48 protein-coding genes, 2 tRNA genes and 3 rRNA genes (2 of these 53 only partly in view) are annotated in these 57,671 nt (G+C 44.4%); 18 read left to right on the top strand and 35 right to left on the bottom strand.

Annotated features, from left to right (window positions below; genetic code table 11):
* The 3 genes in view from O4M77_RS13435 to O4M77_RS13445 are tightly spaced (at most 26 nt apart) and all read left to right on the top strand, a layout consistent with a single transcriptional unit that may run on beyond the window.
* On the top strand, nucleotides 1-486 hold the 3' end of the coding sequence (locus O4M77_RS13435) for a leucyl aminopeptidase (protein WP_323713573.1). 963 nt of this gene lie to the left of the window's left edge; only the last 486 of its 1,449 coding nucleotides appear in the window; its start codon lies beyond the left edge, outside the window; its stop codon occupies nucleotides 484-486.
* Nucleotides 479-886, top strand: a complete 408-nt coding sequence (locus tag O4M77_RS13440) for a DNA polymerase III subunit chi (protein ID WP_323713574.1) — start codon at nucleotides 479-481, stop codon at nucleotides 884-886. The genes O4M77_RS13435 and O4M77_RS13440 overlap by 8 nt, the downstream gene beginning before the upstream one ends.
* A gap of 26 nt (nucleotides 887-912) precedes the next feature.
* Nucleotides 913-1,527: a hypothetical protein gene (locus tag O4M77_RS13445; RefSeq protein WP_159123955.1), complete on the top strand. Its 615-nt coding sequence runs from the start codon at nucleotides 913-915 to the stop codon at nucleotides 1,525-1,527.
* A 103-nt stretch (nucleotides 1,528-1,630) separates the two neighbouring features.
* On the opposite strand, the gene O4M77_RS13450 is transcribed toward O4M77_RS13445, so the two are convergent.
* The 7 genes from O4M77_RS13450 to glnK all read right to left on the bottom strand — a co-directional run bounded on the left by O4M77_RS13450 (nucleotide 1,631) and on the right by glnK (nucleotide 7,770).
* Complete coding sequence (locus O4M77_RS13450) at nucleotides 1,631-2,176, bottom strand: VTT domain-containing protein (protein WP_004787301.1); 546 nt, start codon at nucleotides 2,174-2,176, stop codon at nucleotides 1,631-1,633.
* A 109-nt stretch (nucleotides 2,177-2,285) separates the two neighbouring features.
* On the bottom strand, nucleotides 2,286-2,945 hold the full coding sequence (locus O4M77_RS13455) for a riboflavin synthase (RefSeq protein WP_166136489.1): 660 nt from the start codon (nucleotides 2,943-2,945) through the stop codon (nucleotides 2,286-2,288).
* A gap of 23 nt (nucleotides 2,946-2,968) precedes the next feature.
* Complete coding sequence (locus tag O4M77_RS13460; protein WP_034703433.1) at nucleotides 2,969-4,261, bottom strand: DNA adenine methylase; 1,293 nt, start codon at nucleotides 4,259-4,261, stop codon at nucleotides 2,969-2,971.
* Nucleotides 4,258-5,346, bottom strand: coding sequence for a bifunctional diaminohydroxyphosphoribosylaminopyrimidine deaminase/5-amino-6-(5-phosphoribosylamino)uracil reductase RibD (ribD, locus tag O4M77_RS13465; RefSeq protein ID WP_323713575.1), 1,089 nt, complete (start codon nucleotides 5,344-5,346; stop codon nucleotides 4,258-4,260). The genes O4M77_RS13460 and ribD overlap by 4 nt, the downstream gene beginning before the upstream one ends.
* A 2-nt stretch (nucleotides 5,347-5,348) precedes the next feature.
* Nucleotides 5,349-5,816, bottom strand: coding sequence for a transcriptional regulator NrdR (nrdR, locus tag O4M77_RS13470; protein WP_004787309.1), 468 nt, complete (start codon nucleotides 5,814-5,816; stop codon nucleotides 5,349-5,351).
* 139 nt (nucleotides 5,817-5,955) lie between these two features.
* On the bottom strand, nucleotides 5,956-7,371 hold the full coding sequence (locus O4M77_RS13475; RefSeq protein ID WP_159123952.1) for an ammonium transporter: 1,416 nt from the start codon (nucleotides 7,369-7,371) through the stop codon (nucleotides 5,956-5,958).
* A gap of 60 nt (nucleotides 7,372-7,431) precedes the next feature.
* Nucleotides 7,432-7,770 carry a P-II family nitrogen regulator gene (gene glnK, locus O4M77_RS13480; RefSeq protein ID WP_004650081.1) on the bottom strand — a complete coding sequence of 113 codons (339 nt, stop codon included), beginning with the start codon at nucleotides 7,768-7,770 and terminating at the stop codon, nucleotides 7,432-7,434.
* A gap of 278 nt (nucleotides 7,771-8,048) precedes the next feature.
* On the opposite strand from glnK, the gene O4M77_RS13485 reads away from it, so the two are divergent.
* Both O4M77_RS13485 and O4M77_RS13490 read left to right on the top strand, forming a co-directional pair.
* Nucleotides 8,049-8,276: an accessory factor UbiK family protein gene (locus O4M77_RS13485; protein ID WP_180025476.1), complete on the top strand. Its 228-nt coding sequence runs from the start codon at nucleotides 8,049-8,051 to the stop codon at nucleotides 8,274-8,276.
* Nucleotides 8,277-8,341: 65 nt separating this feature from the next.
* Complete coding sequence (locus O4M77_RS13490; protein WP_180034050.1) at nucleotides 8,342-9,832, top strand: YifB family Mg chelatase-like AAA ATPase; 1,491 nt, start codon at nucleotides 8,342-8,344, stop codon at nucleotides 9,830-9,832.
* A 47-nt stretch (nucleotides 9,833-9,879) separates the two neighbouring features.
* Here the strand turns inward: O4M77_RS13490 and O4M77_RS13495 are convergent, their stop codons facing one another.
* Nucleotides 9,880-10,608: a TorF family putative porin gene (locus tag O4M77_RS13495; RefSeq protein ID WP_144723540.1), complete on the bottom strand. Its 729-nt coding sequence runs from the start codon at nucleotides 10,606-10,608 to the stop codon at nucleotides 9,880-9,882.
* An 870-nt stretch (nucleotides 10,609-11,478) separates the two neighbouring features.
* Between O4M77_RS13495 and O4M77_RS13500 the strand changes: the two genes are divergently transcribed.
* Nucleotides 11,479-12,828 (top strand): OprD family outer membrane porin, encoded by a 1,350-nt coding sequence (locus O4M77_RS13500; protein ID WP_179992217.1) that lies wholly within the window; start codon nucleotides 11,479-11,481, stop codon nucleotides 12,826-12,828.
* Between the two features lie 100 nt (nucleotides 12,829-12,928).
* Here the strand turns inward: O4M77_RS13500 and ppa are convergent, their stop codons facing one another.
* Both ppa and O4M77_RS13510 read right to left on the bottom strand, forming a co-directional pair.
* Nucleotides 12,929-13,465, bottom strand: a complete 537-nt coding sequence (gene ppa / locus O4M77_RS13505; protein ID WP_034703878.1) for an inorganic diphosphatase — start codon at nucleotides 13,463-13,465, stop codon at nucleotides 12,929-12,931.
* A 120-nt stretch (nucleotides 13,466-13,585) separates the two neighbouring features.
* Nucleotides 13,586-13,984, bottom strand: coding sequence for an MAPEG family protein (locus tag O4M77_RS13510; RefSeq protein ID WP_166136510.1), 399 nt, complete (start codon nucleotides 13,982-13,984; stop codon nucleotides 13,586-13,588).
* Nucleotides 13,985-14,084: 100 nt separating this feature from the next.
* On the opposite strand from O4M77_RS13510, the gene O4M77_RS13515 reads away from it, so the two are divergent.
* The gene (locus O4M77_RS13515) at nucleotides 14,085-14,471 is read left to right on the top strand and encodes a hypothetical protein (protein ID WP_034703874.1); all 387 of its coding nucleotides are present in this window, start codon (nucleotides 14,085-14,087) and stop codon (nucleotides 14,469-14,471) included.
* 36 nt (nucleotides 14,472-14,507) lie between these two features.
* Here the strand turns inward: O4M77_RS13515 and O4M77_RS13520 are convergent, their stop codons facing one another.
* The 6 genes from O4M77_RS13520 to O4M77_RS13545 all read right to left on the bottom strand — a co-directional run bounded on the left by O4M77_RS13520 (nucleotide 14,508) and on the right by O4M77_RS13545 (nucleotide 22,995).
* Nucleotides 14,508-16,184, bottom strand: a complete 1,677-nt coding sequence (locus O4M77_RS13520; RefSeq protein ID WP_180025469.1) for an AMP-binding protein — start codon at nucleotides 16,182-16,184, stop codon at nucleotides 14,508-14,510.
* A 150-nt stretch (nucleotides 16,185-16,334) separates the two neighbouring features.
* Nucleotides 16,335-18,554 carry a DNA topoisomerase IV subunit A gene (gene parC / locus O4M77_RS13525; RefSeq protein WP_180018535.1) on the bottom strand — a complete coding sequence of 740 codons (2,220 nt, stop codon included), beginning with the start codon at nucleotides 18,552-18,554 and terminating at the stop codon, nucleotides 16,335-16,337.
* Between the two features lie 163 nt (nucleotides 18,555-18,717).
* The gene (locus tag O4M77_RS13530; RefSeq protein ID WP_312157792.1) at nucleotides 18,718-20,037 is read right to left on the bottom strand and encodes an MFS transporter; all 1,320 of its coding nucleotides are present in this window, start codon (nucleotides 20,035-20,037) and stop codon (nucleotides 18,718-18,720) included.
* Nucleotides 20,038-20,168: 131 nt separating this feature from the next.
* A complete protein-coding gene (locus O4M77_RS13535; RefSeq protein ID WP_034169794.1) occupies nucleotides 20,169-20,813 on the bottom strand; it encodes a trimeric intracellular cation channel family protein in 645 nt (214 codons plus the stop codon).
* A gap of 61 nt (nucleotides 20,814-20,874) precedes the next feature.
* Complete coding sequence (locus O4M77_RS13540) at nucleotides 20,875-21,339, bottom strand: YchJ family protein (RefSeq protein ID WP_323713576.1); 465 nt, start codon at nucleotides 21,337-21,339, stop codon at nucleotides 20,875-20,877.
* 75 nt (nucleotides 21,340-21,414) lie between these two features.
* The gene (locus O4M77_RS13545; RefSeq protein ID WP_034703866.1) at nucleotides 21,415-22,995 is read right to left on the bottom strand and encodes a TerC family protein; all 1,581 of its coding nucleotides are present in this window, start codon (nucleotides 22,993-22,995) and stop codon (nucleotides 21,415-21,417) included.
* 323 nt (nucleotides 22,996-23,318) lie between these two features.
* Between O4M77_RS13545 and O4M77_RS13550 the strand changes: the two genes are divergently transcribed.
* Nucleotides 23,319-23,939, top strand: coding sequence for a TIGR00730 family Rossman fold protein (locus O4M77_RS13550; RefSeq protein ID WP_166136525.1), 621 nt, complete (start codon nucleotides 23,319-23,321; stop codon nucleotides 23,937-23,939).
* 79 nt (nucleotides 23,940-24,018) lie between these two features.
* Here O4M77_RS13550 and O4M77_RS13555 read toward each other — a convergent pair whose 3' ends face one another.
* Nucleotides 24,019-25,170 (bottom strand): IS4-like element ISAbe18 family transposase, encoded by a 1,152-nt coding sequence (locus O4M77_RS13555; RefSeq protein WP_194088144.1) that lies wholly within the window; start codon nucleotides 25,168-25,170, stop codon nucleotides 24,019-24,021.
* Nucleotides 25,171-25,306: 136 nt separating this feature from the next.
* Nucleotides 25,307-26,272, bottom strand: coding sequence for a hypothetical protein (locus O4M77_RS13560; protein ID WP_159123941.1), 966 nt, complete (start codon nucleotides 26,270-26,272; stop codon nucleotides 25,307-25,309).
* Nucleotides 26,273-26,625: 353 nt separating this feature from the next.
* Here O4M77_RS13560 and mdtD point away from each other — a divergent pair, with 353 nt between their 5' ends.
* The 5 genes from mdtD to O4M77_RS13585 all read left to right on the top strand — a co-directional run bounded on the left by mdtD (nucleotide 26,626) and on the right by O4M77_RS13585 (nucleotide 31,931).
* Nucleotides 26,626-28,017 (top strand): multidrug transporter subunit MdtD, encoded by a 1,392-nt coding sequence (gene mdtD / locus O4M77_RS13565; RefSeq protein ID WP_179992221.1) that lies wholly within the window; start codon nucleotides 26,626-26,628, stop codon nucleotides 28,015-28,017.
* A 50-nt stretch (nucleotides 28,018-28,067) separates the two neighbouring features.
* Nucleotides 28,068-28,853, top strand: a complete 786-nt coding sequence (locus O4M77_RS13570) for a GH25 family lysozyme (protein WP_323713577.1) — start codon at nucleotides 28,068-28,070, stop codon at nucleotides 28,851-28,853.
* 143 nt (nucleotides 28,854-28,996) lie between these two features.
* Nucleotides 28,997-30,052, top strand: a complete 1,056-nt coding sequence (dinB, locus tag O4M77_RS13575; protein WP_180031587.1) for a DNA polymerase IV — start codon at nucleotides 28,997-28,999, stop codon at nucleotides 30,050-30,052.
* A gap of 222 nt (nucleotides 30,053-30,274) precedes the next feature.
* Nucleotides 30,275-31,570 carry a shikimate transporter gene (gene shiA, locus O4M77_RS13580; protein WP_323713578.1) on the top strand — a complete coding sequence of 432 codons (1,296 nt, stop codon included), beginning with the start codon at nucleotides 30,275-30,277 and terminating at the stop codon, nucleotides 31,568-31,570.
* Between the two features lie 4 nt (nucleotides 31,571-31,574).
* The gene (locus O4M77_RS13585; protein ID WP_005233436.1) at nucleotides 31,575-31,931 is read left to right on the top strand and encodes a RidA family protein; all 357 of its coding nucleotides are present in this window, start codon (nucleotides 31,575-31,577) and stop codon (nucleotides 31,929-31,931) included.
* 80 nt (nucleotides 31,932-32,011) lie between these two features.
* Here O4M77_RS13585 and O4M77_RS13590 read toward each other — a convergent pair whose 3' ends face one another.
* The 11 genes from O4M77_RS13590 to def form a co-directional block, all read right to left on the bottom strand.
* A complete protein-coding gene (locus O4M77_RS13590; RefSeq protein ID WP_179992225.1) occupies nucleotides 32,012-32,560 on the bottom strand; it encodes a DUF2726 domain-containing protein in 549 nt (182 codons plus the stop codon).
* A gap of 399 nt (nucleotides 32,561-32,959) precedes the next feature.
* Nucleotides 32,960-35,350: a YgiQ family radical SAM protein gene (locus O4M77_RS13595; protein WP_180167979.1), complete on the bottom strand. Its 2,391-nt coding sequence runs from the start codon at nucleotides 35,348-35,350 to the stop codon at nucleotides 32,960-32,962.
* A gap of 143 nt (nucleotides 35,351-35,493) precedes the next feature.
* Nucleotides 35,494-36,708: an MFS transporter gene (locus O4M77_RS13600; protein ID WP_323713579.1), complete on the bottom strand. Its 1,215-nt coding sequence runs from the start codon at nucleotides 36,706-36,708 to the stop codon at nucleotides 35,494-35,496.
* Nucleotides 36,709-36,855: 147 nt separating this feature from the next.
* Nucleotides 36,856-36,970 (bottom strand): 5S ribosomal RNA (gene rrf, locus O4M77_RS13605).
* A 234-nt stretch (nucleotides 36,971-37,204) separates the two neighbouring features.
* Nucleotides 37,205-40,096, bottom strand: a 23S ribosomal RNA gene (locus tag O4M77_RS13610).
* Nucleotides 40,097-40,495: 399 nt separating this feature from the next.
* A tRNA-Ala gene (locus tag O4M77_RS13615) sits at nucleotides 40,496-40,571 on the bottom strand.
* Between the two features lie 46 nt (nucleotides 40,572-40,617).
* Nucleotides 40,618-40,694: transfer RNA gene (locus O4M77_RS13620), tRNA-Ile, on the bottom strand.
* A gap of 61 nt (nucleotides 40,695-40,755) precedes the next feature.
* A 16S ribosomal RNA gene (locus tag O4M77_RS13625) occupies nucleotides 40,756-42,293 on the bottom strand.
* Together the 16S, 23S and 5S rRNA genes with 2 tRNA genes alongside form the textbook arrangement of a ribosomal RNA operon.
* A 592-nt stretch (nucleotides 42,294-42,885) precedes the next feature.
* Nucleotides 42,886-44,973 (bottom strand): TonB-dependent copper receptor, encoded by a 2,088-nt coding sequence (locus tag O4M77_RS13630; RefSeq protein WP_323713580.1) that lies wholly within the window; start codon nucleotides 44,971-44,973, stop codon nucleotides 42,886-42,888.
* Nucleotides 44,974-45,044: 71 nt separating this feature from the next.
* Nucleotides 45,045-45,455 (bottom strand): DUF2946 family protein, encoded by a 411-nt coding sequence (locus O4M77_RS13635; RefSeq protein WP_005233427.1) that lies wholly within the window; start codon nucleotides 45,453-45,455, stop codon nucleotides 45,045-45,047.
* Nucleotides 45,456-45,547: 92 nt separating this feature from the next.
* Nucleotides 45,548-46,078: a peptide deformylase gene (def, locus tag O4M77_RS13640; protein ID WP_004780730.1), complete on the bottom strand. Its 531-nt coding sequence runs from the start codon at nucleotides 46,076-46,078 to the stop codon at nucleotides 45,548-45,550.
* A 120-nt stretch (nucleotides 46,079-46,198) separates the two neighbouring features.
* Here def and O4M77_RS13645 point away from each other — a divergent pair, with 120 nt between their 5' ends.
* The 3 genes from O4M77_RS13645 to O4M77_RS13655 are packed head-to-tail and all read left to right on the top strand — an operon-like array spanning nucleotide 46,199 to nucleotide 49,160.
* Nucleotides 46,199-47,353 (top strand): LysM peptidoglycan-binding domain-containing protein, encoded by a 1,155-nt coding sequence (locus O4M77_RS13645; protein ID WP_104426934.1) that lies wholly within the window; start codon nucleotides 46,199-46,201, stop codon nucleotides 47,351-47,353.
* Nucleotides 47,354-47,410: 57 nt separating this feature from the next.
* Nucleotides 47,411-48,550: a DNA-processing protein DprA gene (gene dprA / locus O4M77_RS13650; protein ID WP_323713581.1), complete on the top strand. Its 1,140-nt coding sequence runs from the start codon at nucleotides 47,411-47,413 to the stop codon at nucleotides 48,548-48,550.
* 40 nt (nucleotides 48,551-48,590) lie between these two features.
* The gene (locus O4M77_RS13655) at nucleotides 48,591-49,160 is read left to right on the top strand and encodes an L-threonylcarbamoyladenylate synthase (RefSeq protein ID WP_034171542.1); all 570 of its coding nucleotides are present in this window, start codon (nucleotides 48,591-48,593) and stop codon (nucleotides 49,158-49,160) included.
* A gap of 396 nt (nucleotides 49,161-49,556) precedes the next feature.
* Here the strand turns inward: O4M77_RS13655 and O4M77_RS13660 are convergent, their stop codons facing one another.
* Nucleotides 49,557-50,468, bottom strand: a complete 912-nt coding sequence (locus O4M77_RS13660; protein WP_313660608.1) for a DMT family transporter — start codon at nucleotides 50,466-50,468, stop codon at nucleotides 49,557-49,559.
* A 191-nt stretch (nucleotides 50,469-50,659) separates the two neighbouring features.
* Between O4M77_RS13660 and O4M77_RS13665 the strand changes: the two genes are divergently transcribed.
* Entirely contained in the window at nucleotides 50,660-51,205 is a 546-nt protein-coding gene (locus tag O4M77_RS13665) for a glutathione peroxidase (RefSeq protein WP_323713582.1), read from the top strand.
* A 409-nt stretch (nucleotides 51,206-51,614) separates the two neighbouring features.
* Complete coding sequence (locus O4M77_RS13670; RefSeq protein ID WP_179992710.1) at nucleotides 51,615-52,190, top strand: hypothetical protein; 576 nt, start codon at nucleotides 51,615-51,617, stop codon at nucleotides 52,188-52,190.
* Between the two features lie 76 nt (nucleotides 52,191-52,266).
* Here the strand turns inward: O4M77_RS13670 and adhP are convergent, their stop codons facing one another.
* From adhP to atpD, 5 genes are all read right to left on the bottom strand, one after another.
* Nucleotides 52,267-53,298: an alcohol dehydrogenase AdhP gene (gene adhP / locus O4M77_RS13675; protein ID WP_179992711.1), complete on the bottom strand. Its 1,032-nt coding sequence runs from the start codon at nucleotides 53,296-53,298 to the stop codon at nucleotides 52,267-52,269.
* A 254-nt stretch (nucleotides 53,299-53,552) separates the two neighbouring features.
* Nucleotides 53,553-54,521 carry an IS30 family transposase gene (locus O4M77_RS13680; RefSeq protein ID WP_257218617.1) on the bottom strand — a complete coding sequence of 323 codons (969 nt, stop codon included), beginning with the start codon at nucleotides 54,519-54,521 and terminating at the stop codon, nucleotides 53,553-53,555.
* Between the two features lie 237 nt (nucleotides 54,522-54,758).
* Nucleotides 54,759-56,165 (bottom strand): NAD-dependent succinate-semialdehyde dehydrogenase, encoded by a 1,407-nt coding sequence (locus tag O4M77_RS13685; protein WP_323713583.1) that lies wholly within the window; start codon nucleotides 56,163-56,165, stop codon nucleotides 54,759-54,761.
* A gap of 346 nt (nucleotides 56,166-56,511) precedes the next feature.
* Nucleotides 56,512-56,931 carry a F0F1 ATP synthase subunit epsilon gene (locus O4M77_RS13690; RefSeq protein ID WP_004780711.1) on the bottom strand — a complete coding sequence of 140 codons (420 nt, stop codon included), beginning with the start codon at nucleotides 56,929-56,931 and terminating at the stop codon, nucleotides 56,512-56,514.
* A gap of 26 nt (nucleotides 56,932-56,957) precedes the next feature.
* Nucleotides 56,958-57,671 carry the 3' portion of a F0F1 ATP synthase subunit beta gene (atpD, locus tag O4M77_RS13695; RefSeq protein WP_004780710.1) on the bottom strand. It continues 681 nt past the right edge of the window, so 714 of the gene's 1,395 nt are visible here — the last part of the coding sequence; its start codon lies beyond the right edge, outside the window — the gene reads right to left on this strand; the stop codon is at nucleotides 56,958-56,960.

A 57,671-nucleotide genomic window follows, 5' to 3' on the forward strand; every position in this document is an offset into this window, starting at 1 on the left:
ATGAGTGGTCAAACTGTTGAAATTTTAAATACTGATGCTGAAGGCCGTCTGGTACTCTGTGATGCGCTAACTTATGTGAAACGCTTCAACCCTGCCCTGGTGATTGATATTGCAACTCTAACCGGTGCTTGTGTAGTGGCCTTAGGTTCAGTCTTGACCGGTATGTTTACGCCAGACAATGAGCTGGCTGCAGAGCTTGAAACCGCCGGCCAAAATGCATTTGACCGTGTATGGCGCATGCCAGTACTGGACGACTATCAGGAACAACTGGATTCACCATTTGCTGATATTGCCAATATTGGTGGCCCTAAAGCTGGTTCTGTAACAGCCGCATGCTTCCTGCAACGTTTTACACGTGACTATCGCTGGGCTCACTTGGATATTGCAGGTACTGCATGGAATTCAGGTCCAAATAAAGGCGCAACTGGCCGTCCAGTACCTCTATTAATGCAATTCCTGGCTAATCGCGTCCAAAAGCATGGCTAAGGTCAGCTTTTATTTATTTAAAAAAAGCCCTGAACGACAAGTGGACAGCACTTGTCGTTTATGCCGTAAAATTTTGCGTCAGCCAGAGCGTATCTGGCTGCTGTGTGCCGATCCTGCCTTACAGCAGGAACTGGATGAAAAGCTATGGAACTTTGATCCTGCCAGCTTTATTCCGCATGGAATCGATCAGCCAGATGCGACCGTTTGTATATCGGCTCAATTACCAGAGCAGCCTGGCTGGATTATTTTTAATTTTAATCCGGAAGCACTTGAACCTGATGCGAAATTTAGTCACATTATTGAGATTATTGAAAACAATGAACCGGCTAAACAGCTGGGACGTGAGAAATATAAACAATATCGTCGCTTTGGCATTCAGCCAAATACCTTTAAGCTCTAAGTAATCACGTGAACAAGGAGATGCAAGTGGCATTAAATGTAGGTCCAGATTTTAAACAGCGCTGGTTAAACACGCCTGAGGCTGTACGTCAGACCTTTATCGATGACCTCTCGCGCATCTGTGAAGTACTTAAGCCTGAAACTGCTGTAGAAGAATGGCTCGTTCGCGACCAGCAGTTACAGAAAGAGTCTGAGCGTAAAATTGAAGCAGCGTATGCACAGCGCAAGGCCGAACTGATTGAAGAAGCACGTATTCGCAGACAACGGGCACTCGAAAAAGCCTTAGCCGAAAAACGTGCTGAAGAGCAAGCCTATGCCGAACAGCTACGCCGTGATGAAGAGCGAAAATTTGCCGAGCAGACCCGGAAGCTGGCTGAAATGCGTCATATGCTAGATACTGAGGTTCAGGATTATGCCGCACGTTATCAGAAAAATCCGGATCAGGTGCTCGACTTTGCCAAAGGTCGCCTAAATATCGACGATACCCAGATTTTATCTGAGCTGGAAAGCTTACGGTTACGTCTGGAACTCGAAGCAGAAACTGTGATTGAACAAACCGTCAATGCACTGCGTGAGAAATTACGCGCTGCAGCCAAAGAAGAAATTGACTATATTCTGAAAAATTCTGATCTGGCTGAGTAAAGTTGATCGTCAGTTGGCTGAAAAGATTCTTTTTATTTTTCAGCCTAATCCATCCCCTGTCTTGGTTAGTTTATTCCATCAAACTATAAAATCTGCTTTAAAATTAAAACAAGTCAGCCAGTAAAAATGCGGTATTGCCAAGCAGATAGCCAGCCCCTAGCAGAGTGCTAATCCAGAGAATTCCCCCAGTCACATTATAAAAACTGAAAGTTGCAAAGCTCATATGGCCAGAACCTGCCGCAAAAGGACCGAAGGAACGTACAAAGGGAATAAAACGCGCAATTAAGATCGTCTTGCCGCCATGTTTCATAAAATAATGATTGGTTTTGACCATATATTCGGGTTTGAAAAACCGTGAATGCTCATTGAAATATTTTAATCCGAGCACCCTGCCTGAATAATAATTCACGGTATAACCCAGAATCGAAGCAATCAGCAGCAATAAACCCATGGAGTGTAAGGTAATCAGATCGGAGCTGGAACACAGCGCACCGACGGCAATCAACAGACTGTCACCGGGCAAAAAGAAAAAAAATGGCGAACCTGTTTCCGCAAAAATCACCAGGAACAAAATTGCATAGATCCACACCCCATACTGCTCCAGCAATAGAGGTAAAGACTGTTCAAGATGAAGTAAAAAATCGAGCATTCGACCTGTCCACTGGGGCTAAAATCGCGAGTTGAGCTACGTATTATCCCGAAAAATAAAAAAACAGTCTAATTTTTCAATTAGACTGTCTGGTAATTGCTCAGCGGATTTATTTCAAAAAGCCATTTTCGGCTAAGAATTCCATGCTGATTTTAGACTGTTCTGTAGTTTCTGCGGCCTTGTCACCAAGCAATAAACGCTCGATATAACGCGCCAGTACATCCACTTCCAGATTGACTTTAGTGCCTAACTTCCAGGTACTAATATTGGTACGTTCGGCTGTATGTGGAATCAGATTCAGACTAAGGATGTTACCACGCAAGTGGTTAATGGTCAGGCTGATACCATCTACTGTTATAGAGCCCTTCTCTGCCAAATATTTGGCAATTTCTTTTGGTGCAGTCACTTCAAAATAAATGGAACGGGCATCGGAACGTACTACTGTAATTTCACCAACCGCATCGACATGACCAGAGACAATATGTCCGCCAAAGCGTGTAGTTGGCAGCATTGCCTTTTCGACATTTACAGGTTGGCCGACTTTCCAGTTAGCCAGTGTAGTCCGGTCCAGGCTTTCACGTGATACGTCTGCAGCATACCAGTTCTCACCCCAGTCAATTACGGTCAGACAGATGCCATTGGTGGCAATCGAGTCACCCAGATGTACATCGGACATATCCAGATCCGTCTGGATGCGTAAGCGTACATCACCGCCAACGCTTTGCAAGCTCTCGACCTTGCCCAGACTTTCAATAATACCTGTAAACATCTTTATTTCCTTTTTCTCTGCGCTTACCACAAGGCCAATTGGGTGCTCACGCCGGTCGTATCCACACCGCCCAGCTCAGCATAATGATGCAACTGGCTCAGTAACTGACGAATTGGTGGACCTGACTTGGCATGCGTGTCGGTAATTACAATAAATTCCAATACGCGTGCACGTTCAGACTGGCGCTGCTTACTGACACGATAACGTGGCACATCCTGAGTGAGCAAGGTTACACGGCCACGTTTCAGGTTGGCCTGCAGCAAATCTGTGGCACTGATATTACCATCGGTTGAATAACTGGTCAGGATAAAACGCGCATTAATGGTCGCCAACAAAGTTTCATAGGCTTCTTTGGCATGCTTGGATGAGTTGTACTGACTTGGACGTTCTTTACGCCATGCACGGTCAATCCCGCTCTTGAAGCCTTTAGTGTCTGGAGTCGGTAAATCCACCTGATCCCACAGCGTTAAAGCATTGAGTACATGATAGTTACTACTATAGGCATGCTGGTTATACGGTGGATCCAGATAAGCCACATCGACTTCAAAACCACTCATCTGATTGGCTAAGTGTTGGGCATCCACACACCACATTTCTGCGGCAGGTCCTTGATGCTTAGCATCTTCACAGAAACGGCTTGGCGTTAACCAAAGTAGTGATTCAATGCGTTCTAGTGCAGTCTGGGTTTTACCGCCCCAACCATGATGGAAACTTTTAAATACACCTGAGGTATTGCTGACAAAACTGGCTGAATAGAGCAGCGGTGCCAGCAAAGCACTCATTTCCACGTCATCAATCGCACCTTGAGCCTGCCAGGTCGCAATCTGCTGACGGATGGCATCGATACGCATGCCGTTACGGCGTTTGAAGAACAAACGGTCTCGGGTCGGATCATAAATCTCATCATTACGCGGACACAGGTTATGTGTCACCCAGCCTTTAACTTCAGGCAAACGGTTCAGATAATCAATCGCTTTCTGATAGCCACCGAGCTCTTTAAAGGCAGGTGCTTCAGTACAAGCTAAAACTGCATGATTGAGTGCATGACTATAGGGTTCCCAGTCATTGGCAATCACCCGATAGCCATTCTGACGGGCCAGACGTGAAACCACCCCGGAACCTGCAAAAAAATCGGCAAATATCGGCGCACGGCCATCTTCGCGTTTTAAGGTTCCCGTGCTCTCAAGTGCTTCCAGAATTAAATGTAGTAAACGGCGTTTGTTCCCCAAATAAGGAACCAACTGATGGAAAAGATATTCATCTGTGGTACGTGCCGCATGGCGACGTTTGTGGTAAACCGTAGACTCTGAATTCATAGTGTCTCTTGAGAGGGAATTAACCTGAAGCGCACGTCATCACCCAAACGGGTCACGTCCTGCAACTTGAATCGAAGTTGTTCTGCCATTCGGCTGAATTCTGCATTGAACATACTACGCGCAGTTTGCCCCAATAAAGTCGGTGCAACATAACTGATGAGTTCATCCACCAGCCCTGCCTGTAAAAATGCAGTAGATAAAGTCGCACCTGCTTCCACCAGCACATCATATATCTGATGCTGCTGAACCAGTTGCTGTAATAATTCTTTTAAAGGCTGAATTTCGAGTTGGATCACACCCAGATCAGCCAGCTCCTGACGATAAGGCCCCATCACCATTACCGTTTCTGGATTTTCCAAAATTTTGGCATTCAGTGGCAAACGGCCTTGGCGATCCAGAATAATCCGTTTGGGCTGAACTACCGTGCTGATGTCATTCATACCTTTCAGGCTACGGACATTGAGCTGACAGTCATCAGCCAATACAGTTTCAATCCCGGTAATCACTGCGCCAGAAATGGCACGCCAGTGCTGGACATCCTGACGGGCTTCAGGACCGGTAATCCATTTCGATTCACCGGATGCCATAGCCGTACGGCCATCTAAGCTTGATGCAATTTTCAAACGCACATAAGGCATCCCAGTCGCCATCGCTTTTAGAAAGCCATCATTCAGCAGATGCGCTTCATCTTCACAAATGCCGACTTCAACGTTGATACCAGCATCTTTCAGAATCTGCACACCTTTACCAGCAACCAGTGGATTTGGATCAGGACAGGCAACAATCACTTTAGCCACACCTGCTTCAACCAATCCTTTGGCACACGGCGGTGTACGACCATAATGCGCACAAGGTTCCAGCGTCACATACGCAGTTGCACCGCATGCCTGCTCTCCCGCCTGACGCATGGCAAAGACTTCCGCATGAGGCTGACCGGCTTTAGGATGGAAACCTTCACCCACGACTACGCCATCTTTGACAATGATACAGCCGACATTCGGATTCGGTTTAGTGGAGTACTGCCCCTGACGTGCCAGTTCGATGGCACGGCGCATCCAGATTTGATCTTGAGTGAGTTCAGTCATGCTTATTCTTGAAACTCACCACGTTGCTGCATCTGTTCAATCTGACGACGAAAGGCTTCGACATCCTGGAAATCCTGATACACCGAAGCAAAACGGACATAAGCCACATGATCAAGTGCGAATAGAGATTGCATGACAATTTCACCAATAGTACGTGATTTCACATCACGCTCACCCAGACGGCGAATCTGCAACTGGATATCACTGAGCACCGTTTCAATCTGTTCTTGCGTCACAGGACGTTTCTGCAAGGCATGCATCAGGGAACGGCGTAATTTGGCTTCATCAAAGGGTTCATTCTTGCCATCAGATTTGATGACACGCGGCATCACCACTTCATAACTTTCAAAGGTGGTAAAGCGTTCATTACAACTGACGCATTCACGACGGCGGCGAATCTGGCAACCTTCAGCGGCCAGGCGTGAATCAATCACTTTACTGTCTGGTGTATTGCAAAATGGGCAATGCATAGCGGTTTAATTGAACAAATCCTGATGATTTCCGAGTGTAGCAAAAATTCTAAACTTTGTAGAGTTTTACGCAATATATAGAAAAAAAACAGCCCAGATGGGCTGTTTTACACAATATATTGATTATTGTTTTAGCAGATTATTCTACGCGTTCGCCATGTTGACTCAAGTCCAGACCCATGCGTTCATCATCAGAAGAAACACGGATACCGATGATCAGATCAATCACTTTAAGAATCACGAAAGTTAATACTGCAGAGTAAGCGATGGTTGCAAGTACACCTTCAACTTGAACCCAAAGTTGGCTCATTACATTTGCTGGAGCAGCATCACCCATGATGAATTCGCTTGCGAAGAATGCTGTCAGAATCGCACCAACGATACCACCCACACCGTGCAGGCCAAAGGCATCCAGAGAATCATCAGCTTTCAGTGTACGTTTCAGAGCAGTAATACCCCAGAAACATACCACACCACCGATCAGACCCATTGCCAGCGCACCACCGACAGTGACAAAACCAGCTGCTGGAGTAATTACCACCAGACCTGCTACCGCACCAGAAGCCCCACCTAATACAGATGCTTTACCACGTACTACTTTTTCAGTAATTAACCAAGAGATCGCTGCTGCCGCTGCTGCAACTTGAGTTACGATCAGCGCATAACCTGCAGAACCATTTGCACCCAATGCTGAACCACCGTTGAAGCCGAACCAGCCTACCCAAAGTAAGCTTGCACCGACTACAGTTAAAGTCAGGTTATGTGGCGCCATTGATTCACGGCCAAGACCCATACGTTTACCAAGCATGTAGGCTGCAACCAGACCCGCTACACCTGAGTTGATGTGAACGACTGTACCACCAGCAAAGTCAAGCGCACCGTCGTTGCCTAACCAGCCGCCGCCCCAGACCCAGTGAGTAATTGGTGCATACACCAGAATCACCCAAAGTGCAATGAATGCCACAAAAGCACCAAACTTCATACGTTCCGCAATTGAACCGCTGATGATGGCAACCGTAATGATGGCAAACGTCATTTGGAAGATCACGAACAGGATTTCAGGAATCGTGCCTGAAAGCGCATCGGTGGTTATTCCAGCCAGCATGAGCTTGTCCAGACTGCCGATAAAGGCATTTCCTTCACCAAAGGCCAATGTATAGCCAATCACGACCCAGGCAATACTGACTACGGCTGCAGCAACAAAGCTGTGTGCCATTGTTGCCAGCACATTTTTCTTACGGACCATACCGCCATAGAACAGGGCTAAACCTGGAATGGTCATCAGTAATACAAGAGCTGTTGAAGTGAGAATCCAGGCTGTATCGCCAGTATCGAGAGTAGCTTCTTCTTCTGCAGGCGCTGCTGGTTCCGCTGGCGCCACTTCAGCAATCTCTGCTGTAGTTGTGTCTGTTGTTGTAAGTGAAGTATCGCCAGTCTCTGCAACGAGTGCGACTTCTTCAGTAGGTGTTGGTGCTGTTACGGCCTCTTCAGCCCACGCAACAGAACCACCTAAAAGAGCGCTGGACAAGCCGAACGCCATTAGCATTTTTTTCATTCGTATCCCCCAACCATGTTTTTTGTGAGTTATTAGGTACTCAGCAAACTTCGTGCCAAATTAAACAGCGTCTGCACCTGTTTCACCGGTACGAATACGGATGACTTGTTCTAAGTTAGTTACGAAAATTTTTCCGTCACCGATTTTTCCAGTGCTTGCAACACGAGTAATTGATTCAATTACCGAATCAACCATTTCGTCGCTGATTGCGATTTCAATTTTGACTTTCGGTAGGAAATCTACAACGTATTCAGCACCACGATAAAGTTCAGTATGGCCTTTTTGACGACCAAAGCCTTTGACTTCAGTCACAGTGATGCCTTGAACACCAATTTCAGATAATGCTTCACGCACATCATCCAATTTGAAAGGTTTTACAATTGCAGTTACGAGCTTCATGTTTGTTTTCCTTCGGCTTATTTCACCAGTAAGGTTTTATGTTCAAATTTCATGCCAAGATTCCTAAGGTCGGGGGAAATTAGAAAGCCCGGCATGATGTTTCTTGCTCTTTCATTTTATACTTATAACGTATTGGAATCTGCACAAATTGGATATTTTTTATGTGGATTTTTACAATATTACTAATCGAAGCAGCCTATATTTTATCTGAAATACTGTAAGTCACTCTTGCAGCAATGCTACACTGTCCGCGCATTTATATGGCGATGGATCGGATTATGATTGAAACCCTGTTACAAGCAATTTTGCAGCAAGTTGAACAGCCTAAAAAGGACCTGGAGCACAATCTGCGTGCCCTGCTCAATGAAGCCGTCAGTAAAATGGATTTAGTGTCTAAAGAAGAGCTCGAACGTCAACGCACTGCCCTAAATAATGCCAATCAGCGTTTAAATGTTTTACTAAAACAAGTCGAAGAGCTAGAAGAAAAAGTCTCGATTAAAAAATAAGCACAACTACAGTGCACAAAAGACACGAGAACAATAAAAATAATGCACTATATTGGAACAACAATATGTCTTTTGCCAAAATTTATACGCGAGGCCTATTAGGCCTGCATGCACCTTTAATTGAAGTCGAAGTTCATGTCAGTTCTGGCATGCCTTCCCTCACCATTGTGGGGCTTCCTGAAGCCGCAGTCAGGGAAAGTAAGGATCGGGTTCGATCAGCTATTCTGAATAGCGGCTTTCAGTTTCCGACCAAACGCCTGACCATTAATCTGGCACCTGCCGATCTACCTAAAGATGGCTCACGTTTGGACTTGCCGATTGCGCTAGGAATTTTAGTGGCCTCAGGGCAGCTTCCAGAAAATTGCACAGATGACCTTGAATTTATTGGTGAACTGGCCCTAGATGGTCAATTGCGGCCTGTAACAGGAATCCTGAGTATTGCAATCGCCTGCCAGCAGGCACAGCATCAACTGATCTTGCCTAGTCCGAATGCTCAGGAAGCCTCTCAGCTTCCGGATTTTCAGGTATTTGCTGCCAATCATTTACAGGAAGTCTGTGCACATCTGGCTCAAGCAGAAACCTTGCCCCCGTTTAAGACCAGTCCATTAGATCAGCACTCTTTTTATAAATTTGATCTTGCGGATGTGAAAGGACAATTGCGACCACGACGTGCCTTGGAAATTGCAGCTGCAGGTGGCCATTCCCTGCTGTTCCGCGGCCCACCTGGTACAGGTAAAACCTTATTAGCATCGCGCCTCGCCAGTATTTTACCTCCCTTAAATACTCAGGAAAATCTGGAAGTTGCTAGTATCTATTCAATTGCCAATGCCAATCATCCCTTTGGCCAGCGGCCATTTCGGGCACCGCATCATACTGCGTCTGCCATTGCACTGGTCGGCGGTGGCTCACATCCTAAACCTGGAGAGATCACACTGGCACATTTGGGCGTTTTATTTCTAGACGAACTGCCTGAGTTTGACCGCAAGGTTTTAGAAGTATTACGTCAGCCGCTTGAGTCCAAAGAAATTGTAATCTCACGTGCTTCCCGGCAAATTACTTTTCCAGCCAATTTTCAACTGGTGGCAGCCATGAATCCTTGTCCATGCGGTTATGCATTTAATCAGGACAGCCGCTGTCAATGTTCACCTGAAAGCATCAAGCGTTATCAGAACCGGATTTCTGGCCCATTACTGGATCGGATTGACCTGCATATTGACGTACCACCTTTACAGGCACAGGAATTACAGGACAATAAACCTGTCGAAAACTCTGAAACGGTCAGACAGCGCGTGATCACCGCCTATAATATTCAGATCGAACGGCAAAATGCCTTGAACATGAGTCTTAGTCCAAAGCAACTAGAACAATACGCCCCTCTCGATCCACCAGCTCAGAAAATGATTGAACTGGCTCAGCAGAAACTGAATTTGTCAGCACGAGGCTATCATCGGATTTTGCGTGTTGCCCGAACCATTGCCGATCTTAACCAAAGTCCAGATATTCAGACTGGGCACTTATCGGAAGCCTTGTCTTATCGCGGGCAGCAGCAGATTTAGAATATTAAAAAAGGCGACCTGAGATCGCCTTTTTTAAACCCCAAAGATTAGAAGCTGTAGCCTAGTCCTAATACCACTTTATTTTTCTGTTTATCTTCAAAACGGTTATAACCACCAAAAATATAATTCATGCTGGCGGTGATGCCTGTATCAGCAAGTGGCTTGCTTAGACCGATATCGAAATGACGGAAACCGAAACTGTTTTCTGTTCCTTTTATGTCGCCATCTTTGGCATAAATATATAGGCCAAGTGCAGTATCCAGACTAAAATCTTTTGGCAGTGCATAGCTATAGGTGCCTTTTAGATAGGTATCCCCTGCATTACCCCAATCAAGATCTTCAAGCAATGTTTGAGCAGTCACACCAAAATCTTTGTACGTCAGACCCAGCATGGTTTCAAAACCATTTGAGCCTGTATTGCCAATATCATAATAGTAATAATAAGTTAAACCCGCTGTATAACCCCAGTCTTCATTGATTGAACCGTTATAGCCCGCATAAAAATCATTTTCAAAGGCATTGGGCAAATCATCACCATAGTCTAATGTCGAACCCCACCAGCCTGCATAGAAACCAGAAGCATGATTGTAGTCCAGCCCCCCCTGTAAAGTAGCGCCCTTATTTTCTGGCGTATTGGTAATACCACGCAGGTTATAGCTTGAAAGTACGCTGATATTTCCAGATACCGTATGTTCAGCAGCCGGTTCCTCAGCAAAAGTAAAAGAAGATGCAGCGCCCAATAAAGCAAGAGATAATACTTTTAATGTTGATTTCATTGTGTGACTCCCCCAGATCGTCTGAGACGTTTTTTATGGTCATTGATTAAACTCAAGCTCGAAACTGCAAGAGCTATGCCAATCTGGAATAAAACAACTAAAATCTGATGAATAAAAATAAAATAAAGCACTAGGTGTTTGTTTTTAAATTATATTTAAATTTTTAAAAAAAGCACTTTAATAGATTCTTTTTAACCTTAGTCCTTTTTCAAGGATTTATTTTCTTTTTTCGGTCTTATACATAATCATTTACAAGTTGCGCCATTTTGAGTCTATTTTCGCTTTGATTAAATTTTGTGCTAAAAAAAGGTGCAGAAATAAAAAGTAAAGAAACACATTGCTCTATTCGAGTTTTCGATTCTTGCTCAAACTCAGAAAATTTCTGGATTAAAAAGTTCAAAATAGTGCTAAGCAAGAAAAAGTGATACTCATGGAATGACTTTTTATTATTCAGAAATCTATGCGCATTTTCGGATTTATAAATATTTAAATTAAATATTTATATATTAAAATTCAATAATTTATAATCAATTCTCACTTTTAAGAAATTATTAATGAAGAGTCTGATACAGAAAATGAAGATTTTGAACACTCAACTTTTTCATTCTAAGAATTTTAATTTTAAATATTATTGATGCACTCATGAGTCATACCCTTCAGAGAATTTATATTTAAAAAATATCTTTGTTTTTATTTGTTTTTTTACTATATGGTCAGGATTTAGACTGTTAGATCTCTTACCATTATTCACTTTAGATTAAAAAAAATCCATCGACTTTAGTGGAATATCGTAAATAAAAATGACATTTATTCAGCGAATCTTATACAATTCCTAAAAATTTCCATCAATTTGTATAAGGCTCTCTCCCAATGCAAAACACAAAAAAATTAACATTGGCAGTTTTGATTCAGGCTGCATTGATCTCAACCGCTTTTGCTAGCGAGCAGAGTGAGTCTAAAGGTTTTGTAGAAGACGCAGAAGGATCTGTACTTTTCCGTACTGGTTATTTATCTCGTGATAAGAAAAATGGCGTAGCAGATACAAGTTCAGCTGCACAGACTGCAATTGTGAAACTGGATTCTGGCTTTACTCAAGGTGTAGTCGGCTTTGGTGCCGGGATCATCGGTGATGCTTCTTTCAAACTAGGAAACAACAAAAATGCCGGTAATGGCATGATTCCTCGTGAAAACGGTTTCAATGCTAAAGGTGAGTACGTTAAAGGTGCTGGCGATACTTATGATCATTGGGCTCGTGGCGGCGCTTATGTGAAAGCTCGTGTATCTAATACCACTGCTGTATATGGTACCCAAGTTTTAGATCTTCCTGTATTGGCATCAAATACTGCACGTCTCGTTCCTGAATACTTTGAAGGCGTATTAGTGACTAGCAATGAAATTGATAACCTGTCATTAACAGCTGGTAAATTTACTAAAAACCAATATTCAGACCAAATCGACTCTGATGGTAACGAGCTTGATCGTGCTGTTGTTTGGGGCGCGAAATATAAATTTAGTGATGCTCTAAACGCTTCTTACTACGGTACAGATATTAAAGACCGTTTAGACCGTCATTATGTGAATGCGAACTATAGCTATGCAGTAGCCAATGGCGGCACTTTAACTCACGATTTCAGTGGCTATCATACTGAGTGGGATAAAAAAGCTGACGGTGGTGCATATACTTATTCTCATACCACAAATGACTTAAGTAACTTAAGCAACAATATTTGGGCTATTTCTACCACTTACAATACTGGTCCGCACAATATCATGGTGGCTTACCAACAAAATACTGGTAACACAGGCTATGACTATGGTTTGGGTCGCGGTGTAGGTGATGGTCATCAAACGATTTATCTACCAAACTCATACCTGTCTGACTTCATTGGCAATAATGAAAAATCAGCACAACTTCAATACACATTTGACTTCGGTGCTGTAAATGTTCCTGGTCTATCTTGGACTTCCGCATTTGTATATGGTTGGGATATTGATGTAGCAGGTAGTCCAGATCATTCTCAGTTAGTAACTAGCGATGCACAAGAACGTGAATTCTTTAACCAGGTGAAATATACTGTTCAATCTGGTTTTGCTAAAGATGCGAGCTTGCGTTTACGTCACTCTTACTACCGTGCAAGCGATGATTATCAAGCTGATCGATACATTGGTGACACCAACGAATGGCGTATCTGGTTAGATATTCCTGTGAAATTATTCTAATTCACCCGAATTTCAAGCCATAATAAAAAACCTGCACATTGTGCAGGTTTTTTTGTTTAAGTTTTAAAAAGTTAAAGACTTAAACTGAAAAGCAAATGAATTATTTATTTGCTTCTGCATAAGCTGCAATTGAGCTGAGTACTTCCTTTTTAGCAACATCAGCACCCTCCCAACCACTTAACTTAACCCATTTACCTGGTTCCAAGTCTTTGTAGTGCTGGAAGAAGTGTTCGATTTGGCTGATCAGCAACGGAGGAAGATCAGTATATTCTTGAACATCTTTGTAGATCGGAGTCAGTTTGTCGTGTGGAACTGCAACCAGTTTCGCATCAACACCACCATCATCTTCCATGTTCAGTTTACCTACAGGACGGCAACGAATGACTGAACCTGGCTCTACTGGATGTGGAGTTACGACCAATACGTCTAGAGGATCGCCATCTAGAGAAAGTGTATTTGGTACATAACCATAGTTTGCTGGGTAGAACATTGCTGTACCCATGAAACGGTCTACAAATAATGCATCAGAATCTTTATCGATTTCATATTTGATTGGTGCTGCATTTGCAGGAATTTCGATAATGACATAGATGTCGTTTGGCGCATCTTTACCCGCTGGGATATTGCTGTAGCTCATAGCATCACTCTTTAACAAGTTATATCTTTTAAAAACCGCGACAATTATAACGGTTTTTACAGATTTTTTTTGATTTTAAAATATCGAACTGTAAATATCTCGACCTGCTTTATTTTAAGCTTAAGAGATTTTGATAATTAACAGCAGTAAGGTTATTGGACATAATAAAGATAACAGCCAGACAATTGAACGTAAGGTCGACCAGTTCGCCAGATAACAGATCCCATAGATGACCCGAAAAACCAGATAGGCAATCCCAAAGGTCATCACCAGACTTTGCGGCACGACCATATATTCTGCCATCAGAATCGAGGCGATAAAGAGCGGTAAGCTTTCAAAGCTATTTTGCTGAGCGGCATTGGCGCGACTGGCCAGGCCTGTAGACTTTTCTAAAAATGCCCGCGGATTCTGATTGTCTTTTGCACGAAACCCTGCCGATTTTTTCGCAATCAAGGTAAAAACATAAGGTAAAAGACAAGCTGCCAAAATGAGATAGATAACCCCACTAATGCTATGCATCTGATTTTTCTCTTGAGAATTTTTATGTCTATCATAGCATGGCGTTTCGTGAATAAATTTTGTTAAATAGAGTGTTTTTATAAATGATTAAGGATTCACTATGGTCAGCCCTGATCAAAATGAAATGTTCGATGTCCTCGAGAAACAGCGCCAGCATCAACGTCAAGTGGATCGCGTATTAAAAATCGTATTGCCGATTGTTGCATTTCTGATAGCGGTCATTTGTGCCAATATGAATATCTGGTCTCCCCTCTTTACCTTTGCCATCTTATGGATTGCCTTCTATGCCGTGGGCATCAAACGCATGCCGATCTGGCACTGGGTGGTCGCAATCATCATTTATTGCCTGATAGATAATATTCTCAGTTATGGCAGTTTTAATTTGAGAGGATTTAACCGCCAGTTTGGTACCATGTTTATTTTTTTGGGTGTGATCGGGGTAGGACGTCCTTACTTCGACCGCTGGCTAATGAAAAAAGAGAATTAAAAAAAGCGCCCTCAGGCGCTTTTTTTATTGCAGGATTTATGCAGTCTTACGTAGATCTTTACGCAGGATTTTGCCTACGTTAGATTTTGGTAATTCATCCATAAATTCAACATAACGTGGGCGTTTATAACCGGTCAGATTTTCTTTTGCAAATGCCAGAACTTCTTCAGTCGTCAATGAAGGGTCTTTCTTCACCACAAACAGTTTTGGCACTTCACCTGATTTTTCATCTGGTACACCAATTGCAGCCACTTCCAGTACTTTTGGATGTTTTGCAACGACTTCTTCAATTTCAGAAGGATAAACGTTGAAGCCAGAGACCAGAATCATGTCTTTCTTACGGTCAACGATTTTGATGTAACCACGTGAATCCATAACACCGATATCACCGGTACGGAAGAAGCCATTTACCATCACTTTATCGGTTTCATCCGGACGGTTCCAATAGCCTTTCATCACCTGTGGACCACGGATTGAGATTTCACCCTGCTCACCGAGTGCAACTTCATTACCGTCATCATCCAGAATTGCAACTTCAGTCAAAGGTAACGGAATACCAATCGTACCGCTAAATGCTTCAGATGCCGGTGGGTTCGCAGTTGCTACTGGAGAAGTTTCAGACAGGCCATAACCTTCAATGATGTTAGTGCCAGTAATTTTCTTCCAGGCTTCTGCAGTAGAAGGCAGAACAGCCATACCACCGCCCATCGCCATTTTTAAACGGCTATGATCCAGTTGCTTGAACTCTTCGTTGTTTACAAGCGCATTAAACAGCGTGTTCACAGCAGGGAAGAATGTTGGCTGGTATTTACGTAATTCTTTCATCACCGCAGGCAGGTCACGCGGGTTAGGAATCAGAACGTTCGCCTGACCTTTATACATGCCGTAAAGTGCACAGACCATGAAAGCAAAGATGTGATAAAGCGGTAAAGCACAGAAAATACGGTCATCTGGCTGGCCATCTTGCGCACCGAATTTGCTCTGGAAGATACCGTCACACTGCAACAGGTTAGCAACCAGGTTACGATGGGTCAGTTCAGCACCTTTAGAAACACCAGTAGTACCACCTGTGTACTGAAGTACAGCAGTATCACTTAAAGTCAATTCAGGGCGTTTATAGTTGCTTGGGTTAACTTTATTCAGGGCTGCATTGAACTTGATGTGGCCTGGAATATCCCATGCCGGAATCTGCTTACGTACTGAACGCAATACAAAGTTCACCAAAGTACCTTTTAAAGCACCCAGCATGTCACCCACAGAAGCAACCACGACGTGCTTCACAGGCGTTTTGCCAATAATTGACTGATAAACGCTTGCAAAGTTCTCAATAATGACCAGAACTTCAGCACCAGAATCTTTTAACTGATGCTCAAGCTCACGTGATGTATATAGTGGATTTACATTCACCAGTACTAAACCAGCGCGGAACACCCCCAATGCTACGACCGGATACTGAAGAACGTTTGGCATCATTACAGCAACACGTGTGCCTTTTGCCAGACCCAAACTTTGTAAATATGCTGCGAATTTACGACTAGCTTCTTCCAATTCATTGAACGTTAAAGTCTTATCCATAAAGATAAAGGCATCACGTGAGCCAAATTTTTGGAAATTGCGTTCAAAAATATCAACCAGAGACGTATTTTCTGCTGGTAATTCTACAGTTTCTGGAATCCCTGTTTTTTGGTATTCAGCGAACCAAATTTTTTCCATAATGCCAATCTCTCCAATCATAATCCTTAGTAGTTCAACTGTTTTTTTCAATGCTGCACGTCATTTTTTAGACTTGTATATGTGCAACATTGCATCCATTTGTCGAATCGTTACTCATATATAACGTATTTCGATTCATGGATGCTAGTATTATCTTTGAATCAACAGTTTATTTGCTTTTTGATATCCACGTGGTAACAGGGTTCCTTTAGAGCCTCGTTTCCCAATATATTTTTGCAGGTCATCCCCTTTAAGTTTTAATTGTTGCTGTCCTGCAAGCACTTGAATTATTTCATCAAGTTTCAATATTGTCATGGATAAAATTTGATCTTTATCTTCAAGTTGTATCAATTTATTACCTTTACCTTTATTGAGTACAGGTAATTCCGACAGATCAACAACCAGCAGACGGCCAGCTGAACTGAGTAGTGCGACATGAGTTGCGTCTTCCAGCGGCTGCAGGTTCATGACCTGTGCACCTTCAGATAGATTCAGGAAAGCCTTACCAGCTTTGGCATTGGTATCCAACTGCTTGGCTTGGGTTTTAAATCCATAACCTTTGCTGCTGACTGCCAGGATTTCTGCATCATCTTCAGCGACCAATACCTGCTTGAAACCAACTCCACTTGCCGGAGAAAGTTTTGAACTCAACGGTTCACCGAGTCCTCGTGCCGATGGCAGGCTATTGATTGGCAAGCCATAGCTACGGCCACTATCATCTAATACATAGACGCGTTGATTAGACTTACCTTGGGCATGACTAAGGTATTGATCGCCCGCACGGAAATTCAGATTTTCAGCATCCACTTCATGCCCTTTGGCACAGCGAATCCAGCCCGCTTCAGACAATACCACTGTAACCGGATCCGCTGGCAGCATTTCAGTTTCATCAATAGCAGCGGCTTCGGCACGTTGCACGATTGGAGAACGACGATCATCCCCAAATTTCTTGGCATCTTCTTTTAGTTCATTGATGATCAAAGTTTTTAAAGACTCAGGATTCGCCAGCTGTTCACGAATCACGGCAGCTTTAGCTTCCAGCTCTTCCTGTTCGCGGCGCAGTTCCATTTCTTCAAGCTTGGCCAGATGACGTAGCTTGAGTTCTAAAATGGCTTCGGCCTGAATCTCATCAATACCAAAACGTTCCATCAACACTGGTTTAGGCTGATCTTCCTCACGAATAATCCGAATCACTTCATCAATATTCAGGTAGGCAATGATCAAACCGCCGAGAATATGCAGGCGTTTTTCGATCTTATTCAGATGATATTGCAGACGGCGAGTGACTGTAGTTTTACGGATTTCGATCCATTCCAGCAGAATACGACGAATCGATTTCACCTGTGGACGGCCATCCGCGCCAATCATGTTCATATTGACACGATAGCTGGATTCCAGATCTGTAGTCGCGAACAGATGGCTCATTACCGCTTCAGCATCAATACGGTTCGAACGCAATACCACCACTAAACGTGTTGGATTTTCATGGTCAGATTCATCACGAACATCAGTGACCAATGGCAGCTTTTTCGCCTGCATCTGGTCCGCGATCTGACTGATAATTTTTGAACCGGATACCTGATATGGCAATTCGGTAATCACAATTTCATTTTTATCAATAGTGTATACCGCACGCATGCGATAGCTGCCACGACCTGTCGTCTGGATTTTAAGCAGCTCTGATGGTGGCGTAATGATTTCCGCTTTGGTCGGTAAATCCGGTCCCGGAATGTATTCTGCCATTTTGGCATCGGTCAGGTTCGGATTGCGAATCAGAGCGATGGTACCTTTCACCACTTCGCGTAAGTTGTGCGGCGGAATATCAGTCGCCATCCCCACAGCAATCCCGGTGGTACCATTTAGTAGAATATTAGGAACACGTGCCGGCAAGTTAATCGGTTCTTTCATCGAACCATCAAAGTTATCCTGCCAGTCACAGGTACCCTGTCCTAGTTCGGATAAAAGCAGTTCGCTATATTGCGACAGTTTAGCTTCGGTATAACGCATTGCCGCGAAAGACTTCGGATCATCTGGTGAACCCCAGTTGCCCTGTCCTTCAATAAACGGATAGCGATAACTGAATGGCTGCGCCATCAGGACCATGGCTTCATAACAGGCCAAGTCACCATGTGGATGGTATTTACCCAGTACATCCCCCACAGTACGTGCCGATTTTTTCGGTTTGCTGGTCCATTTCAGACCCAGCTCACTCATGGCATAGACAATACGGCGCTGTACCGGTTTCAAACCGTCACTGATATGTGGCAATGCACGATCCATAATCACGTACATGGCATAATTTAAATAAGCTTGTTCGGTAAATTCGGCTACGGAACGGTTTTCTGTCGCATGATGCGCAAGGCTTGTCATAACAACCTATAATCCTAAAATTCGTTTTTGTATCAATGTTTCTTATGCTAAGTCGCGGCTGTGTGCTGCACAAGGGCAGTAAACTACACAGCGCGACAAATCGTGTCTTATGGGCTAAAAATATCCACTTTATAGCAGCTGAGCAACTAAAAAATCACCAACCTTATAAACCCATAGATTCTAGCGTCTTGCCCTTGGTCTCTTCACCCAGGACTAAAATGACCACAGCTACTGCGATTAATACTGCAGTAAACATGGTAAAGACGTAACTGAAACCATTTGGCATCCCCATCAAATGGGTTACGGCAAAAGGTGCAGCAATCCCGCCAATACGACCAATTGCACCGGCCCAGCCTGAACCAAAAGCACGGATATTGGTTGGATACTGTTCTGGTGTATAGGTATAAAGAACGCCCCATGCCCCCAGATTAAAGAAGGACATCAGACAACCCCAGATTACGATCTCGGTGACACTACCGGACTGACCAAAGAAATAGGCTGAAATCGCACACATGCCGATAAAGCCAGCTAAAGTCGCCTTACGACCGAGTTTTTCGACTAGCCATGCTGCCGCAATATAACCCGGCAATTGCGCCAGAATCATAACCAGGACATATTCAAAAGACTGCACGATGGTATAGCCTTCCTTGACCAGAAGGCTTGGTAACCAGGTAAAAATACCATAGTAGGAAAAAACGATCCCAAACCAGATCAGCCACAGCATCAAGGTTCGGCGGGCAAAAATACCACTCCAGAGCTGGGTAAACGAGATATTCTTCTTGTCAGCCACGGGTTTAACTTCAAAGATTTCCATGACTTCGACGCCGCATTTGCGCTCAATCTTTTTAACCAGAGCCTGCGCTTCATCTACCCGGCCACGATTGATCAGATACGGTACCGACTCAGGCACCAGTTTCCAGATTACGATGGCATACAGTGCCGGTATCCCGCCAATCATGAATGCAGCTTGCCAGCCAAAATCAGGAATCACAAAACGTGACACCAGTGCAGCCACCAGCCAGCCCAAGCCCCAGAAACTTTCCAGCAGCACAATGAAACGACCACGTACCCGTGCCGGGATATATTCACTGACCAGTGTCACCGCAACCGGCAACTGACCCCCTAATCCCAGACCGACAATAAAACGAAATACCAGTAACCAGGTCAGATTCGGCGCAAAGGCACAGGCAGCAGTCGCCAGACTATAAATCACCAGCGTACTGGCAAATACCGTTTTACGTCCCCAGCGATCTGCCAGTCCACCTGAGAAAATCGCTCCAATCGCCATACCGATAAAACCGATCGAAACCACCCAGCTTTTCTGGTCAGCGGTCATCTGCCAGTCTTCAGCCATTTTCGCCAGAATAAAGGAAATCAATCCCGTATCCATGGCATCAAACATCCAGCCAAGACCAATCACCCATAAAAGAGTGTAGTGGAACTTGCCGATCGGCAAGCGCTGTATCCGAGAAACTAAATCCATAACAAAAATCTCTGATCAGGTGAAACGGGAGATGCTGCTGTCCCAACAGGAGGTTTGATTTTTTATTTTTTTATACTACGAATACGTACGCCTGCGGGAAGTTTTCCCTCCCGCAGTTACCGTAATTCATATCAAGATTCGTCTTTGGATGAAGCGGACTGTTCGTCATCATCCTTATAGATAAACTTCGGCATTTCCAGACCGAAATAGATCGCAATCAAACGCAAACTAAAGCCAAAAATCAGGGTGGAAATAATGGTCAGTTCGAGTGACAGACCGAAATTGCTGCAGAGCCAGTAGAAGATGACTGCAACAAAGGAAATACTGGCATACAGTTCACGGCGGAAGACTAAAGGCACATCATTACATAAAATGTCACGTAAAATACCGCCCGATACTCCGGTCAGAACCCCGGCGACCGCACTGACTACAAAACCATGCCCCATTTCCAGCGCAATCTGGCAGCCAATGATGGTAAAGCCAATCAGGCCCAAGGCATCCAGTACCAGGAAGATATTGCGTAAATGGCGCATCCATTTGGCAATCAGGATGGTGACAAAGGCGGCACAGCAAGTCAGCACCAGATATTCCGGGTGTTTGACCCAGGTCAAAGGATAATGGCCAAGTAGTACATCACGTACCGAACCACCACCGAGCGCCGTAACACAGGCAATAATCGTGACCCCAAACCAGTCCATACTACGCCGACCGGCAGACAAGGCTCCGGTCATGGCTTCAGCGGTAATTGCAATAATATAGATGACGGTCAGTAACATCGCCCTGCTTCCACCTGAGGCTATGAGATGGCGGCTATTCTAAGCTAAATCTATGTGAAAATTATAAAAAATGCGCACAACATTGCTTAAATTTTTTCCCGGAGCCACAGATGCACGGCTGTTTCATTGTAAACTGTTGATCTGTCGTTGGATCTAGAAAGTACCAGCGATTCTCGAACTTTACAAAATGTGAAATTTCATGATGAATCTGGGCCTGCTTGCCATCGTGATAATGTGCTTTGAACTCGACCAGCGCATGGGTCTTGTCCAGCTTTTCATTGGCCTGCACGATTTCCAACTTCAGCCATTGATTGGTTCTACTCCATTCAGCAATGGCTGGCATGTCCAAAGCCTGCTGCTGTCCACGGGCAGTAGTCTGCTGGATATAATCAATTTCATGCTTGGCAAAGGCACTATACCGCGAGCGCATTAATTGCTCGGCGTTTTGAGCAAATTGCTGGCCCTGATGCAGTGGCTGGCAACAGCTTGCGTATTCACCTCGTCCACATGGACATGCTTCTGACATTTCAATTCCATAAAAAATAGCCCGACAGTGCGGGCTATTTTAGCAAACTTTTAGCTTCGTCCTTCGGGCGCTGAACTAGTCTTTCCGGTTCGCTGGGGCAATGATATGCACCTTATCAATCTTGTGGCCGTCCATCGTGACCACCTCAAAGATATAATCATCTGCTTCGAGCTTTTCGCCATTTTCTGGCAAGCGCCCCAGATGGAACAGAATATAACCCGACAATGTCGAATATTCTTCCGTTTCATTGACCAGATCACGATCCAGAAGCAGTGACACATGGCGAATATCGGTTGAACCATCCAGAATCAGGCTGCCATCTTCTAGGCTTTCTACGGCTGCTTCTAGCTGGTCTTCGTCCGGGAATTCACCGGCAATGGCTTCCAGTACATCAATCGGTGTCGCCACCCCTTCAATGGAACCATATTCATTCAATACTAGTGCCATTTGTAGCGGTGCCTGACGTAGCTGATCCATCACCATCAAGACCTGAGCATTTTCATGCACAATCACAGGTTCACGCAGATGTTTTTCGAAGTCCAAAATACCTGTTTCGATGTATTCATTCAGGACTTTATGGGTCAATACCACACCGGCAATATTGTCCAGCTCACCACGCGCCACAATCAGGCGTGAATGGCTCATATGCAATAACTGCTCTTTGATACTGGCATGATCATTTTCCAGATCAATCCATTCCAGTTCAGGGCGTGGTGTCATCACCGACTTCACTGGACGTTCTGACAAGCCAAGTACGCCCTGCACCATGACGCTATGGTAGACCCCACTTTCGTCATCATCAAAGACTTCATCCGCAAAGGCGCGGGTCGCCAGTACATCTTCCGGCTCAGAAGAATCATTGTCCTGAGCCGGTTTACCGCCCAGCATACGCATCACAGCAGACGCAGTACGGTAACGCATATCAGTAGTGGTGACCATTTTTTCCTGATTGCGTTTCATGGTCTGGTTAATGAATTCCACAATCACAGAGAAACCAATCGCGGCATATAGATAGCCTTTTGGAATATGGAAACCAAAGCCTTCAACCACCAGCGAGAAACCAATCATCATCAGGAAGCCCAGACAGAGAATCACTACTGTCGGGTGCTTGTTGACGAAATCCATGAGGGCTTTAGAGGCCCACAACATGATACCGACCGCAATAACCACCGCAATCATCATCACAGACAGGTCTTTGACCATACCGACTGCAGTAATCACACTATCGAGCGAGAATACGGCGTCCAGTACCACGATCTGCACAATCACCATCCAGAACACCGCCTGAACCGGATTTTCTTCCTTGGTCACAGGTTTGGCTTCCAGACGCTCATGCAGCTCCATGGTGCCCTTAAACAGCAGGAACACACCACCGAATAATAAAATCAGGTCGCGTCCTGAAAATGGATGCTCAAAGATATGGAATAGCGGTTCGGTAAGCGTTACGACCCAAGCAATCGACGCCAGTAACACCAGTCGCATTAACAGCGCCAAGCCCAGACCGGTAATACGCGCCGCATTACGCTGTTCAGGTGGAAGCTTTTCCGCCAGAATTGCAATAAAGACCAGGTTATCGATCCCGAGTACAATTTCAAGAACAATCAGTGTGAGTAAGCCAATCCAGGCAGAGGGATCTGACATCCATTCAAAAATCATTGCATCTGCTCCCCTAACCGAGGAGAAAAGCAAGTATTTGCATGATGAGATACAGGTTGATACCCGACTTGAATTAAAGACTTGATAATGTGACGTTTTACTGAATTAAAGCGCCAACTTCGACTACCCATGTGAGTTCTATTGTAGTAAGACAGACTTTCAGTATATCAAGAACAGCATGAAATTCACCTGTTTTCATCCGGGATTATGGATGAATTTGAATGAAATATTTTGTCCTAAAATGAGGTCTGCTCATGGAATTGTCATATTTGTTAACTAAGTTATAGTAAGTAGATAAAAAAATGATAAGGTGAAAAAAATAAATGCAAAGTGTAATGGAAATGACCGATTATTTTAATGATAACTCCCCAAAAACAACACGCCCGCTAGTGGCTTTATATTGTGGCTCTCGTGCCGGCAACAAACCGATTTATCTGGAAAAAGCGATTCAACTGTCACAAGGTCTGGCCGAACATGGTTTTGGTCTGGTCTATGGCGGCGCCAGTATTGGTCTGATGGGCCAGGTGGCAGACACCATGATTCAGCATGGTGGTGAAGCGGTGGGCGTGATTCCTGAATTCATGCTGGATTATGAGATTGCCCATCCTCAACTCACAGAACTGCATATCGTCACCAGCATGCATCAGCGTAAGGCCATGATGGCAGATCGTGCCTGTGCCTTTGTCGCCTTGCCGGGTGGATTGGGAACCTTTGAAGAAATTCTGGAAATTGCGACCTGGGGTCAGCTGAACCAGCATCAAAAACCGATGATGCTGTATAACGTCAATGGCTTTTATAATCCCCTGATTGCCCAGCTTGATCTTGCCGTGCAGGAAGGCTTCTTGCCGCCCCAGCATCGGGCTAAACTGATTGTCTGTGAGCATGCAGATCAGATTTATACCACCTTGCTGAATCTGGATGCTCCGCAACGTTTCGTCGTTTAAATTTTCTTGTCTGCTTTAAATAGCAAATATTTAAAGCCATAAAAAAGCGAGCTTGATGCCATTGCTGTCCCACAATTTTTCACAAGAGGAAGCTCAAATGAGCTTCCTCTTGTTTTATGGGTATTTTATCGGGTGAAAATAAAGCTTTTAAAGTTCTTCTTTCAAACAAATTCACTTGAATTATTCTGAGTAAACGTTGAACTGTCCAACCTGTTTTTCCTAAATGTTGAGCGAAACTCACCAATAAATAGGCGATCATCGCAATCCAGATTTGTGTCTGAATTGCGTTCCTGCTGCGGCCTAGAAACGCTTTTAATTTGAGATTCTGCTTAATCGCCTTAAAGAACAGCTCAACTTTCCAACGATCTTTATAAATCGCCGCAATGGTGGAGGCGGCTAAATGAAAGTTATTGCTGAGAAAGCTAAAGTGCTTGCCACTTTGCTGATCTCTATATTCAATTCTTCTTAACACTGGGGCTTTTCTTTTTAGGGCATGTGCGCTATTCAGCTGAATGGTTTCATCTTTTAGAATACCTTTGGATTCAAGCACTGGATGTTGCTGGATCACCTGATACACAGATTTAGGCCTAAAACGTGTGACAAATCCAATGTTTTGAGCAGTCAGATTTGCATACCATTGGTAATCGACATAGCCTTTATCAAAAACTACAATGCTGCCAGCAGGAAACTGGAATTTGCGGCCTTGTACCATGTCATTTTCTTTGCCATTTTCAACTGCAACAAACTCAGGAATATCATTGCTGTGATTCAATCCTATACTGAGTTTCATGCTGGCTTTTGAGTCGTGAACTTTGGCCCATTCACATAAGGAAAGCGACAGGTCAATATGACTGGCATCCAAGGAATACAAGGGATTCTTAAAGCGAAATTTATGAGCGACTTTTGAGTGGTCATAGTATTTAAGCAACTTGTAAAATAGCTGTTGATACAAGGCAGCAGGCTGCTGCTCATTGATTCGTGCCAGCGTGCTTCGGGGAATAGACTTTGCTCCGAGATGACTTAGCTTTTCCTGTTGGCACTCCAAATTGGATTGAATATCTCTCAGACTTTGCCTACAAGAGAATTGAGACATCAATATGGCAATAAACTGATCCCACCGGGAAGCCGCTCTAAATTTCTGTCCAACATGGTGTACTTTAGCAAGTTGTTCAAAATCCTGTCGCACAACAGGTTTAATTAGCTCATGAAATACGGTATTCTGATGGGACAAAACCTGAATCCTGGTCGTTAAAGTGTTTGTTTGCACTCATATTTTAACTGTTAGGACTCAGGTTTTTTTATTTAAAGCAAACTATGGGACAGCAGTGGCTTGATGCTCGCTTTTTTCATTTATACATGCAAAGACATTAACCGGAAATCGTGTGATAGAACCAAGGCAAAGTCGTCGCCAGGAACACACTAATGGCTAGGCCAAACATCAGTTTCATGGCATCTTTGCTGACATTCCGTGAAGTACGGTGCTTGTTGACTTCGGTCACCAGCATCGAAATCGCAAATTCACGACCGGCCAGTAACCCCAGGAATACCCAAGTGGTACTCATCGGGATGTTACTCCACTCTTTGAACACCAGCAGAATCAATGCATAAATAAAGTCGATAATCGTAGCAGAACGGACATCCGTCACCCCGGTCTTGGTATCAACAATATTCTGGATAGCTCCACCACGCTGGTAAAGAATCATGCCCAGCAGGATGACAAAGACAGAAATTGCAAAGATCAGGAACTCAAACGGCACCTGACGTGGCACATAAACAAAGATATTGGCCAGATCCTGGATCAGCCACTGGCTCCACAGAAATGCCGTAGATAGCCATTGCAAGGCCATCCACATCGGAGAATGTTGCTGATCACGGGTTTCACTGAAATAGACCGCGAGTTTTTTCATGACCAGACGATAGATCACAATCGCCACAAAGAAAGCGACGGCGTAACCCATCATAGACTTGGTCAGCATGGAACCCAGACTGCTCGGGGAGAAGATCGTGAGCACCAAGAAAGTAGTACTGACCGGAATGCCATATTTAGTCAAAATAATCAGTAAAAGAGGCGGTACCACATATAGCCAGGTGACCCCATCTTCAGGGAAAGGAATGGTTTCCAGACGTCCATAAGAGGCATCCCCTACCCCAGAAGCAAACCAGCCATACATTAACACCACAACCAGAATAGTACTGATGTAAATCCAGAGTACCCACCATGGGCGATGTGAGTTCGATGAAATAAATGTTCCTAATGTTTGCGGAACATCATTCCCCACGATGGAATAGGCGGCCAGACAGAAGCCAACTACCATCAGAATCTCGATGGTCATAAGTACAAAACCTTTTACTAGACAGTTCCCAGTACAGCAGTTCTGGAAGTTTGCCCCAGATTATGACGGTTTTATTTCATTTTCATGACATTTCCGTCATATTTTTTTGTAGCCTGCTCCTTAAAAAGAAGCTTGAAGTGTTCCAAAAATGACGTATTTATAAATCTGTATCAATTTGAGAGGTTCGCAGTATAGAAATATATCTTTTACCCTTTCCTCTTCAATAACTGAAATCAGGCTGTGAATTCATTAGCATTTTGTCTACACGACTCCTATTCACAATCGTTTTTATTTCAGTCACACTGCTGCATAGATTTCTTTAAACTATTCAAAATAGATGATTTTTTAAATCCATGAATGTCACTCCTACGCATCAATCGCTACAACCTGAATTCAGACTGCTGGTCTTGCTGGTGTCGATTGGCTTTTTCATGCAGGGCCTGGATACCACCATTATCAATACCGCCTTGCCTGCGATCGCCAGCAATCTGCAGGAAGATCCGCTACGGATGCATAGTGTGGTGGTGGCCTATGTTCTTTCTGTGGCAGCTTGCATTCCCTTGAGTGGCTGGCTGGCTGATCGCTTTGGGGTTAGAAATATCTATTTTGCAGCGATCATTATTTTTGCTCTGGCCTCACTGGGCTGTGCCTGGTCTGAGAATCTGAATGAACTACTGGTTTATCGGGTATTTCAGGGCATTGGCGGTGCTTTGCTGCTTCCAGTCGGACGACTGGCCATGCTGAAAATTATTCCTCGTACCCAGTTTCTATCCGCTATGAGTCTGATGAGTCTGGCCGGACTAATGGGTCCTTTAATCGGTCCAACCTTAGGTGGCTGGATGGTGGAATACCTGTCCTGGCACTGGATTTTCCTGATCAATCTGCCGATTGGTCTGCTGGGTGCATTGATTACCTTTAAAGCTATGCCGAATATCACTGAACCGACGGTACAGCGTTTTGATTTTGGCGGTTTTATTCTACTGGTCATCGCAATGATCGGCTTGTGTCTAGGGATTGAAAACTTTGCCAATCCACAATATCCACTCTGGTGGAGCTTAAGTCTGGTCGGAAGTGGTCTGATTGCCTCACTCATCTATGCCTATCACTCACATACTCATCTGAATGCGCTTTTTCGCAGTAAATTATTTAAAAATAAGATCTATTCGATTGGCATTCTGGGTAATTTCTTTGCCCGGCTCGGCGGTAACTCGATTCCGTTTTTATTGCCTTTAATGTTGCAGGTCGCTTTTGGTTTTGAACCTTTTATTACCGGTTTACTGATGATTCCAACCGTACTCGGTTCTTTAGCATCTAAACCGATTATCCGCAAAATCATTCAACGTTTCGGTTATCGTAGAGTCTTGTTGATCAACACCTTGCTGGTCGGTCTATGTATTGCCAGTTTTGCCTTGACTACGGCGGAAACCCCTATCTGGCTAAGAGCCATTCATTTCTTTGTGTTCGGGATTCTGAATTCGCTGCAATTTGTCTCAATGAATACGCTGACTTTAAAAGATTTAAGCCAGCAGGATGCCAGCAGTGGTAACAGTTTTCTGTCGATGATCATGATGCTGTCAATGAGTATCGGGGTGGCACTGGCAGGTACGCTAGTGAATATGTTTAGTGCCTACTTCGGCCCTGAGCAGCTGGATAATGCCTTCCACGTTTCGCTGCTCTGTCTAGGCTGTATTAACATTATTGCTGCCTATATTTTCTGGCATATCCCCAAAAACACACCAGTCTAGGGCAGAATATAAACTCGATATGAATATCTCTAGATCAGGCCACCGTGCACATGAAAGCAGCTCCCACTTCTAGCAACTGGAAAAAACACTCAGTGATTGCAGTCGGGCTGCTGATTACGCTTGTGGTAACCACTGTGCTTTATCTGCTGGTTTTCAAACAGCCATCAGCGCATGCAGCAGATTATTCGATTCATGGTTTTGATGTTTCCCATCATCAGAAAGAAATAGACTGGAAGAAAATCCCGAAACAGAAATATAAATTTGTCTATTTAAAATCCACAGAAGGTGGTGATTTTAAAGATACCAAGTTTCAGGAATACTGGCTGCAGGCCCGCGAACAGGGCTTTCTGGTCGGTGCTTATCATTTTTATCGGCTTTGCCGTGATGGCAGTATTCAGGCTCAGAATTTTATAGAGTCTGTTCCGCGTAAAAGTGATGCCCTGCCACCCGTAATGGATCTGGAATATGACAGCAAGTGTATTAATCACTACTCCAAAGAGCAGCTGCTCAAGGAAATCCGGATCATGCATGATGCCTTAAAACACCATTATGGCAAGCAGCCGATTTTCTATGTGTCCAAATCTTTTTATAACATTGTGCTGGCAGGAGAGTTTGCTGACGTACCACTCTGGGTACGTGAGTACCAGGGTTTGCCAGATTTAAAGGGTCAGCCTAAATGGACCTTCTGGCAGCATAGCAGTCAGGGTGAAATTCCCGGCATTTCCCGTACTGTGGATCTGAATGTGTTTTATGGCTCGGAGCAAGACTGGATCAAATTTTTACAGCAGAACAGTATTCCCACCCAGGATCAGTCCCAGCCTCCGGCCAAGAAATAAACCTAATTTCTCCCTGATTCAACCATGAAATGGATATTGAATTATTTAGACAGGATATGCTTCGTATTGAATAATACTTTAGCCTGTTTACTTGTCAATCCGGTCTCTTCCCAATCCAACTAAAGCCACTTAAGATACTGGATATGCGCAAAATTATTCATATCGATATGGATGCCTTCTACGCCTCAGTCGAGCTGCGTGAGCGTCCGGAGCTGAACGCTCTGCCTGTGGTGATTGCCTCGCATCATCCGCGGGCAGTGGTCGCGGCTGCCTCCTATCCGGCCCGCGAATTCGGACTGCGCTCTGCCATGCCGATGACTAAAGCACGTAAGCTCTGCCCTCAGGTCATCGTGATTGAACCAGATTTTGCCAAATACCGTCAGGTCTCTGGTCAGATTCATCAAATATTTCAAACTTATACCAAGGTCATCGAACCGTTGTCTCTGGATGAAGCTTATCTGGATGTCACCGAAAATTTGCAGCAGATTCCAAGTGCCACTGAAGTGGCAATGCGCATTCGTGAAGATATTTTTCAAACTACTGGACTAACCGCTTCTGCTGGCGTGGCGCCGAATAAATTTCTCGCTAAAATCGCCTCTGACTGGCATAAGCCGAATGGAATCTGTGTCATCAAACCTTCACAGGTGCAGCGTTTTATTCAGGATCTTCCACTGAAGAAAATTCCCGGTGTAGGCAAAGTTACCCAAGAAAAATTAAAAAGTTTGAATCTGGAAACCTTGGGAGATTTACAGCAGATTGAAGAAGCGATCCTGATTCAGCATTTTGGCAAATATGGACGGCGCCTGTTTCTCTATGCTCAAGGCATTGATGATCGGCCAGTCGAAGCTGAACGGGAACGCCAGCAGATTTCCAAGGAAACGACTTTCGATGATGATCTGTATTTACCGCAATGCCAGCCTTACTGGCAGCCATTAATTGCCCAGCTCTGGCAGAGTCTGGAAAAAAAACAGCTCTCTGCTCGCGGGGTTACTGTAAAACTGAGAATGAAAAATTTTCAGACCATGCAGCATAGTAAAAGCTTCAGCCAGCTGCTGCGTAGCCCGCAAGAACTGGAGCAGGCTTTACACTTATTGCTTCAAGAGATGCATATTACTCCTCAACTGCAGTTTCGGCTGATTGGGCTTGGCGTCTATCAGCTCGCTGCACGTGAAACAGAAACGCAATTGCTGCTGCTTTAGGCCTATTTTGTACAAGTATTAGACGTTAGTTTAAAAATACGGCAACTTTGTTTTTACATTTTGAATTTTTGGAGTACTCTATCTGCGCAATGCATTATCCATGTATGTGCTGAGATGCTGGAAATCACCTTTACTTTCAGCATACTGTCCTGTGATTGGCGTGACGATCAAATCCGAATATTACAGGGCAACTCTGATGTATCTCATGGAATCCCTCCCTGCATGTCCTCTGTAAATTCTTCTGCTATTCAAGAACGACGCGCGCGTAAAGCGGCGTTATCCAGTTTTGTTGGTGCTGTTGTCGATTGGTATGATTTTCTCCTTTACGGCATTGTTGCGGCCTTAATTTTTAAAGACCAGTTTTTCCCAAGCATTGGTGCCAATATGGGTACCTTGGCGGCTTTAGCCACCTTTGGGGTAGGCTTCCTGTTTCGTCCTCTAGGCGGTGTGGTATTTGGTCATTTCGGCGACAAGCTCGGCCGCAAGAAAATGCTGGTTCTGACTGTGGTCCTGATGGGGATTTCCACCGTCGGGATTGGTTTTTTACCTAATTTCGAAGCCATTGGCTGGTGGGCACCGGTTTTACTGGTGACCCTGCGTGCCATTCAAGGCTTTGCAGTCGGTGGTGAATGGGGTGGTGCTGCCCTTATGGCGGTGGAAAATGCCCCTAAAGGCAAAAAAGCCTTTTATAGCAGTGGTGTTCAGGTCGGCTATGGCGTAGGTCTGGTACTGGCAACGGGTGCAGTATCCATTATTATTGCCACACTGGGTGAAGAGGCTTTTGCTGAATGGGCTTGGCGCATTCCGTTTATTGCCAGTATCGTGCTGATCGGGATTGCGATGTGGATTCGCCGTGATCAGGATGAATCTCAAGAATTCGTAGAGAAAGTGATTAACGCAGATCATCATCCAGAAAAACTGCCAATCTTGCAGGCCATCAGCAAACATCCTAAAGCTTTCTTTTATATTATTGCCTTACGTTTGACCGAACTGCTGACCATGTATCTGGTCACCAACTTTGCCCTGAACTATTCCACCAATAATCTGGGTATGGATAAACAATTCTTCCTGAATATTACCCTGATGGTTGGTGCGATCAGCTGTTTCAGTATTCCTTTCTTTGCCTGGCTATCCGATAAAATTCAGCATAAAACCATGTGCGTCTGGGGTGGTCTGATCGGTGCACTGTCTGCCTTTCCGTTTTTTATGGCACTGGATGCACAAAATACCTGGATGATTATTGTTGGCGCCATTCTACTGGCCAATGTCGCGCATGACATGGTGGTCAGCGTGCATCAACCGATTTTTACCTCGCTATTTGGTACGGAATATCGCTATAGCGGTGCCGGAGTCGGTTATCAGGTCGCCAGTATTATTGGTGGTGGTTTTACCCCAATGATTGCAGCCTCCTTAGTGATTTGGGGTGATGGTTCATGGCATTATGTAGCCATCTATCTTGCGATAGGCTGCCTATTGACTGCATTAGTCGCAGCCTTGATGCCAAAAACCAAGGATTAAGCTGATGTCTGTTCAACGTTTGCATGTTTCACAACGCTTTTCTGAGATCGCCATTGCCGGCAATCTGGTTCATCTCGCCGGTCAGTTGGCGACAGACCTGGATCTAGATATCAAAGGTCAAACCCAGCAGACACTGGATATTATCGATCAGTTCCTGGCGGATGCCGGTACCGATAAAAGCCAGATCATGTCTGTGACGATTTATCTCAAAGATATTGAAAAAGATTATGCAGCGTTTAATGAAGTCTGGGATGCCTGGGTATCGGATATTCAAGCCCTACCCCGCACCTGTGTCGAAGCTAAACTGTATGATCCACGCGTGTTAGTGGAACTGACTGTCGTAGCCGTCAAACCTGAATAGACTTCTATTCAGGCCTAATTGCTACTCATCTAAAATAGAAAAAAGTATGCACTTGGCATACTTTTTTCGTTTAGGTTCTATCAGTTTAATGCTTTGACTTTACGTCGTTCCAGATCTGAATAGAGATGATATTTTTTGAGATCATTCACAGCGGTAAATCTCTGGTCTTTACTGGAATGCTCCTGCTCACGCAGGAAATCTCCTCGTAACTGATAATATTCCGGTACATCTTCATAGCGAATGACCCGATAACCGGCCATAGTCAACAAGGCATCCTGAAATTGCGCCTGCTGTGGACGTTTTAAAATCACCGGATCATCGACGGCTACAATGGCAACAATCTGGTATTGCTGATCCAGAATCACAAAATCTGCAATCAGATCACGATACTTGTGCCGGGTACGACCAAATTTGGTGGTAAGTAGTGCATCATAAGAAACATGGGCCAGTACAATATAATCAGGCAACACTTCTTTCAGGCGTGTAAACGTCAGTTGTTCATTTGGATTAAAAATAGCGCGCTGTTTTAAGGCGCTGTCTTGTGGTTTTGGGCTATTCCTTAGCTGCTTCCATGCCATGAGCACAACACAGAACACCAAGAAACTCCCTATCATCATATAGGTGGTCATGACTCAATCCTTGCATTCTTATAATCATTCTTGTTTTATTGTTATCCAGTATAAACCCATACTACTTTTAAAATTGCCCTGCTACCATTCTGTGTAGAGACCAATACAATTCGTAGCAAAACTTGATTGCCGGTTACTTAAAAACCGCTTTTTGCTATTTCAATAGAAATTAGGGTTAAATCCTTATACGCGACTGTAAAATAGTCTCCTGATAGATCGCAATATAAATCGGTTGAACTGTAAGACAATTCCGACAAAGTGTTATTTTTATATCATTTTTCAAAAATTTAAATCGACTAAAAATAAAATATTTTACATTTTAATTGAGAACCCAAAAGCTGCATCAATAAAGTCTGAACATAAAAAAAGACACCCGAAGTGTCTTTTTTATCAGCTTAATCAAGCACGTGATTTTGGCTTTGATTTTGCTTTAGGTTTAGAGCCGCCGAATGGCTTTTTCGCATCACCTGTTTCACGCGGTGGCAGACCAGTATGCTGGGTAAGAATCTGGCCTTTTTTCGGACGGTTATTTTGAGCCTGACCACGATTACCTGGGTTAGCAGTACGTTTCTGTGAATCACCCGCTACAGTCGAATTCTTCTTACGTGCAGACTGGTATTGCCCATCTGTACCAGCAGGTTGATAGGTTGGAATCAGATGCTGTTTCGAGTTACCAATCAGATCCTGACGCCCCATTTCCTTTAAAGCTTCACGCAATAAAGGCCAGTTGTTTGGATCATGGTAACGCAAGAAGGCTTTATGCAGACGACGACGTTTTTCACCTTTCACGATGTCCACATCTTCAGTATAACGCGCGACTTTCGCCAGCGGGTTCTTACCGGTGTAGTACATGGTGGTTGCAGTGGCCATTGGTGACGGATAGAAGGTTTGTACCTGATCGGCACGGAAACCATTCTTTTTCAACCAGATCGCCAGATTCATCATGTCGTAATCGGTGGTACCCGGATGCGCCGCGATGAAATAAGGAATCAGATACTGTTCCTTACCGGCTTCTTTGCTGAAACGGTCAAACATCTGCTTGAAGCGGTCATACGTCCCGATCCCCGGTTTCATCATCTTGGATAATGGACCTTTCTCGGTATGCTCTGGTGCAATCTTCAGATAACCACCCACATGATGGGTGACCAGCTCTCTGACATATTCCGGGTTCAATACGGCAAGGTCATAACGCAGACCTGAGCCAATCAGAATCTTTTTAATACCCGGTAAAGCACGTGCCTTACGATACAACTGGGTCAATGGTGCATGGTCGGTATGCAGGTTTTGACACACGCCTGGGAATACACATGACGGCTTACGACAGTTCTTCTCAATCTCAGGATCTTTACATGCCAAACGGTACATGTTGGCGGTTGGGCCACCCAAGTCCGAGATAATGCCAGTAAAGCCTGGTGCGGTATCACGAATCTTTTCAACTTCACGCAGGATTGATTCTTCAGAACGGTTCTGAATAATACGGCCTTCATGCTCGGTGATCGAACAGAAAGTACAGCCACCGAAACAGCCACGCATAATGTTCACTGAGAACTTGATCATGTCAAAGGCCGGAAAGCGTGCATTACCATAGGATGGATGCGGCAGACGTGCATAAGGCAGGTCGAACACATAATCCATTTCTTCGGTAGTTAATGGAATCGGTGGTGGATTGATCCACACATCACGTTCGCCATGTTTTTGTACCAAAGCACGCGCGTTCCCTGGATTAGTTTCCAGATGCAGAATACGGTTGGCATGCGCATACAGCACAGGGTCATTCGCCACTTCTTCAAAAGAAGGCAAACGAATCACTGCCAGTTCACGTGGTGGTAATTTATGTTTAATTGCTTTAGAAGCTGGTTGTAGCTGCACAATTTGCGTATCTGGATCTAAATTGTCCCCTTCACGCACGATTGGATTGGCTACGACTTCTTTCTGGAAATTCTGGTATTGGCTTAAGCTGTTGCCTTTATCTTTTTCAATTTCACAGCCATCAATATCTTCGCTCATCACATACGGGTTGATGATCGGATCGACACGGCCAATGGTATCGACATCATTGGATGCGATTTCCACAAACTGGGCTTTCGCAGCACGGTTATGTTTATTGATAATGAATGCGGTACCACGAACATCAGTAATCTGATGAATCTTTTCACCCTTAGCCAGGCGATGCATGATTTCAATGATCGAGCGTTCGCCATTACCGTACATCAACAAGTCCGCTTTAGAATCCATTAAGATCGAACGACGGACTTTATCTGACCAGTAGTCATAATGTGCGATACGACGTAATGAACCTTCAATACCACCGAGTAATACCGGCACATCCGGGAAAGCTTCACGACAACGTTGGCAATAGACGGTTGCTGCGCGGTCTGGACGTTTATTCGGCTGGTTATCTGGAGAATAAGCATCATCTGAACGAATCTTACGATCCGCCGTATAACGGTTAATCATCGAGTCCATATTACCGGCAGAAACGCCCCAGGCAATATTCGGCTTACCGAGTACACGGAAGGCTTCTACATTAGTCCAGTCCGGCTGGGCAATAATCCCCACGCGGAAACCTTGTGCTTCGAGCACACGTCCAATGATCCCGGTCACAAATGACGGGTGGTCAATATAGGCATCACCGCAGACAAAAATAAAGTCACAACTGTCCCAACCGAGTTGGTCCATTTCCTCGCGTGACATCGGCAAAAAAGGCGCGGGTTCAAAACATGACGCCCAATATTTGTCGTAATCAAACAACGCTTTAGGCGCAGTCTGAGCGGTATAAGCAGTAGACATGGCTAGCAATTCTCGGCTGGCAGATGGAAGATCAGAAAAGTGATCAAAGATGAAAGCCGAGTATTTTAGCATGAATTCGGCTTAGGTTGCTTGATTATAATTTATACAAAAACAGCTTTAAGACCTTTATTAGGAATATATACTCATCCTGATTTTGAAGAATCATTTATAGGTTTTAAACGCTGTGCCATCAGCAAGCCTAATCCTAAAATAATAGCGATAAATACACTTAGTCCTAACCATCCGGAATTTTCCCAGACCAGTCCACTCGAACTTCCAAGTAAGCTTGAACCCAGGTAGTAACAGAACAAATAAAGGGACGAACCTACCGCACGATACTGTAAGGATTGCACCGATACCCAGCTACTGGCAGTTGAATGAGCCGCAAAAAAGGAAAAGGTAAAAATCAGCAAACCAATAAAGACTAAAGCCAAGTTATTAATCAACATTAAGGCTAAGCCAAACAGCATGGTACAAAGCATGGCGGCAAGTACCCTATAACGTCCAAACTTCCTGCTCCAAGCTGCGGCTCGTGGCGAGCTATAAATTCCGGCCAGATAAGTAATCGAAATCACGCCAATCCAGACATGAGATAACTCAAATGGCGCTTGGATCAAGCGATAACTCAGATAATTAAATACCGAGACAAAGCAGCCCATCAAGATAAAACCTTGCAGGAATAAAACCCGAAGTTTTGGATCAGAGAGATTCTGTCTAAATGAGTTTTTAAAACGATTCAACTTAATTGGATAGGCTTTAAAATGTCGCGAAGCAGGCAAAAGATAGAAAAATAATCCAGCGATACAAAGATTTAAAATACCGATAATCAAAGTGGCAGATTGCCAGGAGATAAAATCGACTAGCACCCCGGCAATTAAACGTCCGCCCATACCGCCTATCGCTGTGCCAGAAATATATAAGCCCATGGCAAAACCGATATCTTTTTCTGCAATTTCTTCCCCGATATAAGTCATCGCGACTGCTGCGACACCACTGACTGTCAATCCAATCATTACTCGTGTGGTCAGAAACACGGACCAGATCGGCAATATTGCACTTAATAGTAATAATACTGAGACTGAAAATAGAGACCAGACCATAATCGGCTTACGGCCAAAACGGTCTGAAATCAGACCAGTAAAGATCAAGCCAATAGCCAAGGCAATGGTAGAGAATGAAAGTGGAAAACTGCTTTGTGTTGGAGAGATATGAAAATAGTCTGCCAGAATCGGCATCATGGGCTGGACACAATACAGCGATGAGAAAATCGCAAAACCCGCCAGAAATAAGGAGAATAAAATAGCTTTAAAAGCAGATGAACCATATGCGATATGGCTTGAAGATGAATTTGAGGACATATCCGCTCCATGAACCTGCTCAGTATACTCTTCTCAATTCGCCTTTTATGTGATGATTCAGTTTAAATAACCATCGAATAATTAATTTTCTTAAATTCCAGGCATAAAAAAAGCCCCCTGCATGAGCAGAGGGCTTTTGGAATAATGAGCTGGCGATGACTTACTCTCACATGGGAGACCCCACACTACCATCAGCGCTAAGAGGTTTCACTTCTGAGTTCGGGAAGGGATCAGGTGGTTCACTCTTGCTATGGTCGCCAGCACAACTGGTATGCTTACTCGCTATGGTCTTATCTACGTTGCTTGCGCTTCGTTTGCCTAGCTTTCTTCAAATAGAATGCATTAACAGATGTATCTGAGTTCTTGCGAGTAGAACTAAGCAGTGCTTAATTATACTCTCATTTGTTCGATTAGCTTAACTAAATCAAGTTTTCGTCTGATCGTTAGATCAATATGAAATCAATTGATGCTTTATATACAACTGCTTGGGTGTTGTATAGTCAAGCCTCACGAGCAATTAGTATTGGTCAGCTTCATGCATCACTGCACTTCCACATCCAACCTATCAACGTCGTAGTCTTCAACGGCTCTTTAGGAGACATAAAGTCTCGGGGAAATCTTATCTTGAGGTAGGCTTCCCGCTTAGATGCTTTCAGCGGTTATCCCTTCCGAACATAGCTACCCGGCGATGCGACTGGCGTCACAACCGGTACACCAGAGGTTCGTCCACTCTGGTCCTCTCGTACTAGGAGCAGATCCTCTCAAATTTCCAGCGCCCACGGTAGATAGGGACCGAACTGTCTCACGACGTTCTAAACCCAGCTCGCGTACCTCTTTAAATGGCGAACAGCCATACCCTTGGGACCTGCTTCAGCCCCAGGATGAGATGAGCCGACATCGAGGTGCCAAACACCGCCGTCGATATGAACTCTTGGGCGGTATCAGCCTGTTATCCCCAGAGTACCTTTTATCCGTTGAGCGATGGCCCTTCCATACAGAACCACCGGATCACTAAGACCTACTTTCGTACCTGCTCGACTTGTGGGTCTCGCAGTTAAGCGCGCTTTTGCCTTTATACTCTACGCGTGATTTCCGACCACGCTGAGCGCACCTTCGTACTCCTCCGTTACTCTTTAGGAGGAGACCGCCCCAGTCAAACTACCCACCAGACATGGTCCTCGCTCCCGATCAGGGAGCAGAGTTAGAACCTCAATATTACCAGGGTGGTATTTCAAGGACGGCTCCATGGCAACTAGCGTCACCACTTCAAAGCCTCCCACCTATCCTACACAAGTAAGATCAAAGTTCAATGTCAAGCTGCAGTAAAGGTTCACGGGGTCTTTCCGTCTAGCCGCGGGTACACCGCATCTTCACGGCGAATTCGATTTCACTGAGCCTCTGCTGGAGACAGCGCCGCCATCATTATGCCATTCGTGCAGGTCGGAACTTACCCGACAAGGAATTTCGCTACCTTAGGACCGTTATAGTTACGGCCGCCGTTTACTGGGGCTTCGATCAAGAGCTTCGCTTACGCTAACCCCATCAATTAACCTTCCAGCACCGGGCAGGCATCACACCCTATACGTCCACTTTCGTGTTTGCAGAGTGCTATGTTTTTAATAAACAGTTGCAGCGGCCTGGTTTCTGAGGCTGCCAACAGCTCAAGGAGCAAGTCCTATCACCGCCGGCAGCGTACCTTCTCCCGAAGTTACGGTACCATTTTGCCTAGTTCCTTCAGCAGAGTTCTCTCAAGCGCTTTGGTCTACTCGACCTGACCACCTGTGTCGGTTTCGGGTACGATTCCAGTGTAACTGAAGCTTAGAGACTTTTCCTGGAAGTATGGTATCAGCCACTTCACCAGTAAACTGGCTTGCTATCAACTCTCAGCATAGAGTACCCCGGATTTGCCTAAGATACATGCCTACAGTCTTCCACCTGGACAACCAACGCCAGGCTGACTTAACCTTCTCCGTCCTCTCATCGCATTACACTGAAGTATTGGAATATTAACCAATTTCCCATCGACTACGCCTCTCGGCCTCGCCTTAGGGGTCGACTCACCCAGCCCCGATTAACGTTGGACTGGAACCCTTGGTCTTTCAGCGAACGGGTTTTTCACCCGTTTTGTCGTTACTCACGTCAGCATTCGCACTTCTGATACCTCCAGCATGCTTCTCAACACACCTTCATCGGCTTACAGAACGCTCCCCTACCACTTGCAATAAATTGCAAATCCGCAGCTTCGGTACATAGTTTTAGCCCCGTTACATCTTCCGCGCAGGCCGACTCGACTAGTGAGCTATTACGCTTTCTTTAAAGGGTGGCTGCTTCTAAGCCAACCTCCTAGCTGTCTATGCCTTCCCACATCGTTTCCCACTTAACTATGATTTAGGGACCTTAGCTGGCGGTCTGGATTGTTTTCCTCTTGACTACGGACGTTAGCACCCGCAGTCTGTCTCCCGGATAGTACTCATTGGTATTCGGAGTTTGCATCGGTTTGGTAAGTCGGGATGACCCCCTAGCCGAAACAGTGCTCTACCCCCAATGGTATTCGTCCGAGGCGCTACCTAAATAGCTTTCGGGGAGAACCAGCTATCACCGAGTTTGATTAGCCTTTCACCCCTATCCACAAGTCATCCCCTGGCTTTTCAACGACAGTGGGTTCGGTCCTCCAGTTAGTGTTACCCAACCTTCAACCTGCTCATGGATAGATCACCCGGTTTCGGGTCTATACCCAGCAACTAAACGCCCTATTAAGACTCGATTTCTCTACGGCTCCCCTATTCGGTTAACCTCGCTACTGAATATAAGTCGCTGACCCATTATACAAAAGGTACGCAGTCACCACACAAAGTGGCTCCCACTGCTTGTATGCATGCGGTTTCAGGATCTATTTCACTCCCCTCACAGGGGTTCTTTTCGCCTTTCCCTCACGGTACTGGTTCACTATCGGTCAGTCAGGAGTATTTAGCCTTAGAGGATGGTCCCCCTATATTCAGACAAGGTTTCACGTGCCTCGCCCTACTCGACATCATCATATCAGCCCTTTCGTGTACAGGACTATCACCCACTATGGTTGCACTTCCCAGAGCATTCCACTAAAACTGATATGACTTAATGGGCTGTTCCCCTTTCGCTCGCCGCTACTGAGGGAATCTCAATTGATTTCTTTTCCTACGGATACTGAGATGTTTCACTTCTCCGCGTTCGCCTCATAAACCTATGTATTCAGTTTATGATACCGACCTTATAGCCGGTGGGTTTCCCCATTCAGACATCTCCGGATCACAGGATATTTGCCGCCTCCCCGGAGCTTTTCGCAGGCTATCACGTCTTTCTTCGCCTCTGACTGCCAAGGCATCCACCACATGCACTTAATTACTTGACTATACAACCCCAAACAGTCGTTCATCCCTACAAGTAGGATGAGCAACAGATTATGATGATTACTCATCACTCTCATACAGTTGGCGTTTCGTAGATTTAACTACTGTACAGCTTCAATTAGATTCATATACCAAAACGCTTGATTCAGTTAATTTCGCTAGTTCTCATTCAATCACTTCAACAATCAATCTTGCGATCTCTTGTTTCCGCTCTTTCATGAGTATGAACAAATTATTTCAACTCAAATATATTCTGTTAATGATTTAATGCATCCTCGTCGGATTGCATTACTGTGATAAATCACAGAGCTTAATAACAATGCCGCGCATTATACGCCGCTTTCTTACTAAGCTCTATAAGCTATCAAACCGTTTGCTTATTACGTATTCGAACGAATACGTGGTGGAGACTAGGAGAGTCGAACTCCTGACCTCCTGCGTGCAAAGCAGGCGCTCTACCAACTAAGCTAAGTCCCCAGCTTATCAATAAGTCAATGTTTCTGTTTTTCTGTTTTCTGGCAGATGGTGGGTCTGACAAGACTTGAACTTGTGACCCCACGCTTATCAAGCGTGTGCTCTAACCAACTGAGCTACAGACCCTCAGATACATCGTCATGAAGAACAACTTGTTGTGGATTCTTACCAATCGTCAATCTTTCGTTAAGGAGGTGATCCAGCCGCAGGTTCCCCTACGGCTACCTTGTTACGACTTCACCCCAGTCATCGGCCACACCGTGGTAAGCGTCCTCCCTAAGGTTAGACTACCTACTTCTGGTGCAACAAACTCCCATGGTGTGACGGGCGGTGTGTACAAGGCCCGGGAACGTATTCACCGCGGCATTCTGATCCGCGATTACTAGCGATTCCGACTTCACGCAGTCGAGTTGCAGACTGCGATCCGGACTACGATCGGCTTTTTGAGATTAGCATCTGCTCGCGCAGTAGCAACCCTTTGTACCGACCATTGTAGCACGTGTGTAGCCCTGGCCGTAAGGGCCATGATGACTTGACGTCGTCCCCGCCTTCCTCCAGTTTGTCACTGGCAGTATCCTTAAAGTTCCCACCCGAAGTGCTGGCAAATAAGGAAAAGGGTTGCGCTCGTTGCGGGACTTAACCCAACATCTCACGACACGAGCTGACGACAGCCATGCAGCACCTGTATCAGAGTTCCCGAAGGCACCAATCCATCTCTGGAAAGTTCTCTGTATGTCAAGGCCAGGTAAGGTTCTTCGCGTTGCATCGAATTAAACCACATGCTCCACCGCTTGTGCGGGCCCCCGTCAATTCATTTGAGTTTTAGTCTTGCGACCGTACTCCCCAGGCGGTCTACTTATCGCGTTAGCTGCGCCACTAAAGCCTCAAGGGCCCCAACGGCTAGTAGACATCGTTTACGGCATGGACTACCAGGGTATCTAATCCTGTTTGCTCCCCATGCTTTCGCACCTCAGTGTCAGTATTAGGCCAGATGGCTGCCTTCGCCATCGGTATTCCTCCAGATCTCTACGCATTTCACCGCTACACCTGGAATTCTACCATCCTCTCCCATACTCTAGCTAACCAGTATCGAATGCAATTCCCAAGTTAAGCTCGGGGATTTCACATTTGACTTAATTAGCCACCTACGCGCGCTTTACGCCCAGTAAATCCGATTAACGCTTGCACCCTCTGTATTACCGCGGCTGCTGGCACAGAGTTAGCCGGTGCTTATTCTGCGAGTAACGTCCACTTATCCCGGGTATTAACCAGGTAAGCCTCCTCCTCGCTTAAAGTGCTTTACAACCAAAAGGCCTTCTTCACACACGCGGCATGGCTGGATCAGAGTTGCCTCCATTGTCCAATATTCCCCACTGCTGCCTCCCGTAGGAGTCTGGGCCGTGTCTCAGTCCCAGTGTGGCGGATCATCCTCTCAGACCCGCTACAGATCGTCGCCTTGGTAGGCCTTTACCCCACCAACTAGCTAATCCGACTTAGGCTCATCTATTAGCGCAAGGTCCGAAGATCCCCTGCTTTCTCCCGTAGGACGTATGCGGTATTAGCGTCCCTTTCGGAACGTTGTCCCCCACTAATAGGCAGATTCCTAAGCATTACTCACCCGTCCGCCGCTAGGAATCAGGTGCAAGCACCCTATCCCCGCTCGACTTGCATGTGTTAAGCCTGCCGCCAGCGTTCAATCTGAGCCATGATCAAACTCTTCAGTTAAAATCATTTCGAACTTTATAAGTAAAGTTCTTAAACTTGGCTCATCAATTTTCTGACAAATATTTCTCAAATAAACTTCGAGTAATTTCTACCATTCAATCAATGAAAATAATTTCGATCAATCAACCAGTAAAAATCCACACAAGTTGTTCTTCATAATCTCTTAATGATCTTCTTGCTACTTCGTCAGTAGCAAGCTAGGTCGGCTATATTACTCTCTATCTCTAGAAAGTCAACCAGTAATGAAAATTATTTTCAAACTTTCTTTCTAAAACCTAACTCAACCATTTCATGCTAAGTTACTGTTTTATCAGAAGTTTTAATCTTCATCACCGCCGATGGATGTGCATTCTACAGCATTTCAGAGGGCTTGCAACACCTTTTTCAAAACTCTTGAATCAGGTGTTTATTTTCTAATCCAACAAATTCATAAATTATTGTTTTATTTATGAAAACTATTTTAAGAAAAATGTTCATTATTTTATTTAGAAATATATATTTATCATAAACCATTGAATTTAATTATTTTAATCTCCTTAAAAACAAGAAAAGCAGAGCCTAAGCCCTGCTTTTCGTATTCACTTTAGTCAAATCAGAATTTCATACTGACGCGTGCCCAGTAGTTTCGGCCGATATTATTAAATTGCTCATCTGAAGCAAAACCAAAACCTGAATTCCCCATTTTATTCAAATGTTCTGTATAAGTCTGGTCGAAGACATTATCGACACCGACTGAAAGATCCACACTCTCATTCACATGATAGGTGCCATTTAAAGACAATGTGCCAAAACCAGCACTCTGTTTATGGTCATAACCAACAATATTGCCTTCATGTTCACTAATACGGTTTTGGCCATCCACCAAACGCCAGTAAGCCCCTAAGGTATAATTCTCCTGGATATAACGCAGATTCACCCGGGCTTCTAAAGGTGCAATTTGCGGCAATGGCGTATGATCTGTCGTGTTTTTACCCCAAGCATACATAGCACTAATATCAGCCTGAATAGCATCGGTAAACTGGTAGCCAATTCCGGCTTCTGCACCAGCAATCGCCGCATCAACATTTCTTGAATCTGCACCATTCATTTTTACCGACTGCATTCCTTCCATGCCACTACCCATATGATGGTCATGACCTGAATTTGCAGTTTCAGGATAAGTCATCAGAATAAAATCCTGAACAATACCAGCATAAGCCGATACCCATGAATTGAAGGCACCATGATGATGTTGATAGCCCAGATCAAGCTGTAAGGTTTTTTCAGTATCTAACTGTTTAAATGTATTTGCAGTTACACCCTGATAATCGGTTTTAAATAATTCCCAATAATCCGGCACACGCTCGACGTATCCCAGACCAATATAGGTTTTACCGCCATCATGCTCTGGATGAGTATTTTCAAAACGGATAAAGGCGCTCGGCAAGATTTCCTGACGGCTTTGACCAGTTTTTAAGGCATCAATATCAACCTGATCGACCCGTACACCACCAACCAGTTTATGGTTATCACTGAGTTCATGGCTCAACTCACCAAAAGCTCCATAAGACTGGAATTTCATATCTGGCGTGAGCGGCATGTTCATATTGGTTGAAGTCATTCCCCCAGCATGCGTATTGCGCTGAAAATCCACACCCGCGATCAACTGGGTTTTATCCCATTCACTTGTTATCGCCATACGGGAATTTAAAGTACGGCGTGTGACCTGCATAGCGGATGGATTGGCTTTCATGCTATGGGTTGCCATGTCATGGATCATCGGTACAGGCCGCAGACTAAAGTTATCCATGATGTGATCGTTATAGTTATAGTTGATCTGTGCCTCTACTTTCTGAATGACATCTGTCAGATTTCTCTTTTCAACACGTAAGCCGAGGCTTTCACGGGCAAACTGAGATCCATCCATATCACGGCCAGCATAAACCGCCTCACCATCCGCTTTACCACCGGTCAGCTCGACCCAGGTATCTTCATCCGGCATCCAGCCCAGTGCCAGATCTGCATTCCATCGCTCCCAATCTGAAGGTACAGTTTGGCTATCACCATCTTTATAACTGTTTGATACCGAACGGTTGGTGTTCAGGCGGATATACTTCTTTTCATCACCAGCAGCAGCTTCAATGTTCTGGTCCAGACGACCAAAAGATCCCATCAGTACACTGGCCTGACCGCGATAGTGTTGATCTTCTCCAAATTGTTCAGGTGTACGCTCAAAAATGACGGTTGCTGCCGAACCGGTATTGGCATATTGAACTGTTTGCGGGCCTTTAATCACCGAAATACGGTCATAACTTTCTGGAGAAATATACGAAGTGGGCGAATCCATCCGGCTTGGACAGGCACCGAGGTTTTCAGTGCCATCAGTCAGGATTTTAATACGTGAACCGAACATGCCACGAAAGGTCACATCGCCATTGGTGCCAGCTCCGCTATTGACTGAACTAAAACCTACAATACTTTGCAGATAGTCTGCACCATCAGTTGCCGGCACTGGCTGAATCGGCTGTTTCGGATCAGCACGGACAATCAGACCATTGGCATCATTACCGGCAGTTGAAGTCACCACAATTGGTGCCATGGTGTGTACAGGCATACTTTCATTGGCCATAACCACTGATGAATAACAGGCAACACACATCGCAGCCGCAAGGGGCTGTAACGAGAATTTAGGCTGAGCCATTTTCTATCTCACTGAATACATAAATTAAACACGGCCCAAGTCATTCAAGACCCAGGCAAAACAACGTGGATTTATGCAAACAGTGGCGGTGCCCGTCCCTGCGGGATTAAAAAGAGTCGCTGAAGGATAAACCAGACATGCTTAAAGGCTTGTTCAAAAGCCAATAGTCTGACCTGAATTCGATCCAGGACTTCTTTCACTTCAAGCTCAGGCGGCAAAACCAGGTTGCCATAGACAGTACAGTACTGACACTGATGACTGGCATCGTGTTCATGCGCCATGGAGTCCGAGGAAATAGGATGCTGATCAAGATGATGAGCAGGATGTTCAGAATGAACATGAGAGGAAACTAAAAGGGCACGCGTGATGGTTTCACAGACCGGAGCAACCTGATATTGCTTCGGCAGCAAAGGCTGTAAGAATACAGCAATCTGTAGAAATACCGCTACAAAGGAAAGTAGCAGACCTCCCCGCAGAACCATAGGCAAACCCTTAAATTTATCTAGGCTGAGTATAACAAAGCCCAATCAAAATTGGGCTTGTTGAATCATAAAAATTGCTTGGGAAAATAATTTTAGCGTTTAACTGCAACTTTTTCCTTATTGCGCTGGCGAACCAGTTTTTCTACTTTTTCACGGGCACGCTGACGTTTTAATGGCGACAGATAATCCACAAAAAGTTTACCATTTAAGTGATCCATTTCATGTTGGATGCACACAGCGAGAAGTCCATCAGCCTCTTGTTCAAAGGGTTGACCATCCAGACCAATTGCCTCAATTTTTACGCGTGACGGACGCTCAACTTTATCGTATATTTGAGGAACTGATAGACAGCCCTCTTCATAAGGCTGTGTTTCTTCAGTCAATGGTGTGATTTTGGGGTTAATGAACACCATGGGTTGATCTTTATTTTCAGACAGGTCCATCACAATCAGCTGAATATGACGATCGACTTGGGTCGCGGCGAGTCCGATGCCTGGCGCTTCATACATGGTTTCAAACATATCTGCAGCGAGCTGACGAATTTCATCAGTAACTTCTTCGACTGGTTGTGCAATGGTACGAAGACGGGGATCCGGGAAACTTAAAATAGGTAATAAGGCCATACTGCGTCCTCAATTATGCCATTGATCAAAAAACCAAATGAAGGGAATGCTTCATCAAAAAAATGTGTGTAAGATCGTTATTATAACGCAATTACGCACATAATTTTAGGAATTATGATAATGAAAAAGGTTTTGAAGGGCATGCCATTTTTTAGTGCCTTGGGGTTAAAAAATCAAATGCTCGCACTGGCAGTTTGTGTCGGAGTGAGTATGGGGACAATGTATTCAGCCGAGGCAGCTCCTGCCCGCAACGTCAATCCACCCGCTTTAAAAGCCAGTGCGCCTAATGTCTACGTGGTCAAAAAAGGCGATACATTGTGGGATATTTCAAAACGTTTCTTAAAAAATCCGGTGCGTTGGCCAGAAATCTGGGCCAGTAACAAGCACGTGAAAAATCCACATTGGATTTTCCCGGGTGACCGCCTGTTGATGTGTGACTATCAAGGTCGTCCAATCATTGGTAAAGACGAAGGTGATGGCTGTGAAGGCATCATCAGTCGTTATATTGGCAGTACTTCGCTACAGCCACAGGTTCGCGTTGAATCTTTAAATAATACGATTCCAGTGATTCCATTAGCGCACATCCAGCAATGGCTGGAACGCTATACCATAGTGGCAGCGGATTCAGTTCAGGGTACGCCTTACATTCTCGGCACTGCAGACCAGCGCGTACTGGCAGGTAAAGGTCAGAAAGTTTATGCCCGCGGTAATGGTCTGGTGGTTGGCCAGCGTTATGCGGTATATCGTGAAGCAGACCCTTATGTCTTTACCGATGCCAATGGCAAGAAATACACGGCTGCTCTAGAGTTGCAACAGGTTGCTTCCGGAATTGCAGTACGTGGCGAAGGTGATGTCACCACGCTGGAATTAACAGATAGCTATAATGCCGAAGTGCGTCGCGGTGACCGTGTATTGCCTGAATACGATCCGATGTTGCCTACCCTGTTCTATCCAGTGAATGCAGAAAATACGGTTGCTGGTGGTCAGATTGTGCGTGTACTGGGTTCAATTGGTACTGCTGCGCGTCATAGCGTCGTGACGATTGACCGTGGTACGGCACATGGGGTTCAGACTGGTCATGTCTTCAGCGTAAACCAGAAAGGTGAAGTCGTGACTGATCCGAAAACCAAGGAACGCGTACAGCTTCCAGGTGAGCGCATTGGCAATGTGATGGTCTTTAAAACTTTTGATCAGCTCAGCTATGCTTATGTGCTGGAAAGTGAGTTACCTATCAAGGTGGGTGCCAATATTCAAGCGCCATTGTTAGATGAATAATAGATTGATCTAACTTTACAACTTAAAGAATAAGAAGACACAGATATAGGTCTCGATATGCTGAACTCGTTATCACGCGTGCAACTGGAAACACTGACGTTATGGTATCTGGTTCAGCATTCTCTTTCGAGCTTCTATAAAATCAGTCAGCATTATTCAAGTCTGACCACAGCCATACAGCCTGATCAGGTGCCTACCTGGCAGGCGCTTGGCATTCATGCCAATCATGTCCAACGCTTAAAAGACTTCTCGCTTCCAGAATCACAGCAGAAATTTCAGCGCTGTCTGGAAAAAATTCAACGAGATAGTGATTTCATCCTGCTCTATCATGATCTGCACTATCCGCAGCAACTCAGCCACTATGTAGACAAACCACCAATTATTTTTGGTCAAGGTCAGCCGGATACATTGCTTCAGGCTCAAATTGCGGTTGTAGGAAGTCGCAAGCCGAGTCCTCACGGCCGGCAAGTAGCTTATGATTTCTCCTTTTATTTGAGTGAACAGGGTTTCTATATTAATAGTGGATTAGCACAAGGCATAGATGAAGCTGCTCATCGGGCAGGATTAAAACATCAGGGAACCATTGCGGTGATGGGAACCGGACTGGATCAAACCTACCCTTCTCAACATGCACAATTGCGCCAGGAAATCATTGCACATGGTGGTGCGGTCATTACCGAGTTTCTGCCAGAGACTCCACCGTTGCAGCATCACTTTCCACGGCGTAACCGGATTGTCAGTGGCTTAAGTCTCGGGGTCATTGTGGCTGAAGCGACCTTAAAAAGCGGCTCTCTAATTACGGCCAAACTGGCTGCCGAACAAGGCAAAACCGTATTTGCTATTCCGGGGCATATTTATAGCGAATATCATAAGGGCTGCCATCAGCTGATTCGTGAAGGCGCGATTCTGATTGATCACCCACAACAGGTGATTGAAGAACTGGCTCTGGCGACCCAATGGCAAGCCTTACAAAATGAAGTACAACATGACATGGCGGATGAACTTCCTGCACACATACCGCCCCATCTGCTCAGACTTTATAACCAGTTAGACTGGGTCGGACAGGATCTGGATCATCTCAGTCATCATCTGCAACAGGATGTTTCTTCTCTCACCGGTCAATTGATGGAACTGGAGCTACTTGGCTTTTGCACCCAGCAAGCCGGCATGTATCTACGTTGTCGTCCGCATAAATAAGGTTCACAATAGACACTTCTTGTTTTGATAAGGTATACACATGATCACCACCTCTGTTGCCGAAGCAGCTGAATGTCTCAAAGCTGGACAGGTCTTGGCATACCCTACAGAGGCTGTTTGGGGTTTAGGTTGCGACCCCTATAATGAACAGGCATTTCACCAGATTTTAACCTTAAAACAGCGCCCGATTGAAAAAGGCGTGATTTTACTCGCAGCTCATATTTCACAAGTGGAACATTTACTTCAGGATCTAAGTGAAGAAATGCGTGAAAAAGTAATTGAGTCCTGGAGTAATGATCGACCTACAGACCGGGCGACCACCTGGCTACTCCCTGCCAATGACGATATTCCAGGCTGGATTAAAGGCAAACACCCTAAAGTGGCAGTGCGCGTGACCACTCATCCTCTTTGTGTAGCCTTGTGTCAGGCTTTTGGCGGTTTTATTGTTTCAACCAGTGCCAATCCTGCCGGCTTAGAACCTGCACGTTCCCTGCAAGATGCCATGCGTTATTTTGGTCAGGATCTGAATTATCTGAATGGTGATCTGGGACTGAGCCAGAAACCAAGCCGGATTATTGATGCCGTAACAGGTGAAATTATTCGTGACTGAGCCTTTGCTCAGTCATTTTTCTTTTCAAGTCGACTAAAGTTTTAAGACAAAAAAAAGCTCAACCATATAGGGATGGTTGAGCATAAAAAAGGATGTGTATCAATCACATCCAGAGGGTATCGAAATCTCTGGGCATTTCAGCAACAGTTGCTGATCTGCGATGGCGCGTATTATGGGCGAACAGTTTAAAAAAAACAAATATATTTTAGCTCTTAAAAAGCAGCTTAAACCTATGATTAATCAATCATTATTTTAAAAAAATTCAAATTATCTTGCTCTTTTTAAAGTGCTTTTTAAAAAACCTAAAACCTCCCATCCTCGACTAAAGTCTATTTGTCTTTATTTACGAGATCATTCAAGCAAAAAACTAAGTTTGTTTGTTCGTTTTTTAGGCAATTATTTGGCTTTTAGCAGCACCGGCACCATGGTTTTTTTCTGGGCCAGTACAATGCCGAACAGAATAATCGCCCCACCAATACTGTGATAAATGGTCCAGGCCTCTTTTAACCAGACCAAGGCAATTAAAGCAGTAAATACCGGCATCAGGTTCATAAAGATACTGGTACGGTTCGGCCCCAGACGCTGAATCGCCATCATCCACAGCAAAGGTGCAATCAGTGACGGGAAAATACTGGCGTAGATGACGCTGCCAGCATTGGCCAGATTAATGACATCTAGACCCAACCAGGCCACAAACGGCAGGTGATACAGCAATGCAAATAGAATCTGCACATACAGGCTCAGCATGAGCGGAATCTGCAGCTGCCATTTTTTCAGAAAGACCCCGTAAAAGGCATAGAAAAATACGGCAATAATCATCAGCAGATCACCCCACTGGCCGCCAGCATGCAGCAGCCCCCACGGATTACCCTGCCCCATCACATAGATCAGCCCGGCAAAGGACAACAGACTGCCAATAATCGCATAGCGATTCGGGATATCGCGCAGAATCAGCATCGACACAAAAATGGTGAAAATTGGAATAAAGGCATTAATAATGCCCATATTGGTGGCGGTGGTGTAATGTGCGGCGGTATACGCCAGGCCCTGATACAGCACCAGACCAAAGGCACTCAGCACTGCCAGCTGTTTCAGATGCGGGACGATCAGGGCACGTTCACGAATCACTCGCGGCAGAATAAACGGGGTCAGAATCAGAAAGGCAAAAAACCAGCGATAAAAACTGATGCTCACCGGCGAAATAAAGTCCGTCACATAGCGGGTCACGACAATATTCAGTGACCAGATCAGGACCGCAGTCAATGGAAGCAGCATGGCCCACCACATTGTTTTTTGCTGCTGCGTCATAACTTCATCCTTGTCTCTATCTATTGTTAATCTATGCCTTCTTGGCAAGTGCCTAAGCATAATTGATTTTTCAACTAAAATTAATGCTATTTGTAGCCGGCAAGTAAGCATTTCACTGATTCTGACTTGTACTGTATTTAAATACCCGTTAAAACAAATAGCCCTCATTCATTTAATAAAAAGGAAATCCGATGAGCACTTCTGTGTATGACATTCCGGTAAAAACGATTCAAGGAACGGACACGACGCTGAACCAGTATCAAGGCAAAGTCTTACTGCTGGTAAATGTGGCATCAAAATGCGGCCTCACTCCACAATACGAAGGCTTGCAAAAGCTCTATGATGATAAAAAAGCCGAAGGACTGGAAATCTTAGGCTTCCCTTCCAATGATTTTCTGGAACAGGAACCTGGAAGTGAAAAGGAAATTCAGGAATTCTGTTCCCTGAACTATCAGGTGGATTTCCCGCTGTTTGCTAAAATTCCGGTCGTGGGTGAAGCTAAACATCCTTTGTATGCTACTTTGACTCAGGCTGTGCCAGAACGTATTGGTGAAGGTCCATGGTGGAAAGATCTGGTCGACTATGGCCTGACTCCAAATGAACCGCCTGAAGTCCTCTGGAACTTTGAAAAATTCCTGGTCAACAAACAGGGGGAAGTCGTTGCACGTTTTGCACCAGACATTACTGCAGATGATCCACGCATTGTAGATGCGGTGAATGCAGAACTGGCAAAATAACGCTCTGCTCTCCCAATAAGCATTAAGATTAAAATAAGTATCTGTTTTCATAATGGGTACTTATTTCTATTTAAAACTCTTATTTCACTAAGTTGATATTCACCTACATTTGTAAAGACTCAACCAATCCGTGCACAATCAGCAATTGCTTAGGACGCAGGAAAATAATAGTCGAATGAAATTCCACACAATAAAGTCTTCAAGTTAATCGCCGGCCAAACGAGCCGCCCCGCTTAAAATAAAATATTTACTTATTCATTTTTATTAGATTTTTCTCACTTCTGTCTGGCTAATTATTTAAAATCCAGAAGAATTGTTATGAGTTTGCAACAATCTTTTTTATCTCCATAGTTTGTCCTTATATTAAATACTATCCAAATTCTATCACCTGTATCGAGACCCTGATTCTATGTCCAAAATTCTTGCCAATGCTGTCCTTCCTTTCGCATTATTTAGCTCGGGAATTTTACTGATGGGCTGCGAACAGGCTGTCGAAACACCCACTGAACAGGCAGATACAACAACGTCAGATCTGGAACCAACCTCTCAGCAACAAGGCTCGGCAACACCAACTGAACTTAAATCTGGCAATATGTTTTATATGGTTCGGGATGTCGCCGACTTGCAGCTCAAGGCCGGCAGTTATGTGGAACAGTTAAAACAGACCCAGACCGAACTGCAAACGGCGGTCGAAGCCAAAGATACCCAGCAGCTGCAATCCACTGCGACCCAGCTTCAACAGCAACTCAGCAGTTTTAATCAGGTGCTGGGTAACCTGAACTTAAAAAGTCAGGAAATTGACCAGATTCGTAATAATATGATGTCTGCAAACCAGCAAGTGCTGGCTTCTCCCCTCTTGAATGGTCAGGTGGATTTTAGCCAAGTGGACTTGAAAAAGATTGAATCGCAGATGGTCAATGTTCAAGCCGAAATGATCAAACTGGCCGGCTTGCTGATCCAGAATCCCGAGCAGAAACAAGGTTAAAACTCATTCAATCCCTTTCATCAAAAAACCAATCCGGCAAGAACCAGATTGACTTTTATTTTCCCTCAATGAGGAATTAAAGTCGCATATCGATCACGATCCGGCCATCAATTTTCCCTTGTTCCATACGCTGAAAAATATCATTGATATTTTGCAGCGGCTCAACATTAATATGTGCCTTAACCTTACCCCGGGCAGCAATATCCAATGCTTCCTTGAGATCCAGTCGTGTACCCACTATCGAGCCGCGCACCGTAATGCCGTCAAGTACCATATCAAAAATCGACAAGTCAAACTTGCCTGGTGGTAAACCATTTAGCACCATAGTTCCCCCCCGACGCACGATCGAGACTGCCTGTTCAAAAGCTTTGGGAGAGACTGCTGTTACCAATACCCCATGACAACCTTCTCCAGTGGCTTTCATCACTTCTTCTTTTACATCGGATTTCAGTGCATTTATGCCCACATCAGCACCCAGATTTTTGGCCAGTTCCAGTTTTGAGTCATCCACATCTATGGCAATAACATTAAATCCCATGGTTTTGGCATATTGAACAGCAATATGACCCAGACCGCCAATGCCCGAAATTGCCATCCAGTCTCCTGTTTTGGCATCAGCCATTTTCAGACCTTTATAGACAGTGACGCCTGCACAGAGAATAGGTGCAATTTCAAGTAAGTCTACTCCCTCCGGAATTACTCCTACATAATCTCCATCGGCCAGACAATATTCAGCAAAGCTGCCGTTGACCGAATACCCCGAATTTTGCTGTTTTCTACACAGGGTTTCCCAGCCCGCATAACAATGTTCACAATGGCCACACGCCGAATACAGCCATGGAATACCGACAATATCTCCTATTTTTAAATGGTCAATGCCTTCACCTATTTCAATCACTTCTCCTACTCCCTCATGCCCGGGAATAAAAGGTAAGCTCGGTTGCACCGGCCAGTCGCCATGCATGGCATGCAGATCGGTATGACAAACACCTGTGGCAATGATCTTGACCAGGACTTTGCCTGGACGAACTTGAGGGATGTTGAGTTCTTGGATTTCTAAGGGTTGGTTAAATGCAGTTACGACCGCTGCTTTCATTGTTGTTGGCATATTAATTCTCTCTTCTATTATTATAATTTCAGATTATTTTTGAATAATCTCCTTAATTATAGACAATAGAAAAACTGCAACAACTATAGAATTGTATTTCTCCGCTATTCTTTAAAAATTCTTAAAATTTTTTTGGCTGTTATTTTTAAATTATGCTCGACTATCTCCAAACAAATATTTTTATTTACACATAAATATAAGAATAATAATGATTTAATTAAATTCACTATCAGCAGATATAATATTTGGCGAATTCAAACATGAGGTGCGACAGTTTCAAAAGCCTTATGATAATCAACAAGCTGAGCAAACTTCTCTAATGGTGTAAGCCAATCTAACGCTTTTCTAGGACGAGTATTCAGTGACATGGCAACTTGATTTAAATAATGCTGATCTGCCTGATTTAAATCAATCCCTTTAGGTAAATATTGCCTAATTAAACCATTCATATTTTCGCATGTACCTTTCTGCCATGGCGAATGTGGGTCACAGAAATATACATCTATGCCTAAATCTTCTTCGAGGATTTTATGTTCTGACATCTCACGTCCACGGTCATAGGTCAACGTTTTACGTAGTTCTGCAGGTAAATATTTCAGAGCTTCAGTTAAAGCCTTGCGCACTGATTCTGCCTTTGCATCAGGTAATGTTGCCAAGATACAGAGCCGTGTATTTCGTTCAATAAGTGTTGCTATCGAACTTTTATTGTCTTTACCTTTAATTAAATCGGCTTCCCAATGACCCGGTATTTTTCTTTCTTGAACTTCGGCTGGGCGCTCATGAATAGTTTTAATATCCTGTAATATAGAATCTTTTTTAGGTTCACCGTTAGCTTTTCGCTTTTTATTTTCATGACGCAGACAGGATAATAAGTCTTTTTTCAACTCACCCTTTGGTAATGCTCGTATAGTTGAATAAATCGTTGTATGGCTTACATTCATTGTTTGATCCAAATCAGAAAATGTCTTTAAACGCTTCGATATTTGCTGAGGAGACCATAAACAACGGATCGCTTCAACAATAAATCTCCAGAGGATTGAGTCGATTTTGAGTTTTCTGTGACCACGTCTACGTCTAGCGAAGGTGTTATCAGAAGCATATCGAGCTTGATAAACGTCATTGATGCTATTTCTTTTAAGTTCACGATAGATCGTACTAGGATGTCTTTTAATAAGTTCAGCAAATTTTCTGGGTGAAAAGCCTTCTTTTCTTGACTCAAGCATTAATGCAGTACGATCTTCAAAGTTAAGATGATGGTATGACAATTTTATATACTCCATAAACCCTTTAAATTAATTAGGTGGTTTATGTCGCACTTCAAGTTTTACTCTGCCTTTTTATCCAAATAAGATAGCTTCAAATTTTAGACTACATCTTCTTAAGCCCGTATCTTTATAATAAGGTGATAATTAGTCATATTCGAAAGGAATTTAATCAATACTAATTAAAAGAAAGCCACTTCAGCAGTGGCTTTCTAGTTTGGTGTTGGGCTTATTTTTTGGGCTTTTCACGACGACCAGTTTTTTCTGCACAAATTCTTTGAAACCATCGCTTGAAAGTTCATGACCATAACCCGAATTTTTAATCCCGCCAAATGGCAGCTCTGGCGCAGTATCGGTATACCAGTTGATCCAGATCATGCCAGTTTCTACACGTGAAGCCAGCTTTTTCGCCCGCTCAATATTTTGTGAATGAATCACGCCTCCGAGACCATAATTAGAATCATTGGCAATCGATACAATTTCATCTTCATCTTTTGCGACATAGATCTGTGCCACAGGACCAAAGAATTCTTCATACCAGGCCGGATTATCACGGCTGATATTTTCCAGAATAGTTGGCTGATAGAAATTACCTTCATGCTCATAAGGCTTACCACCAGTCACGACTTTCGCGCCATTCTCTACTGCCTTATCAACCTGCTTGGTCAGTTTTTCCAACGCATCTGCTGAGGACAGCGGGCCAAGTGTAGTTTCAGAATCCAACGGATCACCAATTTTTAAGCCTTCAAAGACCTTGATCATGCCCGATTTAAATTGTTCCGCAATTTTCTCATGCAGGATAAAACGTTTAGCTGCTGTACAAACCTGCCCCGTGTTATTAACGCGTGCCTGACAGCCGATTTTGATCGCTTTTTCCAGATCAGCATCATCCAGCACAATAAATACATCATTACCGCCTAATTCTAGTGTCGATTTGGTGACATGTTTCCCAGCTTGCCCTGCTACTGCACGCCCTGCGCCTTCTGAACCTGTGAGAGCAACGCCTTGTACACGCGGATCCGCGATAATATCTGCGACCTGATCGCTACTGATAAACAGATTAGTCCACACACCTTTCGGCGCGCCTGCATCCAGAATCAACTGTTCAAAGGCTTCAGCACATTGCGGAACAATGCTGGCGTGCTTGGCTACCACAGGGTTACCAATCGCGCAGTTTGGGGCAAAGACACGCATCAACTGATAAAAAGGAAAGTTCCAGGGTTCTACTGCCATGATGATGCCTAAGGGATGATGCTCTACCCATGCTTCTCCTAGTTCCGTTTCATAAGAAACTGGCGCTAAAAACTCTTTGGCATGATCTGCATAATACTCAGCAATTTTGGCACAGCTTTCGATCTCACCTTCACTCTGCTTGATCAGCTTACCCATATCCAGTGTCATGATTTTAGCCAGTTCTGACTTGCGTTCCCGCATATTGTTTGCCAGTTTGCTAAGTACCTCAATCCGGGTATCTACTTGTTGAGTCCAATCCGACTTCAGGATTTTTTCTGCGGTATCCAAGGCATTTTGGATATCTTGATCAGTGTGTGACGGATAATCTTTTAATTTCTGGTTGTTAAAGGGGTTAATGGATTGATAACTCATAATTAGATCCCTGCTTGGCCAATTCAATTTTTATAAATGGATAACAACGTGATTTGCGTCGTGACAGAGGTAGTAGAACCGTGAAACTTTTTATTGAATAAATCTGAAAAGCTTAAAGACGCCATATCAACTTAGCATTGTTTTTTTCTGACTATGACTTTGCTTACAGATTGGTTCAAAAGATTACGCAGCGCAGGTAAAAGTTATATCGAGTGGTACAAATTAGAGCTATATAGTTTTCTTAAAATAATTATTCATAAGGCTAAAATCTGGTAACTTTTTTCAAAATAGTTTTTATATAAAAAAACCACCCTTTCGGGTGGTTTTTTCAATCTTAAACCAGCAATTACATTGCACGGTTTTTGATTTTGCGGATCGTTTCCAGCTGAGCAGCAGTTTCTGCAAGAGCAGCCAAAGCAGCAGCAGAGTCCAAATCGCTCTTTTGATTTGCTAGCAATTGTTCAGCGTGTTTACGCGCTTCAATAATTGCAGCTTCATCCAAGTTTTCTGCACGGACTGCTGTATCAGCAAGAACCGTAACAACATGCGGTTGAACTTCTAGAACACCACCAGATACATAGATTAATTCTTCTGTACCGTTTTCCAAAATAACGCGGATCGCGCCAGGTTGGAGCAAAGTTACCAGCGGAGCGTGACCAGGCATAATACCTAACTCACCGCCAGCACCTTTAGCAATTAGCATAGTTACAGTGCCTGAGTACAAAGACTCTTGAACACTTACAACGTCACATTGCATAGTCGCCATGAGAATCTCCTAAATTAGGGAACTAATTAAAGTTTCTCAGCTTTAGCAATCACTTCGTCAATACCACCAACCATGTAGAACGCTTGTTCTGGGATGTGATCGTATTCACCAGCTAGAAGACCTTTAAAGCCACGAATCGTTTCTTTAAGCGGTACAAGTTTACCAGGAGCACCAGTAAACACTTCAGCTACGTGGAACGGTTGAGAGAAGAAACGCTGGATCTTACGTGCACGGTATACAGTAAGTTTGTCTTCTTCTGACAATTCGTCCATACCAAGAATTGCGATAATGTCTTTCAATTCTTTATAACGTTGAAGAACGTTTTGAACTGAACGAGCGATTTCGTAATGCTCAGTACCAACTACAAGTGGATCTAGCTGACGTGAAGTAGAGTCAAGTGGATCAATCGCAGGGTAAATACCTTGAGAAGCGATGTCACGGCTCAATACAACAGTTGCGTCCAAGTGAGCGAACGTAGTTGCAGGCGATGGATCTGTTAAGTCATCGGCAGGTACGTATACCGCTTGGATTGACGTAATAGAACCAGACTTAGTAGATGTAATACGTTCTTGAAGAACACCCATCTCTTCTGCAAGAGTCGGTTGGTAACCTACTGCAGATGGCATACGGCCTAGAAGTGCTGATACTTCAGTACCCGCTAGTGTATAACGATAGATGTTGTCGACGAACAATAGTACGTCACGGCCTTTACCGTTTTCGTCTTTTTGATCACGGAAGTA

Origin of the sequence: Acinetobacter sp. YWS30-1 (assembly GCF_033558715.1) — a bacterium.
Lineage (GTDB): Bacteria > Pseudomonadota > Gammaproteobacteria > Pseudomonadales > Moraxellaceae > Acinetobacter.

What these genes read in the sequence shown, in the direction of transcription:
- O4M77_RS13440 (WP_323713574.1), top strand. Translation starts at nt 479, where the DNA reads ATGGCTAAGGTCAGCTTTTATTTATTTAAAAAAAGCCCTGAACGACAA.
- O4M77_RS13450 (WP_004787301.1), bottom strand. Translation starts at nt 2,176, where the DNA reads ATGCTCGATTTTTTACTTCATCTTGAACAGTCTTTACCTCTATTGCTG.
- O4M77_RS13455 (WP_166136489.1), bottom strand. Translation starts at nt 2,945, where the DNA reads ATGTTTACAGGTATTATTGAAAGTCTGGGCAAGGTCGAGAGCTTGCAA.
- O4M77_RS13460 (WP_034703433.1), bottom strand. Translation starts at nt 4,261, where the DNA reads ATGAATTCAGAGTCTACGGTTTACCACAAACGTCGCCATGCGGCACGT.
- ribD (WP_323713575.1), bottom strand. Translation starts at nt 5,346, where the DNA reads ATGACTGAACTCACTCAAGATCAAATCTGGATGCGCCGTGCCATCGAA.
- nrdR (WP_004787309.1), bottom strand. Translation starts at nt 5,816, where the DNA reads ATGCATTGCCCATTTTGCAATACACCAGACAGTAAAGTGATTGATTCA.
- O4M77_RS13475 (WP_159123952.1), bottom strand. Translation starts at nt 7,371, where the DNA reads ATGAAAAAAATGCTAATGGCGTTCGGCTTGTCCAGCGCTCTTTTAGGT.
- glnK (WP_004650081.1), bottom strand. Translation starts at nt 7,770, where the DNA reads ATGAAGCTCGTAACTGCAATTGTAAAACCTTTCAAATTGGATGATGTG.
- O4M77_RS13485 (WP_180025476.1), top strand. Translation starts at nt 8,049, where the DNA reads ATGATTGAAACCCTGTTACAAGCAATTTTGCAGCAAGTTGAACAGCCT.
- O4M77_RS13490 (WP_180034050.1), top strand. Translation starts at nt 8,342, where the DNA reads ATGTCTTTTGCCAAAATTTATACGCGAGGCCTATTAGGCCTGCATGCA.
- O4M77_RS13495 (WP_144723540.1), bottom strand. Translation starts at nt 10,608, where the DNA reads ATGAAATCAACATTAAAAGTATTATCTCTTGCTTTATTGGGCGCTGCA.
- O4M77_RS13500 (WP_179992217.1), top strand. Translation starts at nt 11,479, where the DNA reads ATGCAAAACACAAAAAAATTAACATTGGCAGTTTTGATTCAGGCTGCA.
- ppa (WP_034703878.1), bottom strand. Translation starts at nt 13,465, where the DNA reads ATGAGCTACAGCAATATCCCAGCGGGTAAAGATGCGCCAAACGACATC.
- O4M77_RS13510 (WP_166136510.1), bottom strand. Translation starts at nt 13,984, where the DNA reads ATGCATAGCATTAGTGGGGTTATCTATCTCATTTTGGCAGCTTGTCTT.
- O4M77_RS13515 (WP_034703874.1), top strand. Translation starts at nt 14,085, where the DNA reads ATGGTCAGCCCTGATCAAAATGAAATGTTCGATGTCCTCGAGAAACAG.
- O4M77_RS13520 (WP_180025469.1), bottom strand. Translation starts at nt 16,184, where the DNA reads ATGGAAAAAATTTGGTTCGCTGAATACCAAAAAACAGGGATTCCAGAA.
- parC (WP_180018535.1), bottom strand. Translation starts at nt 18,554, where the DNA reads ATGACAAGCCTTGCGCATCATGCGACAGAAAACCGTTCCGTAGCCGAA.
- O4M77_RS13530 (WP_312157792.1), bottom strand. Translation starts at nt 20,037, where the DNA reads ATGGATTTAGTTTCTCGGATACAGCGCTTGCCGATCGGCAAGTTCCAC.
- O4M77_RS13535 (WP_034169794.1), bottom strand. Translation starts at nt 20,813, where the DNA reads ATGTTACTGACCGTCATCTATATTATTGCAATTACCGCTGAAGCCATG.
- O4M77_RS13540 (WP_323713576.1), bottom strand. Translation starts at nt 21,339, where the DNA reads ATGTCAGAAGCATGTCCATGTGGACGAGGTGAATACGCAAGCTGTTGC.
- O4M77_RS13545 (WP_034703866.1), bottom strand. Translation starts at nt 22,995, where the DNA reads ATGATTTTTGAATGGATGTCAGATCCCTCTGCCTGGATTGGCTTACTC.
- O4M77_RS13550 (WP_166136525.1), top strand. Translation starts at nt 23,319, where the DNA reads ATGCAAAGTGTAATGGAAATGACCGATTATTTTAATGATAACTCCCCA.
- O4M77_RS13560 (WP_159123941.1), bottom strand. Translation starts at nt 26,272, where the DNA reads ATGACCATCGAGATTCTGATGGTAGTTGGCTTCTGTCTGGCCGCCTAT.
- mdtD (WP_179992221.1), top strand. Translation starts at nt 26,626, where the DNA reads ATGAATGTCACTCCTACGCATCAATCGCTACAACCTGAATTCAGACTG.
- O4M77_RS13570 (WP_323713577.1), top strand. Translation starts at nt 28,068, where the DNA reads ATGAAAGCAGCTCCCACTTCTAGCAACTGGAAAAAACACTCAGTGATT.
- dinB (WP_180031587.1), top strand. Translation starts at nt 28,997, where the DNA reads ATGCGCAAAATTATTCATATCGATATGGATGCCTTCTACGCCTCAGTC.
- shiA (WP_323713578.1), top strand. Translation starts at nt 30,275, where the DNA reads ATGTCCTCTGTAAATTCTTCTGCTATTCAAGAACGACGCGCGCGTAAA.
- O4M77_RS13585 (WP_005233436.1), top strand. Translation starts at nt 31,575, where the DNA reads ATGTCTGTTCAACGTTTGCATGTTTCACAACGCTTTTCTGAGATCGCC.
- O4M77_RS13590 (WP_179992225.1), bottom strand. Translation starts at nt 32,560, where the DNA reads ATGACCACCTATATGATGATAGGGAGTTTCTTGGTGTTCTGTGTTGTG.
- O4M77_RS13595 (WP_180167979.1), bottom strand. Translation starts at nt 35,350, where the DNA reads ATGTCTACTGCTTATACCGCTCAGACTGCGCCTAAAGCGTTGTTTGAT.
- O4M77_RS13600 (WP_323713579.1), bottom strand. Translation starts at nt 36,708, where the DNA reads ATGTCCTCAAATTCATCTTCAAGCCATATCGCATATGGTTCATCTGCT.
- O4M77_RS13630 (WP_323713580.1), bottom strand. Translation starts at nt 44,973, where the DNA reads ATGGCTCAGCCTAAATTCTCGTTACAGCCCCTTGCGGCTGCGATGTGT.
- O4M77_RS13635 (WP_005233427.1), bottom strand. Translation starts at nt 45,455, where the DNA reads ATGGTTCTGCGGGGAGGTCTGCTACTTTCCTTTGTAGCGGTATTTCTA.
- def (WP_004780730.1), bottom strand. Translation starts at nt 46,078, where the DNA reads ATGGCCTTATTACCTATTTTAAGTTTCCCGGATCCCCGTCTTCGTACC.
- O4M77_RS13645 (WP_104426934.1), top strand. Translation starts at nt 46,199, where the DNA reads ATGAAAAAGGTTTTGAAGGGCATGCCATTTTTTAGTGCCTTGGGGTTA.
- dprA (WP_323713581.1), top strand. Translation starts at nt 47,411, where the DNA reads ATGCTGAACTCGTTATCACGCGTGCAACTGGAAACACTGACGTTATGG.
- O4M77_RS13655 (WP_034171542.1), top strand. Translation starts at nt 48,591, where the DNA reads ATGATCACCACCTCTGTTGCCGAAGCAGCTGAATGTCTCAAAGCTGGA.
- O4M77_RS13660 (WP_313660608.1), bottom strand. Translation starts at nt 50,468, where the DNA reads ATGACGCAGCAGCAAAAAACAATGTGGTGGGCCATGCTGCTTCCATTG.
- O4M77_RS13665 (WP_323713582.1), top strand. Translation starts at nt 50,660, where the DNA reads ATGAGCACTTCTGTGTATGACATTCCGGTAAAAACGATTCAAGGAACG.
- O4M77_RS13670 (WP_179992710.1), top strand. Translation starts at nt 51,615, where the DNA reads ATGTCCAAAATTCTTGCCAATGCTGTCCTTCCTTTCGCATTATTTAGC.
- adhP (WP_179992711.1), bottom strand. Translation starts at nt 53,298, where the DNA reads ATGCCAACAACAATGAAAGCAGCGGTCGTAACTGCATTTAACCAACCC.
- O4M77_RS13680 (WP_257218617.1), bottom strand. Translation starts at nt 54,521, where the DNA reads ATGCTTGAGTCAAGAAAAGAAGGCTTTTCACCCAGAAAATTTGCTGAA.
- O4M77_RS13685 (WP_323713583.1), bottom strand. Translation starts at nt 56,165, where the DNA reads ATGAGTTATCAATCCATTAACCCCTTTAACAACCAGAAATTAAAAGAT.
- O4M77_RS13690 (WP_004780711.1), bottom strand. Translation starts at nt 56,931, where the DNA reads ATGGCGACTATGCAATGTGACGTTGTAAGTGTTCAAGAGTCTTTGTAC.